This is a genomic window from Enorma timonensis (genome assembly GCF_000321165.1).
Lineage (GTDB): Bacteria > Actinomycetota > Coriobacteriia > Coriobacteriales > Coriobacteriaceae > Enorma.
The window spans coordinates 1-57,474 of record NZ_CAPF01000040.1; the positions used below are offsets into that span (position 1 = coordinate 1).

The window sequence follows — 57,474 nt, forward strand, 5'->3', positions numbered from 1 at the left end:
CCCGTTACCGCCCCCGTGGCCGCAGCCGCCCCCGCGCCTGTGGCGGTGCCCGGCGTGCAGGCCGCGCCCGTAGCGGCGGGCGGCCTGCTCAATCCCTTCGTGCAGCAGGTCGCGGCGCGCCTGGGAGAGCCCGCGCAGTTCATCCCCGAGCTCCAGACGTACCTCTTCGTCACGAAGCGCTTCTCCGCCGCGCTCGCGAACATCCACCAGTACTTCCTCATCTACGAGAACAACGGTGTGGGCTACAACGAGATGCGCGATTACAGCGCCGCGTGCACGGACTGGGCGCTCCATAACTACGCCGGCGTGCCGCGCGGCCTGCAGAAGGGCGTCGCCATCTACCCCGTGATGCTGCAGCACCCCATGAACCCCGGTGCCATCCAGTTCGTCAAGGAGAAGCCGAAGGCCAAGTTCGCGGCGTTCACCCTGCCCGTGGTCGTCGACCCGGTCGACCGCCAGGTGCAGTTCATGGACACCACGCCCGTTTGGGGCTTCGCCATGTGGGGCGGCGTCAAGAAGGCGGCGTCCGAGGTGCTTTCCTAGCGTCGCGCACGCTGCTGCCGAGCGGTACACCTGCGCGACCGGCAGCAGCCCGAAACGCACCCAACAACATCACAGGCAACGAGGCGTCCCGAAGCGGATGCAGGGAGCTACACGCATGAACATCCTCGTCCTTCCACCCTTCACCGAAGCGCAGTGCCGCGTGCTCGAGGCGGGCGCGCCCGGCTCCGTGTTCACCTACACCTCCCCGGCCGAGGCCACCGACGAGCAGGTCTCCTCGGCCGACGTCATCGTGGGAAACCTCCCGCCCGAGCGGCTCGCGATCGCGCGCAGGGTGCGCCTCCTGCAGCTCAACTCCGCCGGCTACGACGCGTACGCCGCGCCGGGCACCGTGCCGGAGGGCTGCGTGCTCGCGAGCGCCGTCGGCGCGTACGGCCAGGCAGTCGCGGAGCACCTATACGCCATGGTGCTCATGCTCATGAAGCATCTCGACGGGTATCGCGACGACCAGCGCGACCACGCATGGGGCGACCGCGGCGCGGTGACCACGATGGCGGGCGCGCGGGTGCTCGTGCTCGGCGCAGGCGACATCGGGCAGCACTTCGCCCGGCTCGCGCAGGCGCACGGGGCGCGCGTGGCGGGCGTGCGGCGCCATACGGGCGCGGTGCCCGAGGGCTTCGAGCGCATCCACACCATGGATGAGCTGCCCGAGCTGCTGCCCCAAGCGGATGTGATCGCCTCGTTCCTACCGAGCACGCCTGCCACGCGCGGCATCGTGGATAGCGCCTTCCTCGCCCGGTGCAAGCGCGGCGCGTACTTCGCGAACGGCGGCCGGGGCGACCTCGTGGTGCAGGCCGACCTCGCCGAAGCGCTCGGGCGCGGCCAACTCGCTGGCGCGGCGCTCGACGTGACCGTGCCCGAGCCGCTCCCCGCCGACGACCCGCTCTGGGATGCGCCGAACCTGCTCATCACGCCGCACGCCGCCGGCGGGTTTCATCTATACACGGTGCTCGACAACATCGCGCGCATCGCCGCCGAGAACCTCCGTCGTCTCAGCGCGGGCGAGCCTATCATCAACGCTGTGTAGGCACCTGGCGAATGCGCACGGCGGTGCCTGAGGCGACGGTCATGATCATGCCCTCGAACGTCTCGTAGCCCAACGACGCGCCGACGATCGCATTCGCCCCGAGCGCCTCGGCGCGCTGGCCCATCTCCGCGATGCACTCGTTGCGCGCCTGCTGCATCTCGTCCTCGTATCCCGCCGAACGTCCACCGAACATGTTGCGCAGGCCGGCACCGATGTCGCGGAACATGTTGATGCCTGCGACGACCTCGCCCGCAACGATGCCCAGGTACTCCTCGATCTCGTATCCCTCGATGGAATTCGTCGTGGTGATGATCATGACATGTCACCTTTCTCGCATGTCTTGCGCGCGCTCCGGCCCGCGCGCCGCCGCACAGCTCCGCCCCGCACCATCGCCGGTTAGTCGAACCTGCTGATGAATCCCTCGACGGCGGCGAGGCAGGCGTCCGGATGCGTGAGGTTCGCCAGGTGCGGCGCGCCCTGGATGAGCGTCCATTCGCACCCGGGAATGCGGTCGACGAGCTCCTTGATGGTGTAGGGCGTGCCCTCGTCATCCGTACCGGACAGCGCCATGCAGGGCACGCGGATCTGCGATACCTCGTCGCGGATGTCCCAGTCCTTGAGCTTGCCCGTGCACACGAACTCGCTCGCACCCTGCATGACCATGTAGCACTCGCCCGTGCCCTCGTTGGAATCGATCATGATCTGCGGCAGGTCCTTGGCGTAGCAGCCGGTCACGTGGCGCTTGTAGTACTCGTCTGCCGCAGCCGCGGCCGCGGGCGCCTCGTAGTCGCCCGTGCGCTCTGCCTCCTCGAGCGCATCCTGCATCTCCTGCGGGAGGAACGTGATGAGGCGCCGCGCCTCCGAGAGCCACGTATCGATGGAGACCGGCGAGCTGTTGATCACGAACGAGTTCACGCCCGTGTCGTCGCGCAGCATGCAGAGCATCCCGAGCATGCCGCCCCACGAATTGCCGAAGAGGTGGATGTCGTCGAGGCCGAGCGCCTCGCGCACGGCGTAGAACTCGTTCACCCACAGATCGCAGGTGTAGAAGTCATCCTCCTGGTGCGGGATCGCGCTCTTGCCGCAGCCGATCTGGTCGTAGAACACCACCGTGCGTCCATAGCGATCCGCGATGTCGGCATACGTGAGCAGGCAGTTGTGACACGCCCCGGGGCCGCCGTGCAGCATGAGCAGCGGTTTCTTGCCCGGTTGCGGATCGTCTGGCGTGAACGTCTTGCAGTAGGTCTTGAATCCAGCGTAATCCACATACGTCTCGGTGACATGTGCCATGGCAGCTCCTTCCCCGTATGAACAAGTATGAGAAGCGTACCCGCAGGGTGCACGGAACAATCGGGCGAACGCGCTCGGGCGGTGAGCGGTACCGTGCGCACGGCGGGGTGCGCGGTGCCGCAGGTCTCCTGCGGGCGTGAAGCGAGCCCTGCCTACTCGTTCACCTTCGTATGCCCCTGCACGATGACGCCGATGATGGCCAGGATGACCGTTGCGAAGAGCATCGGGCGGGCGAACGCCTCGGAGAAGGGGCCGCCGATGTAGGTCGAGAGCGCGTCGAACGTCGCGAGCGCGTCGCCGGGAACGGCGCAGGCCATCAGCTGCGGGAACGCCAGCATGGCAGCGAGCACGTTCGAGGCGAGGAAGGTCGCGCCCGTGTACGCCGTGCCGATGCGCACGAAGAGGTCGCACCACCGCAACGCGGCAAGCCCCACGAGCACGCCCACCGCGAGCATGATGGCCCACAGGAACGCGACGGCCCCGGGCACGAGCATCCCCGCGAGGAACCCGAGCGCCGCGCCGGCCGCGAAGCCCACGAGGAACACGCCCGCCTTGTAGGCGAACTTGGAGAGCAGCGCGGCCACCAAGCCGAGCGCCGCCGCCACACCGATCGCGACCGAATCGCCGCCCGTCGCGGAGAGCGCGACGTTGAACACGCCGAGGAACACGATCACCCCGAGCATGAGGTAGAACAGGCGCTTTCCCATGAAGCAGGCGAGCGCGCCGGCCGCGATGTTCACCAGCAGGTACAGGATGACGAATTCCACGGCAACGCCCTTCCATCTCAAGCAGCCGAGGCCCTCGGCGCGAATCGATCGGCCTATTGTCGCATGCACCCCGCGTCACGCGGCATGTTGTAGACAATCAACACGATGAAGGCCGGCGGCCGGTCGGCATCAGTCGCTGTTCACGACGCGACGCTCCTCCTCCACGGAGAGCGAGACCTCGTCGAGCTCGACGCCGGCATCCTTAAGCTCGCGGTTCAGTCGCTCGACGCTGGGCTCTCTGCCCGTGCCGGCGATCCTCACGTGCAGCGCCCCGTCCTCAAGGTCGAAGCCCGAGATGCGCCAATCCGTCCCGTCGATCCATTCCGTCACGACGCCCTGCACGGTGCGCAGCTGATCGGCCTCGTGCACCACCGAGAAGCTCGTGGCGGCGAGCGACAGGGTCACGATCACGGCGCCGAGTGCGACCGCCCCATACCACAGGTTCCGCGCCTTGCCCTCGATGACGGAGAACGCGCGCGTGCCCACGCCCGCCGCGAGGTACACCGCGGCGCCCGTGACCTGGATGGCGATGTAGTTCGTGATGAACAGCAGGAAGGCGCCCAGGGCGGAGGCCGTCGACCCCTCGTAGAGCGCGGCGCCCACCACGCAGAGGGGCGGGACGATGGACGCCGAGATGGCGATGCCCGGCACCGCGTCGGGGATGTCGCTGCGGATGGAGGCGAGCGCCGCCACGAAACCGGAGGCGAGCACGATGATCAGGTCGACCAGTCGAGGCGACGTGCGGGCGAGCACCTGGGAGTTCGTGCTCATGTCCACATCGACGGGGATGATCGCCGTGACGCCTATGGCCACGATCACCGCCATGGCCATGCCGAGCACCGTGAGCACGAAGGTGCTGAACGCCTGACGCGGGCGCCCCACGGCGACGGCGAGCGCCGTCCCCAGCATGGGCGACATGAGCGGCGCCACGAGCATCGCGCCGATGATCGTCGTCGCCGAGTCCGCCGCGACGCCGGCGGTGGCGATGACCGCGGAGATGATGAGGCGCAGGAAGAAGGACGAGTACTGGCGCAACGGGTTGTCGACGCGCACGAACGAGGAGCGCTCGGCCTGCTCGAGCACCTTGGGGTCAAGGTCGCCGCCCAACAGCACCTGTCGTATCCGGTTCATATGCCACCACCATCACAGCGATACAACCAGTTCATCTGGATGGTATCAGAACGCATCGGCGCGCATCACGCGTCGGCTTCGCCATCCGTCCCATCGAGCTCGGCCTGCTTCTCGCGCGCCTCCTCGAACGCCGCCTTCATGGTGGGGTTCTTGTACGTGAGCTTGCGGATGGTGAGCCCTTGCGCCTTGTCGTTCGCCAGGCGCAGGTTGCGGTCGCTCGAGAGCAGCGCGTCCTTGATCTTCTGCAGCTGGCCGATCGTCTTGTCGATGCCCTCGATCGCCTCGTTGAACTTGCGGTTCGCACGCTCGAAGTTCGTGGAGAAGCCCGACTGGAACTCCTCGAGCTTCTTCTCGAAGTTCGTGACGTCGACGTTCTGCTGGCGCAGCTCGGCAAGCTCCCGCTTGTAGCCGATCGCCTTCTGCGCCGCGTTGCGCAAAAGCGTGATGAACGGGATGAAGAACTGCGGGCGGATGACGTACATCTTGGGATAGCGGTAGCTCACGTCCACGATGCCCTCGTTATAGAGGTCGCTCTCCGGCTCGAGCAGGCTCACGAGCACCGCGTACTCGCAGCCCTTCTTCCGGCGGTCCGCGTCGAGCTTCGCGAAGAAGTCCTCGTTCTTGTGCTTCGAGGCCGTCGCGTCGTTCTCGTTCTTCATCTCGAACATGATGGAGATGAACTCGGTGCCGTCGTCGGCGTAGTCGCGGAAGATGAAGTCGCCCTTCGTGGCGCGCGCGTCGTCCTCCGTGGCGACCGCCTTGTTGTCCTTCTCGAAGTACGCGTTCGGGAACATGCCCATGCGCACCTTGTTGAACTCGGCCTCGCAGTGCTGCTCGAGCGACTCGCCCACCATCTTGGTGGAGAGGCGCACCTTCATGTCGCGCAGGCGCTCGATCTCCTCGTCACGCAGGCGCACGATCTCGTCGCGCGTCTTGTGCTCCTGCTCGAGCTCGAGGGCGTGCGCCGCCTCGAGCTGCCGGCGCTCGCTCTCGCGCAGCGCCCGCTCGCTGGCGAGCGCGGACCGCGCCTCGTCGCGCTCGCGTTCCACCGCGGCCACGGCACGGGTCGTGGCGAGCTCCGCGTCCTTCTTCTGGCCTTCGAGCTGGGCGCGCAGGTCGTCCGCGGTGCGCTGGAGCTTCGCCTGCTGCTCGGCCGCGTCGGCGCGCGCCTGGGAGAGCTCCTCCTGCAAGCGCTGCTCGGCGAGCGCCCCCGCCCGATCGAGCGCCATCTGCTGCTGGTTCGCCGCCGCCTCGAGCTGCGCTTTGAGCTGCGCTATCTCGGCGTCGCGCGCGGAGATGCCCTCCTGCAGCTCCGCGCGGGCACTCGCCTCCTGGAGCTTGGCCGCCGCCTGCCCCTCCTCGAGCTGGTGCCGGAGCGCGTCGCAGGTGCGCTGCAGCTCCGCGACCTGCTGCTGCGCCGCCTCGCGCGCCTCCGCGGCCGCCTTATCGCTCGCGAGCTCCTGCTCGTGCCGCGCGGCGTCGAGCTGGGCGCGCAGGTCCGCGAGCTGCGTCTCGCGCTCGGAGACCTGCTGGTCGAGCTCGCGCTTCGCCTGCTGCTTGGCGAGCTCCACCGCCTGCTCGCGCTCGTGCGCCATGAGCTCCTCGCGCTCGGCGAGCTGCCGCTTGAACTCCTCGTCGCGCACCTGCCGCACGATGTCGGCATAGCCGCGCTCATCAACCTGGAACACCGTCCCGCACTTGGGGCATTTGATCTCGTTCATCGCAACGCCTCCTTTTGCCTCGACAGGTAGCCTACCGCGCCGCCCGGACAAAAGCGAGATGATAAAAACCAGCCTGTCTGCTTTTTATCATCTAGGCGAGGTAGGCGCGGAGCGCGTCGAGCGTCGCGGCGCCGTCGCGGCGGCCGACCTCGTACACCCGATCGAGCTCGGCGGGGTCCTTGATGGTGATGGGCACCTTCACCGACTCGCTCGGGCGGATCACGAACACCGCGCCCGCGCGCTCGAGCTCCGCGAGCTCATCGAGCTGGGCGTTGTAGCGCTCGTGCCGGTTGGCGAGCAGCTCCACGAGCGCCGGGTAGCGCCGCAGCAGCACGCGAAGCACGGGCATGAGCTCGTTCGGCTCCTTGCGGTACCCCGCCGGCTGGGTGCACACCACCACGCAGCGCTCGTACCCCTGGTCGAGCATCCAGCGGAAGGGGATCGAATCCGCCATGCCGCCGTCGAGGAGCTTCCGCCCCTCGAGCTCGACCGGGCGCGACAGCCCGGGGATCGCGGAGGAGGCGCGCATCCATTCGACATCGACCGTATCGCCCGCGTTCAGGCCATGGTAGACGGCCTCGCCGGTCTCGACGTCCGTCGCGACGCCCGTGAAGCGCATGGGGTTCGCCGCGTACGTGGGCGTATCGAACACGTCGAACTCCCAAGGCAGCCGCCCGAAGGCGAAGTCCCGGCTGAAGAAGTTCCCCGTGGTGATGAGGCTCTTGAGCCCCATGTAGCGCGGGTCGCGGCAGAAGCGCTTGTTGTACCTGAGCGCGCGGCCGACCTGGCGGGACTTGTAGTTGCAGCCGAACGTCGCGCCCGCCGAGACGCCGATCACGTGCGTGGCGGAGATGCCCTGCTCGAGCCAGGTGTCGTAGACGCCCTCGGTATACAGGCCGCGGAAGCCGCCGCCCTCGAATACCACACCCGTCGTGTGTGCCGGCGCACAAAACGGTGGGCGCTCCGCCGCAGGGACGACATCCGAAACCATGTACTCTCCGCCGCTCCGTCCGCGGCGCGCATCACGTACCATCTCTCGCCTCGATTCTTAGGTGAACACCGAGTATAGCGCGAGCCGGGCCGGCCATGGCCGCGCTCCTATCCGCTCCGGGAATCCGAGCCCCTCCCACGCGCCGCGTAACAAGTGGGTTTCGAGCGCGCAGCGATGCCCCGCTCCATGCAAGACGGCGGCATAATGATGCATCACGCACCATCGGCCGGCGCGACCGCAGCTCGCACGGAGCCCCGCCGCACCGACCGGAGAAGAGAAGATAGGAACACCGACATGTCCATGAAATTCAAGCGCCTGCTGCCCATCCCCAAGGAGATCCGCCAGGAGATGCCCCTCTCGGCCGAGACCGCCGCGAAGAAACCGGCGTTCGACGAGCAGGTCGCGGCCATCCTGCGCGGCGAGGACGACCGGCGCCTCGTGATCGTGGGCCCGTGTTCCGCCGACCGCGAGGACTCCGTGCTCGAGTACGTCACGCGCCTCGCCGCGCTCGCCGACCGCGTGCGCGACCGCCTCTTCATCATCCCGCGCGTCTACACCAACAAGCCGCGCACGAAGGGCACCGGCTACAAGGGGCTCCTGCACAACCCCGACCCCGAGGGCCCCTCCGACCTCCTGGGCGGCGTGAAGGCCATCCGCCGCATGCACCTGCGCGTGGCCGAGGAGACCGGCATGTTCACCGCCGACGAGATGCTCTACCCCACCAACTACCAGTACCTCATCGACGTGCTGGGCTACATCGCCGTGGGCGCGCGCTCCGTCGAGAACCAGGAGCACCGCCTCGTGGCGAGCGGCGTCCCCATGCCCGTGGGCATGAAGAACCCCACCGGCGGCTCCACGAGCGTCATGCTCAACTCGATCTACGCGGCGCAGCAGCCCCAGACCTTCCTGTTCCGCAACTGGGAGGTCGAGACCACGGGCAACCCGCTCGCGCACGCGGTGCTGCGCGGCTACATCGGCGATGACGGGCTCAACTACCCCAACTACCACTACGAGTACCTCGAGCGCCTGGCCGAGAAGTACACCGAGGCCGATTTCGCCAACCCCGCGGTGATCGTGGACTGCAACCACGACAACTCCGGCAAGCGCCCGCTCGAGCAGATCCGCATCAGCCACGAGGTCGCCGATTCCATGCGCCGCTCCGACCAGATCCGCAGGCTCGTGCGCGGCTTCATGGTGGAGAGCTACCTCGAGGACGGCAACCAGCCCATCGACGGCGGTGTGTACGGCAAGTCCATCACCGACCCGTGCCTGGGCTGGGAGAAGACCGAGCGCCTCATCCTCGACCTCGCCGAGCGCCTGTAGCGCGGTGGCCGCGCGGCGCTTGGTGCACGTCGCCGCGCGGCGCGAGGCGCCCCATCATATCGACCCGAGATAGCGCGAAGCCCCCGGAACCCTAGGGAACCGGGGGCTTCGCGCGCTATAGGCTTTGACGCCGCTTCGGCGCGACCGGCGCGCGGCGATTCGCTAGCGGTCGAGCGCCTCGCGGCGGGCGCGGCCCGCGAACAGCACGGCGACGAGCACGAGCACGGCATACGCGGCGTTCACCCACACGGGGCCGGAACCGCCCATGACCGAGAGCGCAACCTCGCCCGCGTTCACGATCACCAGCACCGTGCCGAGCACGATGAACGACATGAGGTGCGCCGGGTTGTTCGCCCCCCGCGCGCCGAGGAAGCCCGCGACGAGCTCGAACGCGCCGGCGACGGCCATGACCACGCTCGCCACCTGGATGGGAACGACTCCCTCGTTCGCCGCGGAGCCGATCTCGGGGGCACCCAGGAACGAGGCGATACCCAGGGCGACCGCAGCGATGCCGAGCACCATGAGCACCAGGCAGAGAACCTTCACGATCTTGCAGTTGGTTGACATAGAACCCCTTTCGCCAGGCGGACGGCGTCCACCTTGCAACGCATGAAACGTCTTATGATTATCGGCCAACGGGCGCGTCCGTCAACACGATAAACCATCCGATGACGCCATCGCGCGCGAGCTACGGGCACGCATCCGTCCCGCGCACGTGAATAACGGGTATATACCACTCGATTCTAGCTCTGAGACAAGGGACACACCATGAGCGAACCCACCAAGCACCCGCTACCCGACCTCGACCTACCCGGAAACGACCTCGACCCCAACGTGCCCACGACGCAGGAGCAGCGCAAGCTCCCGCTCATCGTCAAGGTGTACGGTCTGCTCTGCACCCTGAGCGGCCTCATCACCGTCGGGCTGACCGCCCTGCTCATCACCCTTATCGCGCTCGTCATCGCGTCCGGCAGCAGCGAGGTCTCGGTCGGCAGCCGAGACATCACGCTCGCCGTCATCACCATGGTGCTCTCGGGCGTCGTCGCCGTCGTGAACGGTGCCTGCCTCGTCTTCTTCGGCATCTCGCTGATCCGGAACCGCCGGCGCAACGCGGGCCGCTGGTCGCATGTGCTCATCGCGCTCACCGTGGCACAGATCATCCTCGACGTCATGCTCCAGGGCATCGGGCCGCACCTCATCCAGCCGGCCATCCAGCTCGTGATCCTCGTCGCGCTCTCCGTCACGGTCGACCCAGCCCTGCGCCAGGAGCGCCAGCTGCAGCGCGACCTCCGCGACCTGGCCGACCGCGAGGCAGCCAAGGAGGGCATGCTCGGGCGCGACCCCGAGGGCAAGGGCTTCATCGAGCTCAACTTCTTCAACCTATTCTGGGTCTTCGTGGTGTGCAGCGTGCTCGGCCTCATCATCGAGACCGTCTACCACATGGTCGTCGTCGACCCGGGCGTCTACCAGGACCGCGCGGGCCTGCTCTTCGGCCCCTTCTCGCCCATCTACGGCTTCGGCGCGCTGCTCATGACCGTCGCGCTCAACCGCTTCTACCGCGCCAACCCCATCATCATCTTCCTGGTGAGCGCCGTCATCGGCGGCCTCTTCGAGGCGGCCACCGCGTGGTTCATGCAGGTGGGCTTCGGCGCCACGGCGTGGAACTACAGCGGCTCCACCATCTTCGGCCTCTTCCCCGACCCCATCGCCGTCATCACGGGCGGGCGCACCTCGACGCTCTTCATGTGCATGTGGGGCACGCTCGGCTTCGTGTGGATCAAGTTCTGCCTGCCGCGGCTCCTCAAGCTCATCAACCTCATCCCCTGGAAGCTGCGCTACTCGCTCACCACGGTTTGCTTCATCCTCATGCTCGTGAACGGCGTCATGACGCTCCAGGCGCTCGACTGCTGGTTCGAGCGGCTCTCGGGCGTCCCGGACACCACCCCCGTCCAGACGTTCTACGCCAAGAACTTCGATAACGCCTACATGCAGCACCGCTTCCAGACCATGGAGATCACGCCCGAGCACTCCGGCCGTGTGAAGACCTCCTCGTAAGCGGCGCGATGCCCGGGCGCGGGGCGGTGCCTTTGAGCCCCGCGCGCCGGGCGCTGCCGCACCGGGTATGCGAACGCCCCGTCGACCGAGGTCGGCGGGGCGTTTTCGTAGGGCGAGGTGCGGCAGAACGCGCCGGGCGCGCTACCCCACGAGCTCGAAGAACGCGGCGCTCGCGCCGGGCATGCGCAGGCGGCCGTCCGCAAGCTGGCACCCCTCGCCCGCGCCGAGCGCGTAGAGTACGCGCGCCGCCTCGTAAGGGCACGGAATCTCGACCGGGCGCGCCGCAGGGTTCAGCGCCACGAGCACGCGCTGACCGCCCGGCACGACCTCGCCGGACGCGTCGCGCTCGCTCCGCACGTACACGAGCGGGTATGCGCCCTGCTCGCAGTACGAGAACTCGATGGCTCCCTTCGCGCCGAGCGCCGGGTTCGCGCGGCGCACCGCGATGAGCCGCTGCACCTCATGCCAGAGCGACTGCTCGTCGGACATCTCCGCCTCGACGGTCGGAGCATCGGGCGCATCATCCTGCCTGATGTAGAGCTCGCTCGCCGGCGCGTTCGAGAACCCGAGGTTCCCGCCGGCGCCCCACTGCATGGGCGAGCGCGCGCCCGTGCGGATGTAGCCGCCCTCCACCGACGTCACGTCCAGGTGGCGCATGCCGATCTCGTCGCCGTAGTACACGAAGGGGCAACCCGGCATGGACATGATGAACGCGAAGGCGAGCTTCATCTCCTCCGGGTCGAGGAAGCGCCGCAAGCGCTCCATGTCGTGGTTGCCCGAGGGGATGCACATGAGGCCGCGACCGTCGGTGAGATCGAGGTTGCGTTGGTAGGTGGCCACGAACGCGCTTGCGTCGCCCGCCCCCTCGCGCGCGAACCACGGGTGCTCGCAGCGGAAGAGGTCGAGGTAGTGCGAGGTGCCGAACTGCAGCAGGAAGTCCATGTGAAAGCCCGCGCGGATGGTCTTGTCCGGCTCGCCCCATTCCGAGATGAGCACGGCGTCCGGGTAGGCGTCGTCGAGGAACGCGCGGATGTCCTGCCAGACCTTGATGGTGCCCTCCTGGCCGGGGTCGTTCTTCACGAGCGAGCCGGCCATGTCGCAGCGGAAGCCGTCGCAACCGCGCTCGAGCCAGAACGCCATGACGTCCTTCATGGCCTGGCGCGTGGCGAGCGCCTCGGGCGCGTCCATGGCGCTTTGCCAGGGCTCAGTGACTTCCGCGAAGCCGTAATTGAGCGCGGGCTGGAAGGCGTAGAAGTTCACCGCGACCGCGCCGTCGCGCTCAGAGACGCCGCGCAGCACGCCGTTCACCCCGGGGACATCCCCCACCGGCGTCCACACGCTGTCCGTCCACACGTAGCGGCCGGAGAGCTCGTTCGGCGCCGCCTTGGCCGATTCCCGAAACCACGGGTGCTCGATGGAGGTGTGCCCGGGCACGAGGTCGAGCAGGACGTGCATGCCGCGCGCGTGCGCCTCGTCGAAGAGCCGCACGAGGTCGTCGTTCGTGCCGTAGCGCGGGGCCACCTGGCAGTAATCCGCCACGTCGTAGCCCGCGTCGCCGAAGGGCGAAACGAAGCAGGGGTTCAGCCAAAGGGCGTTGCAGCCCAGCTCGCGCACGTAGTCGAGGCGCGCGATGATGCCCGGCAGGTCGCCGATGCCATCGCTGTTCGTATCGAGGAAGCTCTGCGGGTAGATCTCGTAGAAGACGGCGTCATCCAACCAACTGCTCATAGCGGGCCCCTTCCCTGCGCGCATGGGTCGAAACACGCGCCCATGGTACTACAGCGGAAGCCTAGAGCTGCGGGATATCTCGGATGAAATCTGACGAGCCGCCGCAGGGCGCGAGCTCAGGGGTTGCACCTGCTGCAGGGCTCGTACCCTTGGTCGATGAGTGCGTCGCGCGCGCCCGTGTACTCCCGCTTGTTGTGCGCGCTCATGTCGTCCACCGAAGAGCAGTCGGGGCGGTGGAACTTCCCCGTGTTCACGTTCAGGACGTAGGTGGTCTCGTCCGCAGACGACGCCTCACCGTCCCCATCCGCGCTGGGCGCGCGCCGGCTCTCGCCCGTCTCGTAATCGATCTCGACGCCGGGCTGCACGTTGTAGCAGAACACGTTGAACGACACGCCCGCGCCGTCGTCCTCGACCGACTCGGCCTCGACGTGCACGCCGCGCGCGACGAGCTCGTCCCCCTCGAAGACGGGCGTCACGCGGTAGAGCACGTGATTGCCCGTTTCTTGGACGTAGTCCGCCACCTCGTTCTCGTAGGGAAGCATGCCCTCGACGTTCATGTAGCGCGTGCCCGTGATGAGGTTCCGCTCGTTGGCGTTCTCGCCGGAGAGCTGGTAGCCGATGAGGTGGCAGCGGTTGTAGAGGTAGCGCCCGTCCACGAGGTCGTCGTAGCGCACGGTGTGCCAGCCGCTCGGCTTGACCATACCGATCGACTCGCGGTCCTCCGTGGGCATGGTCTCCTCCCCCACGATGGCCGTCGCCTGGCCGCAGCGGCCGAGGTCGTCGAGTTCCGCATACGTTTCGGCGGGGGCATCGAGGTCCTCCTCGGTGAAGTCGGGCACGTTGCCGTCGACCTCGATCGATGCCGCGCCGTCGTATGCAGGCAGCTCCGAGGCGTCGAGGGTGCCGTCGGGCGCTGCCTGCACGCTCGATGCAGCCGGCGTGGCGGACAGGGCGCTGCCCGTTGCCGCGGAACCGCTCCCGCAGCCCGCGACGCCCGCCAGCGTAAGTGCAAGCGCGAGCGAGCACGCCAGCGCGCGCAGCCACGCAAGGCTCCGGCGCTTGCGCGACGCCTCGTCGTTCATCCTCGTCCCCTGGATGCCCTTCACCGGTCACCTAACCCTTTCGCTCGCGGCGCGCTGCCGCGGGCGCGCCGGGTGCTCCACCTCTGCGCCCGCGCGACCCGTCGCACAACCTAGAACGTGACGTTGCCGAACTCGGAGAGGCGCAGCCCCGGGTTGTGCTCGACCGCCCAATCGACGTTCCACGGGCTCGTGAACAGCAGGAGCTTTCCGCCGCGCATGTCCTCCACGCGCAGGGTGTCGCGCGTGAGGTTGAGCTCCGCCACGTCGATGGAGCCCGGCTCGTTCGCGATCCAGCGGATGTCCGTGTAGCCGAGGGGCTGGCGCCGCACGCCCACGTGGTACTCGCTCTTCAGGCGCTGCTCGAGCACGTCGAACTGCAGCACGCCCACTACGCCCACGATGACGCTCTCCATGCCGGCGCCGATCTCGCGGAAGATCTGGATAGCGCCCTCCTGCGCGAGCTCCTCCATGCCCTTCACGAACTGCTTACGCTTCATGGTGTCCACCTGGGAGACGCGCGCGAAGTGCTCGGGCGCGAAGGTGGGGATGCCCGCGAACTGCACGCGCGCGGAGGGGACGCAGAGCGTGTCGCCGATGGAGAACATGCCCGGATCGAAGAGCCCCACGATGTCGCCGGCGTACGCCTCATCCACCGTGGCGCGGTCGTCCGCCATCATGGCGGTGCCCGTCGCGAGCTTGATCTTCCGCCCGCCCTGCACGTGCAGCGCGTCCATGCCGCGCTCGAACTTGCCCGAGCAGATGCGCAGGAAGGCGATGCGGTCGCGGTGGTTCTTGTCCATGTTGGCCTGGATCTTGAACACGAAGCCCGAGAACGGGTGCTCCACCGGGTCGACCGGCTCGCCCGTGAGCGCGTCGGTGTGGGCGCTCGGCGCGGGCGCGAGGCGCAGGAAGTCCTTCAGGAACGGCTCCACGCCGAAGTTCGTGAGCGCCGAGCCGAAGAACACCGGCGAGAGCTTGCCCGTGCGCACGGCCTCGAGGTCGAACTCGTGGTCCGCGCCGTCGAGGAGCTCGATGTCATCCATGAGTGCATGGTGGTTCTCCTGGCCGATGAGCTCGTCCAGCTCGGGCGCGCCCAGCTCGGCCTCGATCTCGCCGACCTTCTTCGTGGCGTTCGCGTGGCCGTCGCCCTCGAAGGCGAGCACGTGGCGGCTCGCGCGGTCGAAGACGCCGCGGAAGTTGCGCCCGCAGCCGATCGGCCAGTTCATGGGGTAGGTGCCGATGCCGAGCACCGTCTCGATCTCGTCCATGAGCTCGAAGGGGTCGCGGATCTCGCGGTCGAGCTTGTTCACGAACGTGAAGATGGGGATGCCGCGCAGGGCGCAGACCTTGAAGAGCTTCTCGGTCTGCGCCTCGACGCCCTTGGCGCCGTCGATGACCATGACCGCCGCGTCCGCCGCCATGAGCGTGCGGTACGTGTCCTCGGAGAAGTCCTGGTGGCCCGGGGTGTCGAGGATGTTCACGCAGCAGCCGTCGTAGGTGAACTGCAGCACCGACGAGGTGACGGAGATGCCGCGCTGCTTCTCGATGTCCATCCAGTCCGAGACCGCGTGCTTGGCGCTCGACTTGCCCTTCACCGAGCCGGCGCTCTGGATGGTGCCGGTGTAGAGCAGCAGTTTCTCGGTGAGCGTGGTCTTGCCCGCGTCCGGGTGCGAGATGATGGCGAACGTGCGGCGCGAGGCCACTTCCTCCGCAAGGCTTGGCATGTATTTCCCTTCTGAGTCATTGGGGACGGGTTCATTTGACTCACGCACGAAGCGTGAGGCGCGGGGCGGGCCGGCCGGGCGGCGCCGCGTCGCGTTCGGAGCGCTTAGGCGATGTCCGAGGCGATGTCGATGTTCTCGCCCACGAGCCCGACGTGCGCGCCCGCTGCCGCCTGCTTGCTTTCTGCATGCGCGATGAGCCACTTGTCGGCAGCCCAGAGGAGCGGCGCGTCGCCCGCGACGGCGAGCTCGGGGTCGAGCTCCGGCAGGGGGCCGTTCGTGCCCGCCGGTAGCGCGATGAGCGTGCGGAAACCTTCGTCGCCCGCCTGGCAGGGCGCGAAATGCAGCGTATCTGCGAAAACCTCGATGAGCACGCCGGCCGGCACGCGGAAGGCGCGCACGAGCGAGGTGTCGAGCGTGGCATCCGCGCCCATGCCCTTCACCTGGCTTTGCTTTGCGAGCAGCAGGATGAAGTCGTTGGCGCCGAGGTTGAATTCGCTCGAACGGTGATACTCGAGGCAGTTGAGGTGCGTGTTGTGCCCGCAGCACCAGCCGAGCTGCGCCGGGCGTCCGCCGAAGAGCAAGCCCTTGAGCGCGGGCGCGATCGCGAGCTCCTCAAGCGCAGCGGCGCTCGCCTCGTACTTCGTGCCGTCTTCCGGGCAGGGGGCATGCTCGGCGAGCGTGTGGGCGACGGGCGCGGTAAACGCAGCCGGAACATCCGACCACACGCGGCCGTAGCTGCGGAACGACTCGTCGTAGATGGATTCGATACGCATGGGTTCTCCCCTCGTATGACACGGCGCTCGCGGGGCGCACGGCATCTGATAGTGGCTTTTCCCGCTCGATTATCGCATGATTCGACTTCACGCGATGCCGCCGCTTCGTTTTCGCATGATTGGGTGCAAAATCTAGTAACTTATTTCAGATATGCACGATTGGACGGCACTGTGGGATGCACGCGGGGTCGGCGTGACGCGTGTTTGCAGCCCGGCGGGACGATGGCCGCGGTGTTTCCGCAGGATTCCACTGATCACCGCTGTCCGGATGCCGACCTGCAACCTCCGAAAAACAATTTCGGCGGCCGCCAGTCGCGCATTTCTGAACTAACTTACTTAAAAAATGGTGGTGCAGTTCAGATATGCACGATTGGAGACGCCTCAAGATCACCCTGACGCACCGTTCCTCCCGCAAAAACGTCTCATTGAGCCAAATCGCGCCGCTTTTACGGGAATTTGTCGGCCTTTGCGCGCCGCGACCTCGCTCAGAAGCACCGTCGGCGAGCGGCAATCGCGCATATCTGAATTCCACCACCACATTTTGCGTCCAACTTCCCAAAAACGCGAAGCGACCGCCCCACAACGCCGCGCGCAAAGCGGGTATGAATGAGAAAACGCTTCCAAAGGAGGGCACCATGGCCGATCTTGAGAATGTTCGCGTGTTCACGCAGAGCGCCATTCGCATCCAAAGCGAAAGTGGCATCGCCATATACCTCGATCCGTTTCACCTTACCGGTGATGAGGCGGCGCACGACGCGGACATCGTGCTCATCACCCACGCGCACTACGACCACTGCTCACCGGACGACATCGCGCGTGTCGCCGGCAAGCACACCGTGCTTGTAGCTCCGAAGAGCATGGAGCCTGAGGTCTCGGGCATCGCAAATACGATCGAGGCAGCGGGTTTGCACTTTATGCAGGCTGGCGGGCATCTTGAACTGCGGGGCATCGCGATCGACGCGTTGGGTGCCTACAACGTGGAGCCTGAGCGCCTGGGGATGCATCCGCGGGCAAACGGCTGGTTGGGATATGTGCTCACCGTCAATAGCATGCGCTACTACGCAGCCGGCGACACCGACCAGAACCCGGATAACGAGCGCGTGGCGTGCGATGTGGCGTTCGTGCCCATCGGCGGAACGTACACATGCGACCCGCATCAGGCTGCCGCGTTTGTGAACACGCTTCACCCGCAGGCCGTGGTACCCATCCACTACGGCAGCATCGTCGGCTCGATGTCAGATTTCGATGCGTTCGCTGCCGAAGTTGATCCCGCTATCAGGGTTGTGCGGAAGCTGGAGCGGTAGACAAACGAACAAGTTGCTTCGTCGCGTTATCGCATGTAGTTCGAAAGGATACGGCATGGGAATCTTCGGATCGCGTGAGGAAAAGCTTGAAAACAAGGCGCAGCAGTATCGGAACGATGGCATATTCCAATACAACGACACCGTGCGCGCGAGCCTCGCGCCCAAGGACGGCAAGGTGCACGTTGTGATGCTGAACAGCTTCTCGAAGTTCCTGAACCAGACGTTCGAATGCGAGAACAAGTACACCGGGCAAATCGACGCGATCATTTCCGCCATGCAGGACGACGGCTACGAGATTCTGGACGTGAAGTTCAACTCAATCCAAGGTCAGGGACTCTCCGGCAGCATGGAGGGGTTCCATACGCTGGTGATGTATAGGTAAGGGGCTACGCGAGCCGTCCCGTTTTGTAGAGCCCTCTCAAATCCGAAGCGCATTCCGGATTTGAGAGGGCTTTGGAGTCTACCCCTTAGCCAAGCAGCCCCGCAACTGCGTCAAGCTGTGCGGCGATACCAGCACAATCCTGGTTCAAATCGAGCGTTCGTACGTGGTAGGCATGCCCCAGCTCAGACCAGCTTTCGCTTTCGAGCTCCGCACCCTCCGTTTTCGCATAGAGCAGCATGCCCGAGACCTCTCCGCCAAATGAAGCTGCCGCATGCATGACGTACGAAAAGATCTGGTTCACATTTCCGGGAGAGAGAATCTCCTTATCGAAATGGGTTCCCAGAATCGTTCCATAGCATTTCGCATCGATGATCAGGCGTTTGCCCCCGTTGGTTAGCGTCACGTCCGTAAGCATGCGCGGCAGAAAATCCGGCTCTGTATCGCCGATTCCACGGTCGATCTCGCGCGCCGCAGGATCCAACCAGTTCCAGTGTTTGCGAAAGTACTCGAGGATGAACTTTTCATACAGCCGATGCAGCGCTTCGCCATTCAGAACGTCAGCAAGCCGCGCGTTTCCCTCCTCGTCTCTGAGCAGCAGCTCATGGAGCACCAGATAGCACACGCTCATTAAAAACTGGTATGACCGGTTGTTGCGGTGGTATCTCATCGATCCCCAAGCGATACGCTGCGGGTCGAGCAAGCACACGTCTTGCATGAGCCCCAGCGAACGCTTGAGATCCCGCTTGCGGCTCGTATCCACCTCCGGCGCACGAAGCAGGTACAGCGCGGTGGTCCTCAACACCCGATTCTTATAGGTATCCTCGGTGCGCTCATCGAAAACGCAATGTAGTTCCCGGCGCTGGCGCATACGGAGCCGCATTGTTTCCGTCATGCCAATGCGCCCTCTCACACGCATAAGGTCTTCTTCGCGCAATTGGTACTCACGTTCAAACCCACGGCGGCGCTGGGCATCCAAGCCAGCCGCCAGAATAGCCGCAAGCAGGTCAAGCACGTTGCCGAACGACTCGACTTCAAGTCGCTTGAAATCGGCGATGTCTATCGCTCTGAAGGCATAGGCCATCATGTAGTAGATGTTCTTGACGACCACCGCATCCTCGGCGCGGCTCATGCGTTAAACACACCCTCGAGCTTATCGGTGAGCGTGCGAACTCTTTGCTGGTCATCGAACCAGTACTCGGCGATGAGCGGCTCGATCTCGAAGCGGGCGATGCCATGGACGTCCGCGTCCGTGATACTTTCAGACACGCAGAAGTAGCTATGCCCGATGCAGAATCCTTTTCCGAGCGCCGGGTCCTTTTCTATCTCCTTGTTAATCTCGCGCACCTTGTCGACCAACGCGCTGAGCTTCTTATTGTTAGTCTTTTGAAGCATCGCCTGGAAGCCGGGCGCATCGAGCGCGGGCTTCATGTCGAAGAACGCAAAACGTCGACGAAGGGCGTAGTCGATGAGCGCTAACCCGCGATCCGCCGTGTTCATCATGCCGATGATATACAGATTGTCCGGCACGGCGAGCCGGCGGCGATCGATGGGGAGCTCGATGGAGTCCCCACGATGGTCGGCCTCGATGGGCATGAGCAGCTCGCCAAACACTTTGGAGATGTTCGCGCGGTTGATCTCATCGATGATGAAAAAGTATTTACGTCCGCTGTCACGCGCTGCGCGCGAGCAAAAGTCCGCAAAGATGCCCGGTTGTACATCGAAGCCGCCCTCGCCGTTGGGACGGTACCCGATAACGAAGTCCTCGTAGGTATAGGACTGATGGAATTGCACTAAGCCGATGCGCGAGTCATCCTCCTCGCCCATCATGGCGTATGCGAGGCGTTTGGCGGCGAAGGTCTTGCCGGTGCCCGGTGCACCCTGCAAGATAAGGTTCTTCTTACGCTCAAGCAGGCCTTTCATAGAGGTGAGATCAGCTTCGGACACGAAGACATCATGGAGGAATTCGTCATCATCGTAGGAGCTCTTTGCCGAGGCTTGGACCGGAGACACGTCGTCCTCGTCAAACATCTCTTCTAGCCGTAGGTATTCATCCTCCGTCAACTTGAAGAAGCTGCCATTGGGATTCTTGCAAAACTCGCACTGCGAGAGAACGGGATCTGCCTTGATGTCGGAGAGCGCAATTGGGGCATCGAGATCCCTGATCTTTTTGAAGTACAAGCGCTCGCCGTCTTGAGGCCTTGAGACCTCGCATAAGGCAACGACCTTCTTTACCGGCGCAGCTTCATAGCCAACGACCACATCGCCCGCGCGGGCATCCAGGAAGTTCTTGTAGATGCGTCGGGGGTTGCCCTTTTCGTTGTAAATAGTGTAGCTCTGTTCCTCCCCTGCGGTGATCTCAGAGAACGACCAAATCTTTCTGTTGGCAGTGAGCCACCAGTATTGTTTTGGTGCGCTTGGGATGGAGGAATCCTCGTCAGTGTTTTGCTCCGCGTGAGACGACGCATTGCTCAAATCGCCGGATTTCAGTGCTTCCTCGGTCGCGGGTTTCCAATGGTAGGCATCGGCGGAAATCTCATAAAACGGTTTGCTCGTCGCAGCTCTTACGGCATCCGTGAGGGAGAGGTACTCCTCACCGGTGTGCAATCCGCCCGGCACCTTTATGCCATACTTAGTGGCGAGATAATCCCTACTGTTGTTGTCTAGCGACAGGAACTGATCTGGAAACATCCAAAATAAACCGATGGTGATATTCCATGTGACGCATTTTTGCGCGCGCACAACATCGAACGCTGCGACAAACGCAGAGCGGTGACTCTGGTTGGACTCAATGGCAAACTCCGCCGCGGATTTGAATAGAAGCCAGAGATTGTTAATATCGCTAGCCCCTCGTTCTCCCTTTCCGGCAAAGAACCACGACTTCTTGTTGTAGACCGTGGGAACACCTTCGAAATCCGAGGGGAGCGAAGCACCTATGCCCAGTTCCTCCATTACAAGGCGAATTGCTTTAATGCGATTGACTTTCGACAATCCACGATTGAAGGCGGCAAAGAACGTAAATGGGTCGATGCCGGACTCCTTGCCTGGCTCCCCATCTTTATACGAGAACTTTAACCCGTTCGCTTCCTCATTGAACACACGCAAGAAAATATCGATGAGCTCGGCTTCGCCCCGATTCAAGTTATTAATTGCTTTTGCGATTTCGGAATATGCCTGAATCCAGGTGAACTTTGCTTGGGACACGATGCTCCCCCTAAGAGCGAGATGACCGATGGCGACATTCTACCTTGAGAAAAGAACTGACTGGAATGGCGGCGATTCCTTTCGCGACTGAAGCATACCTCATCGGCGCGGGAATAGATTTTGAATTGTCCCTCGTTTCTTGGATTGGAAAACCCTGTGATGGAGGGCATTTCACATATGGGCGCAGGCTATCAGCGCGTCACAAAGTGTATGCATGGGACAATGGCTGCGCCAGACAAGGGAAAGAAGACGAGGTATGTGCGCGAGAATCGGCTCGCTCACGACGGAGAAAGCCCGGTGCACTTCGTGCGTGGCACGGATCGCCACGCCATCCACTACATAAAGACACCCAACCCGCTGTACAACGCGCGCCCTGACTCACAGACCTTGCCCTTCATCCCGAGCGGTGCAGGCGACATTCGAACGGCCATGCTCGAATGGGGCTTACCGCTCGACGAAAACCCCACCGTCTTCAAGCACGCGTATCTAGCCCGTGCTTGAGCAGCTCCGCCTGAGCAAGCGCGATATGCGAGCGAAGGAAATCGCCCTAGGTCGCCGCCTCGTTCCCGCGCGCGCCTTCTGTGAACCCCCTACGACCGAAAGAGCCACAGCACAAGAGCGGGGAGACCGCCCGCCCAACCAATCGGAGCGCAATTAATCTCGAACCAAGTGCGGAAAGATAGGAGGCGCTCCCCCCGTCTTCGAATCATCCTCGCTCTTTCCGATAAAACACCGATAGCTGCCCTTGACGGCGAGGGTCCACTTGTCGCCGCCGACGTTTTCGACAGTCGGGACTCCGCTCGCTACAATGCGAATTCTCGCGTTGACTTCGGTTCCGAACATAGACCCCGACCAATCCATGTCCGCTACAAGACTGATTGCCTCCTTACCATTTACCGAGCGAATAAAGTTGGGATTTAGCTCGCTGAGACTAAAGGTTGTCGTTCCATCAAGTTCGGATCCCTGCGTGCGTATCCTCTCGGCAGTGCGCATTACGAAAAGGAAGAACTCTTCGTCATTCAGGTTGTCGTCAATCGCGGGATCGATGTCGAAGAATCGGCAGACCCTCTCCACCGCCTCAATGTATTCAAGCTGATGCGCCCAAATACCATCCTCGTCAATGCCTCCAAGAGTGGCAAAGATGGCGTCGGTAACTTCTTCGTCGGGGTTGGAGATGCCAAGCCTTTTGGTTTGGGAAAGCTGTGCGAGAAATCTAGCCCCTTTGAGGGCGACGCTCACCTTATTCCCAATGAGCTGAGGCGTGATGTTGATGATCCGCGTCCCAGTAGCACCGTCTTCTCGCGTTGCGAGGGGTATATTTATTTCAAATCGGACGGGAGCGTTCTTCTGAATCGCATTCGACCTGACAACATGCGCGCTTCCCTCGCTTGTCGTTCTGAGCTCCACGAACAGAGCCTGACTATTGCCCAGCTCCTCAGATGCGTAGAACCGAAGCATAGAGGGCCGGGGATTAATCTGCGGAATAATCTCAAGCCGCTGGAGCTCGCCCTCGTCCGCCCCGACTCCAGGAAGGTCGGAAATGTCAAGTTCTACATCTTCGGCGGACAATTCGGCAGGCATTCCGCGACGCACAAGGCTGTTATAAGCTTCGACACCCTTCTTCGATTTAAGGCGCATTGTGAACTTGAGCGGCGAATCAGCAAAGTCCGGATGGAGGGAATAGGCGATTATCGTGGTTTTCCCATCAGTGGTAACGGTGGCAACGAGGCGCTCGTCTACGACAGCCTCGTTGTAAATCCTCACCCCTTCGGAAGCCCGCTTGAGAGGATCCATGCCCTCTAGGGAGAGAACGCCTTTAAGAGTCTCCATTCCATCGTCGTAGAATGTCCTCCGCACGGCTGGACGCCTGATTAGTTTGTGCCTCATTTCACTTTCGCCGAAGAAATCTATTTCAACTCCCGAATGCTCGGCAAAGAGGCCGTCCAACGCGAGTTGCGCGTCAGGCGTTGGATCAGCAGAGCTCACCAGAATCCACCTATCTATACCAGGTCGTTTTTCGAGTACCGTTTCTAGGGAGCTCTTAATTTGCCTGACTTGCTTCTTTCCGAGCCCGTTAGGGAAGAATTTGAACTGGAACACAATGCTGGGGTTTACGAAGTCGCCCACATAGGCGTCGATGCCATCGTCACCCCCACTGCCATTGACGCGACGAAGTCCCCCGTACTCCTCTTTGAATAGCAGATAACAGAGGTCTTCCCAGCGAGCATCATCAAGGGACCGGAATTCCTTGTCGTCCTTAAGCGCAGTCAATGGGCAAGCGCCTCCCTTACCCCAGTATCTCCGACCCGAACTCTGCCAGCGTGAATGCGTTGGGCTCATCCAGCGCCTCACGATCGAACACCATGAAGTACTTGAACCTGTTGCCCGCCATGTCTGCCCAGCGCGTGCCCAAACGAAGCTTCCGGAGGGCATCTTCGCTCTTTAGGTGCTCGCCCTTGGTCTCAACAGCCATAAGCACTCCATCATCGCGCAGGGCAAGGAAGTCCGGATAGTGGTTGATAAACCCGTTGATGCTGAACTCACCTTTGCGGCGCTCAATCACTCGATGCCACCACACGATACGCTGGCTATTGGCAAGCAACTCCACCATTCTCCGCTCGAAGCCGTCAATCTTACCGTCCTCTGCCTCATACAGCGGCTTGTCGTAACTCGTAAGGGGGTTTGACTGTACAAACCCCTCCGGAAAGTGGTAGCCCGGGCGCAGTTCGATAGCCCCAGAAGAGAGCATCTTATCGAAGCGATCCTCGCAGAACTCGTCTGCAATCCCCCTGATTGCATCCATGATGGCACGCGCGGTGTTGGCAATGCTGTCGAAGCACGCCTCAACGGTCGGCTGATCCATGTCCTCAATGACACGAGCAGTGAAGGCGGAAATCTGAGCCTCTCCAAAGGTGTTCTTGAACTGGGGCGACATCATCTTGATCGCCATCGCCCGCAAGCTCTCGCGCTGCCCTTCGTCGCTCATCGTGGAGAAGAGCACGCGCATGCTCTTCCTGTCTCTTTCACTAAGCCAGCGAATCCGGTATTCATCCGAATCATCTGCGAGGTCAATAGAGCGAGCGTCAGAGAACGCCGTCGCATTGATGCTCACCCCATCGATGCCATATTTCGAAAGCTTGAAGTCCGCAAGCAGGTCCTCGCGGTCAAGCGGCTTCCAAACGTCATCGTCGGTGAAGAGTCCTCCGTCAACATGGATAAAGAACTGCGGAATCGAAATCGATTCGGCTGATTCCGCGACGCTTGCACGCATGTGGTACACGTTGGCACCTCCTCCTAAACCGCCGCCAAGCATCTCACCGGACTGCGAGCCGACCTCATGCTCAAAGCGCTCCTCGAGAGAGCCGGACTCATCCAAGATTTTGTCAATCGAAGGCATGTCTTCAACGGCTTCATGCCAGGAACCGCCCGCAGCGCTGCGCAGGTCTAACCCGTCGAGGTTGAGATCATCACGTACGCCTTCGTCCTCACTGCCGCTCTCAACATCCGATGCCGAAAAGTCAATCCGCCCCTGCCCTGTGGCGGAATCAACATCTGCTACCTCTACGTCCTCCTGTGAGAAGCCGACGCCGTTGAGACCGCGCACAACCTGTTCAAGCGTTGCGTCAAAATCCGCAGACGCCGTAAGCACATAGGCAATGTTGAGGCTGCGAGCTCCAGCGCGCGTAGCGTACGGCTGCCTCAACACACGACCCACGATCTGTTCAACGCTCACCTGCGAGCTCTTGTTGGCAACGGTAGCAAGCACGTAGGCGAAGGGGCAGTCCCAGCCCTCCGCAAGCGCCTCCACGGTAATGATGAAGCGGACGGGGCACTCCCTGCTCATGAGGTCGACTCCGCCGATCTCGTCGACGTCACCCGTACGCACGGCTATCTGCTCCTCGGGGATGCCGCCCTCAACGAGCTTTTGCTTGAGCTTCGCGTAGGTCTCGGCGCCCTCAACACCGCGTCGCTCTGCTTGGAAAAGTACGATGGGACGTATGTAGCGCCCGGTTCTCTTCTCGTCCTGCTCAGCGATGGCCTCAAGCCTTCGCTGAAGCATTACCGCATCGGTAATGGTCGTCCGCTTGTCAGGGCGTCGGTAGACCACCACGGGCAGCTTCACCATTTCCTCACGCTTGAGCTGGCGCGCTGTCGCCTGAGCGATAACGTTCGCGCCCTTGCCGGGCGTCGCTGTAAGCTCCAGTACGAAGCGCGGGTTGAGATTGCGCAGCATGTCGAGCGAGAGCTTTGATTTGGCATGGTGGCTCTCGTCCACAATCACGATTGGGTTCGTTCCGGCGAGCGCGGATATGAGCGCGGTGTCATCTGCGCCCTCCACATCCACAGACGTACCGGCGGCATGCTGCCACTCCGTGAGGCCGGCGAGCGAGGAGTTCTCCGCGTAGGCCCGCCTTCCATCTTTGTTCTTGAACGAGTCATATGAGAGCACGAAGAGCGTAAGCTGGTCGCCCACGGTCGCAGCGGAAAAGCCGCGCCCGCGCAGGCCGTCCTCCTTGTCGAGCACCTCCACACGTCCAGCGAAATCACGGTCGAGCCGCATGCGCAGAAAGTGCCCGGGATCCCGGAAGTTTCGCAACGTCTGCGCTAGAATCTCTCGGCGCGGTACGAGCCACACCACCACATCGTCGTGCGAGGGCAGTGCCTCGGAAAGCACATCAATGGCGCACGCGCCGATAAAGGTCTTTCCACCGCCCGTCGGCACCTTTACGCATACCTTCGGAGCGCCGCCGAGATCGTCGCTGTAGCGGGCGACGCCGTCCTTCCCCGGAGTGAGGCCAATGGCGTTCATGAAGTCGTCGTATGCGGTAGCGGCATCCCCCATCAGCGCGTAAGTATGGGTGAAGCGCCCAACCTCTTTGAGCACGTCCTTCTGGTACTGCTTGAGCTCCATGACTAGATCCTCGCTATCTGATCGGGCACGCGCTTGAAAACGATGCCCATCTCGTCCAGGCGCTCGGGCGCGATGGCGCACCGGTCGGCGTAGATCACGGTCGGCGAGCCCTTTCGAGGGAGTTCGCGCAGCAGATCGTAGGTGAGCGTCGTCTCCTCACCAGGATCGTAGGCAAGGTAGTAGACAGTCTGAGCATGCTCGCCAAGAAGATAGGGGTGCTCAGAGGTTAGATCCTCGTAGGGCTTGCGCGTCTCGGTCGCCCACACGTAACGCGCCAGGTCTGAGCGTGTTACTTTAGGATTCAACATCCCATCCCCCTGGAATAACGCAGAACCGAGCTTATGGTAAGAGAAACCGGAGTCAACTGGCTCGGTGGCGTTGGCGCCCTCACCATATCCCGTGATAACGCGGCGCACCCGTTCGGCGGTGACCTCGTCGGCGTAATCGCCCATTTCAATCAGAATGAAACTACGACTACCAGCATCCGAGCGGTTCTGCCTCAGCACTGCCTCTCCCGTCGTACCGGAGCCGGCAAAAGCGTCAAGTACTATCGAATTTCTATGTGTCGACATTCCGACAATTCTTGAAATCAATTCGGCTGGCTTGGGATTGTCGAAAGCTTTCCCATCAAGCTCGGGAAATATTGACGCAAGCTCATCGGTCGCATTTTGATTGCTGCCTGCGACATCATTTGGCCACCAATTTGTCGCACACTGCCCCTCGTCCACTCGCTCGCTCTTATAGTACTTCTTGCGAGGAGACCCCGCTTTGCCACCGCGCGACCTGGGAAAATAAATTCGCTTATCTTCAAGAAGGTTCTCAAAGGTGTCTCTACCGCCGAGCCAAACCTCGTTGAACGTGGTGCCATCTGGCGCCACAATTTCATAGGCTGTGCCACCCTGCCCCGTAGCGGCCTTCCAAGGCTTTGACGCCCAATCTCCACGCGGATCGTTATCTGGATTTGAAAACTTGCCAGTGACTTCCACTTTACCGTAGCTCTCGGATCCCATAAGTTGTTTGAGAGCCCTTTTAGACTTTGAGTAGCACAGGATGTACTCTGCAACCAACCCAATTAACTTAGTCTTATCGTTGGGCTGATTATGCCGCCGACGCCAGTGAATGCATCCCTGAAAGTTATCAGCGCCGAAGATCTCATCACATGCACTCTTCAAATTTGCCTGTTCATTATCGTCAATGCTGATGAATATAAGACCGGTGGATGACAGCATTCTCCTCAGCAGCTGAAGCCTTGGGTACATCATGCACAGCCACTTGTCGTGACGGGAGAAGTCCTCGCCCTCCTTACCGACAACTTGTCCAAGCCACTTCCTTATGCGCGGGTCGTTCACGTTGTCGTTGTAGACCCAGCCCTCGTTGCCGGTGTTGTACGGTGGATCGATGTAGATGCAGTCGACCCTGCCCTCGTATTCGGGCAGCAGCGCCTTCAGCGCCTCGAGATTATCTCCGTGGATGATCATGTTCCCGCAGTCCGAGCCACGACTGTCGAGCACGCCCTTCTCAGGCACGCGTTCAAGCACGCGATATGGGACGTCACGGTGGTGATTTACCACCTTCTCCTTGCCCATCCAGTTGAGAGTCGGCATATGCGCACATCCAATCAAATTAGCAGCTTAAGCGAATCACACCATGAACATTTTGTATTATCGCACGGCACATAGACTCGGACTATGACGCCGCCAACCACCACTGCCTTGTAGTCAAAGCCTGAACGCTATCGTCCATTCTTAAAAACAGCGCTGCGCATTCTCAACAAGACGCCTCGCTTCCGAAAAAACCCTTCCGTCAATTTGCCTAGCCGCGTTAATTCGTCCTAATGTTGGGGCGATTTCACTCCTATCGCCCGAGAGCGTCTCCTTTAGTCCGGTGATTACGGCCTCACCCAAATGATTCGGAATGTTTAACTCGCCCTGCTGATCTATCGCAACTCCCGTGACAAGCTTAAACTGATTTTTTCCGAAGTATCCGGTCTTTTCCCATTTGACCCTATGTCCATACGCCCTTAGGGATTTGGCAACTTGTTTCATGAGGTTTCTTGGATTCGAAATTGGCGATTCACTTGAAATGGTTAGGTCATCAACATAGAGGCTGAATTTACAGCCGTAGCGATCTGCGATAGAGGCAATCTCGTGAAACATAGACCGATAGGAGAAGTATGCGATTAATTGGCTGCATGGGCTGCCAGTTGGATTAACGGTCTTACCCTCTGCGTTTCTCACAGTTGTCAAATCAGCCAACAAAGATGCCACATCAGGAGAGCAGAGAAGGTCATCGCGAAAAAAGCGGTAAACGGCGTCTCTTGTGCAGTTCTCATAAAATGAGGAAATATCCGACAATACAAAATAACGACTACCCGCATGATGCTTGGCGTTGTCAATGTGGCAGCGGCCTTTAACCCCGGAATAAACCCAAGAAGGAACTTCGATTCGATGAAGTCGAGACTTGATTACCTTTTGAACCGACTTCAGCTCGTCGGCTGGAGCGTAAATAACCCTCAATCCGCCAGAGGCCTTTTGCTCGGCATGAACTCGATATTGTATCCATTCGCTACGCCGTTGGAGTTGATGAAGATCAAGCAGCAGGCATCTTGCAAGAGCTTTTTTGCTCCTGCACTTATAGAACATGCACTGATTGAGGGGAATTGAAGGTCTCATTCTTCCACCTAAAATGAATCGATAAGCTTTGCCATGAGCTTAGAAATAAACTCTTGGCCCCCTTCGTGGAACTCCGCACGATCATACTCTTCGGAAAAACGCAATAGAGATGAGGGGCGCATTCCAAAAATCTCAGCATAGTGATTAACGATCTCAAGCGACGGCTCCTTCTTACCTTTCTCTATTTCAGATAGATAACTGCTTGAAATGCCAAGTAAAGAGCTCATCTCCCGTGCAGAATAACCGTAAATCCCCCTTAACCGCCTAAGCGTCTCGCCAATCATGCACGCCCTCCATATCAGATAGTCCCATTTGGGACGATACTTCAAGTTCGGGTGGATTTCCCGCACCGCTAGTTTTCAAACAAGTCCCTGGCCTCAATTAAGACCTTAAGAACCATGCCTAGAAACTCGACGAACTTGAAAAGCGCTCGAAAAACAACGAGCTTCATCTTCTTGTTCGTCACTCGCACCCGCTGGTGCGAGGCGGAACGTTTGCCTCCAGACGGCGGTAACAAAAACGTCATTGCGACACCTCCTTTCCCGTTGCACATGCAACGTCCCAAAGAAAGGAGAGGTGCATCTGAGAGGCATCCACCCGTCTTGTGCGCCCGCGCTTCCCAGCGCGGGCGCCCCCGTGTACCGAGGTAAAATAGGACTCAGCAAGCTGCGTCCCACGGCAGCAATTGCTTGCCACCCAAGTCTGGGATAGGACCTCCGAGCGTTGCTCGGTGTTACCGTGATCAGAGTATAGCACAAAAGTTTGCTAATAGAGAAGAAAATTCGCTATTAGCAAACTTCACAGTTCCCACAGCACATCACTCCGAGTCCAAAACGCGTACTAATATTCACTGCGTGAGCACGCATCAGTTGCCCGATGCGTCTCGCCATGGCTGAAATCAGCTTTGCCTTATTGAATCAAAATCAACTAGTTCTAGTTGGCTAACGAACATCTCAAGATATGATGCGACTTGCTCGCCGTTCACAAAATGCATCCTATCTTGCGTAAAGCTCCCTGATTTGTTTTTTGGATATCGTAGGCTTATCCCGTTGTTGTCTACGGACGCCATTGCGGCAACGAAGTTGCCCATGTTTTTAATTACTCTCCTATCCTCACGATTCCTCTGCCTAGGAAATCTCGACACGAGAGAATTCCAGAGCTCCTTAAGTCCGTGAATCTTTTTCGGCTCGAAGCCACATTTTCGAATTGCCCTCTTAATTGATAGCTCCATGCAATGTCTTGCCAGGTAAAGAACTGGTAATGCATAGGAATGCATATAGAATACGTACACCCCGGGTTTGTCAGCCGCCTTTCTGCCAGCTCTGGCAAGTTCCATGGCAGCATTAAGAAAAGAATTGATGAACTCTTCCTCGAACCGTTCCCCCTTAAACTCGGCCTTCGCGAATGCAGATATGTCAAGAAGTGTAAAGTCGCGCATCGTAGGATCATCAAGCCCGTTCATCTGAGGCTTCATAACGTCCGCATCGTTGTACTTCGGAAACGTATGCTCTTTAAACACGCCATTCATCTGTAGAGGCCTTCTGCAAACGTGTTTTTCGCTCTAACATAACTTAATCAATATGTCTTCAACCCACTCGGGGCAACAAATCCATTGCTACAACCCTGCAACTTGCTATGCCTTTCCATACGCATTACAACAATCACGAGCCTCATCCAACCTACCGCAGGCAACGCTAGCCCAAGCCGTAAAGTAATGACAGACAATGATCGGCACACGCGCTCATCGCCCTCAAGGAGCTCTCATGGCACTTATTTGCTGCGTCCGCGGCAACGATATCGAAACCATCCATTACTTTGTATCTGACGACCTCATGAATGAATGCATGGAGAGCGAGGTGCTCTTCAGCCTACCCTATCTCCCCGACGAAAAAGCGAAGACCTGTCTTTGCAACGAATGCGGACGCATCATCTTCTTTGACGACGGCGGCCTGCACGTAACGCGATATATGTGTCCCGCCGAATATCCTGAACGATGGAGCTCCCACGACGCAGCTCAAGCTCAACAAATCATCCAGCAAACACAGGGACGAAGAAGCGACCGCCGACCAATTTGCACGATATTGGCTATTCGACGGAGGCAAACGCGAATATCGGGGCGTGACCCGTGCGCGCGATATCGAAATGAAGGCATGTCGGAGAGGGCGCGAACCCTGCGTTGTCGCGCAGGAGCTACATCGAAAACGAATGCTCAAACGCAATTACTGCAATGAGATCATTTTCGATGTGCACATTCCGTTCCAAAGAACAACTTGATAATTTGGTGCCTGACACCAGATTATCAGTCCCCCACCAACAGCACGTCATCCCTAGTGCTTGCAAGCTCATGCAGGCCATCGGTGAACCCGCTCACGCTGAAAAGCACAAATATGTCCGTTCGGCCGTCCCGCTCCCACGGCACACGTGCCACCTTGTTCTCAAGATCGCGCAGGACGTTGGCACCCGCCGGATCCTTCCAGAACTTGCACTCACCCCATACGGCACACTTCTCGGCGGCACTCAAGCCGACAACATCGATCTCGTCGCCGCCCGACCACCAGCGGCCGACGCGCTCGGGCACGAATCCCAACACCCCGGAATCGGCCATGTCCCATAGTCGCTCCCGACAAACACCCTCGTACACGAACGCAACGTGACTATCGATGAAATGCTCACGGATGCGTCGCTCGACCGCAGCTGTTCGCCCAGTTTCCAGGTAACTCAGATTGGGCAGCACGAACTTGAACCAGAACTGGAGGAAGTTGTCCTTGATGTTGTACAGGCTCTTCTTGCTCTTACCAGGGTTACTCTCCGTTACCGGCACTTCACGCTCCAAAACATCCAGGTCGATGAGCGTCTTGAGATACTTGTTCAGGCTCGTCTGCTTCATGCCGAATGCGCGCGATATCTCACTCGGCCGGCGCGCGCCGCCCGCGATCGCGCGGATGAGCGCAAAGTACGTGCCCACATCGGGGACTTCACGGCTCAACAGGAAGTTCGGCTCGTCATAGAGAAACCCGTTGCGGTCGAGCACGTTCTCAGAAATCGCCGCGAAGACATCATCTTGGTCTTCGAACAGCTCGATGTACTTGGGCACCCCACCGGTCACGGCATAGCGTTCCACAAGCTCGCGCATCGTGTGCCCCGGAAGGAACTCTCGGTAATGCGAAAATGTGATCTGCCCCATCCGGATCTGCGCCGTCCGACGCCCGTACAACGGGCTTTCCTCGGACAACACCTGATCTTTCATGAGCGAGATGAGCGACCCGCAGAGGATGAGCATGACGTTTGCATCTTTGAGCATCGTGTCCCAAATGCGCTGGAATATCGAGGGGTAGGCCGGGTTTGCCTTGCCGAGATACTGAAACTCGTCGATAACGATCACCGCGCGCTCGCGCGTCGCATCGTGCGTGCGGACAAGCTCTCGGAAGATGTCTTCCCAACGCTTGATGTGAGCAGAACGCAACAAGTCGCTCCCTAAGAAATCCGCCGCAAGTGCTTGGAAGCTCTCGAGGTTTTGGAGCTCGGGCTCCTCCGTCGCGAGGTAGTACAGTGCAAGCTTGTCCTGAATGAAACGCGAGATGAGCTCAGTCTTTCCCACACGGCGCCTGCCATAAACCACCACGAAGGAAGCTTCCCTCCGGGCGTATTCGCGCTCAAGGGTCTGTAGTTCACGTTCTCGATCTACAAAGGCGCGCATTGTTGCCTCCCGTCACAATGAATCAATTTCACATAGATTATTCTATCTAGAATTATTCTATTCAGAATAATCTTTGGTATCAAGAGGATTCCCGCGAGTCTCTCATGTCGCCACATCACTATGGCGTGCCTTCACCGCGCCCCCTAGCTCAGCAACCCCTCTCTATCCAGCACGCCGTATGTTATGATCCACCCACGCGCAATCGACCATTCCTCTTTTGCGTTCATAAGCTTCATGAGGTTCTCGAGCGCGCGAGTATCGCGCGTAAGCCGCGGGTCAGTGGGTTCGACGGCGGTGACGTACCACTCGAGCATGTCGTAATAACTCCGCGAGCTCTTCGGCCATAGGGTATGTGTATACTGATTACAGTTCTTTGCCGGTTAGGAGCCGGTGGCCGTTATGGTCAACCGCGCTAGCGGAGCGTCAGTCAGGCGGTCTGATGGGGCGCGGGGTGCGAGCACGTGCTGTTCGCACCCTTTTCATTGAGGACCGCGGCGAGCCATTCTACCTCCCTGCGGTCAACGTTCCTCATATACCAAGGCGCCATATAGCTCAGCTTGCCCGCACGACTGGCCTCTAATATCTTTTTAATCACGGGTGGTGAATATATCTTCTCAGCCCGGAAGTTCTTAAGCTGAGAGGCGGGCATTATCACGCATATGAGCCCGTGTCGACCACGTCTTCTTCCGAGAACATACAATCGTTCAAATCCGTCACCCCAACCGGGCGGAAAGCAATATACATGCTGATTGGCACGGAAATACTTTACTCCGTGGCGTATAACCTTACTCTCCCCATAGGGGTTTTCATCAACCACGTTCGCCACCACGCCCCAAAAACAGTAGGGCAAATCATACTTTTTCTCGTGCGACATAAAGCTTCATCTTCCTCGTTGCTCGGTCTTCTATCACCCCGTGCAACTCTTTGCCATATTGTTGTATAAGTGTGCACACGCGCCGAAGCTCATCCTCTGTGCTTGGCTCAAAAGGAAGATGGCCCTCCTTGGTATTTGTGAAATCAACACGGGGGCAGCCATCCACATCTGTGAAAGCGCGCAACTTAACAAGACATCGATCGTTCTTATCCTCGAACTTGGCGGCACAATTAGCAAGTGCGCCGGCAAAAGCATGATAGCCTTGAAGGTAATACCAGATCTTCGCCGGCTTGAGCTCAATCTCGTCGACGAACTGGACGAATCGCTCGTCTTTCAGCAAGAACGGAATGCCTTTTTGGAGAAATGCCTTCTCGCTTGAATAATCCGGAATAAGCAACGCGCGCTTCTGCCGCTCCCTATACTCCTCTTCAAACCAGCTCATATACAGCTGCGACAGCAACGCGGTAGAAAGTGGGAACTTCGCCGTGCCGTAAACCACAGCGTCCGTTCCGCAATATGGACACAGAGCCGTGTCATCACCGTCCTCCTCATGCATCCACTCGGAGATCTCATCCGCTCGAAACCGACTCCCACAGTGGAAACAACCACACTGGCGAGCGTGACGCTTACCAAGAACTGTCCTGTTATACGCCGTAAGACGATTGAACGCATCCTTGTCTTCATAGTGCAGGTATGGGACGAGAACCGACGGCTTGTCGGGAACGATATGAGGCTCTTTCATCCCTAGCACCACCTTATGGGGTTACCGGTCTCGAGCGAAGCGAGAAGCAGTCGCCGGATCCGCTCCGCCGTCCCGTACTTTCCCTCCCGCAGGAAGGGGGCTTTCTCCGACGTAACGTAGAACTCGCGCTCCGCTCGCTTCCCCTCCTCAACGCCGATACCGTCGAATGTCAGCGTCTCTTTTCCCGTATCGAGGCACGTGATATACACCTGCTGGTAGCCATTGGGAGCGGGTTTGCCCACAGGGCGCTGCTTGAAATGCGTCGTTTCAACACGTGGAACGCCAGCGTGCTCGAAATACACCCTTCCGCCCGCCATGCCGACCTCATCATAGGGACCGCGCATCCAAGCGAATGTGCTTCCTGGCGTCGACGTCCAAATCTTTTCTTCGGTCTCCGCATCAACGAGCACCTACTCATCAACGTTGGTGATTATCTCTAGAAAACGATCGAGTTCCTTGAGTATTGCCTCCGCGAGCTCTACCGGATAGACGCCACCATTTCCGTGGGGGAGCATGTGACTCAGCAGAGGAAACTCCGCCTCACCACCGACTTCCTCGACCCGTGACTCAAACTCCGCAACACCCGCCCAGTTGCTCACCCATTCAGCTACATAGTCACCGTTTTCGTGTTCGCAACAATGATCGGACCAGTCGTAGAACGCCTTCTCAAGTTCGCCATAGCGGGCGGCGAAGCGACGGCGTCCAAGCTCTGCGCGCCTCGCATCAAGCCTCCGAGACGCGATATAGCCCTCTCCGTCGATATAGAGGTCATCATAGGGCACCGGCCCTGGCTTGAGCTTTCCCTCTTCAAAACACCGGCAACGTACAGTCGCATCAAGCCCCATATTCCGCACCTCCGTTTCCAATGGAAATCGTCACTGAGGAAACCATATCCCTCCGTGCGGACATAATTAGATTGCTCTTTTGAATAATCTTGAGCAGCTTGCATGCCTGCACACCAGCACCTGGCATGCACGGCATCGTCGATAACTAGGAATGATAAAAGGCATCTGGCACCATTCCTTCTCAAATGCGAGAACGGTGACAGCTCTTTTGTCATGCTATACTTATTTCAGGATTCGTATAGCAGGAGGCTGACATGTCTGCCGTGCAGATGAACATCCGGATGGATTACGCTCTCAAGGCATCCGGCAACGCCGTTATCGCCGAGCTTGGATACACGCCGTCGCAGGTCGTGCGCGCGCTGTGGGAATACGCCACCGTGCAGGGCACGCTCCCGCCCGCCTTGACGCATCTGCTGCGCGCTGATCAAGATGCCGGTGCGACGGACAGCGGCACACTCGACCGCGCATCCAAGGGCGCCTTGATCGTTTCGTCCTTCTATCAGAAGGTCGGCATCGAGGAACCAGTGGGCGGTGACATCGATTACGACGAGCTTCGCGAGCTTGCCGCAGCCGAGCAGCTTGAGAAATGGGGGATCGCATGACAAGATCCCCGCGCAAGGACGTGCGCTCCCCTATCAAGATCCTCGTCGACACCAACATCTGGCTTGACTACTTCCTCGCGCGCGGCGCGCATCACCATGCGGTGAGTACATTTATAGCGATGGCGTACGGGCGCGAGGACATCGCGCTCTATGTCCCATCGCTCTCACTCAAGGATCTGGCGTATCAGCTGGCAAGTCTCATGAAGCTCGATGCACGGCGCGCCGGGAAGGACATCACGCCCGACATCGCCGCTGCGGCGCGCGAGGTATCTTGGGGATGTGTACGCAGTGTGCTCGAAAAAGCCCTCGTCGCACCCATCGGCCACACGGAGGTGCTTGGCGCGTTCACCTACAAGCGCGTCCACGACGATTTCGAGGATGATCTCGTCCTCGCGGCGCTCGACGCCGTTGGCGCGAGCTTCCTCATGACCCACGACGACATGCTCAAAAAGCACGCGGGGGATTTCTGCATAACCGCTGAGGAAGGGCTCGAACTACTCGCTGAACTTGACGGGTAACAACCCAAGCAGAGCTCGACGCCCTTCTCACATTTTACAGTCACCCCGAGCGCCCATCACATCCGTCGGGCTCGTGCCCACCATGCGTTTCTGTACCGTGGGCGCCACGTGCGCGGGCTACGATAGGCGTGCTTGCCATAGCTTGCTCCTTGAAAAAACCGCCCCTGGCAGAACCAAGAGTGGCTCGACGATACGACAATGAAGCCTGATCGTTGTTGTCAGAATGGGTTGAAACGAACCCGTCCCCAACCAACCCTCGGTGGATGTTGACTGGTGGCTCGAGTAGGAAGGGCACGGTTTCAGATAGCGCCTCGGAGAAGGCACCGCTGCACAAGAAATCACATCAAAGTCGGCCGCGTTACCTCAGGCCCGAGCGATGCGCGCCATTTCCGCCGTGCAGCCCCTACCGCTCCGGCTCCACCTGCAGGTCGATCCCGTCGCGATTCGCGAGGCGCTCGAAGTCCGGGCCGAGCCATACGCTCGACTCGCCCGGGCCGAGCACGAGCGGCATGCGGTTGTGCACCGGGGCCACGCTGGCGTTCGGCTCGACGGTGACGATCGAGAGGCATCCGTCCTCATAGATCCCCGCGAGCAAAAACGCCCGCGCGCCGGGCAAACGGAACCGGTACTGCCTGCGCACCATCTTACCCGTGCGCTCGCTTTTCACGCGCTCGCTGCCATGCGTCTCGTAGAACGCGCGCACCGGTACCACGCACCGGCCATGCAGGATGGCGGAGCTCCACATGTCCCGCCCCTCGCGCGCCTGCTGCAGCGCGGTCTCCAGGCGCGTGTTGAACACCGCATGCGGCTTATCCTTCAAGGGAAATCCCCAGGTGAGCGACACGGTCACCAGCGCGCCATCCTCCGCGCGCTCATAGGCCGCAACCGTCGAGCCAGGATACGCGTCGGCCACATCAGCGAAATCATCAACCTCATCAAGCGCATGGGAACCCGGCGTCAGGCGCGCGTCGAGCACCTCCTGCGCTTCGTCCGCCGTCAGCGCGCACATCCTCATGCACATGGCTCCACCTCGCAAACGGTAGCCCTACAACTCACCCCAGGCTACCACTCGCCGCCGCACGCACCCCGCGAGCGCTTGAGCTCGGAGCGATGGCGCTTGTCGGCGAGCCGGCGCTCGCGGGCGGCCTTGGGCACCTTCGTCTTCTTGCGCACACGCGGGGGCTGGGCGCGGCCCTTGATGATCCGCACGAGCTTCTGCAGGCAGAGCTGGCGGTTCTGAAACTGGCTGCGCGTCTCGCGCGCGGTCACGGTGATGCCCGTGGGGACATGCGTCATGCGCACCGCGGAGTCCGTGGTGTTCACGCCCTGCCCGCCCGGGCCCTTCGCGCGAAACACCTGGACCTCGCAATCGTGCGCGAGTTCCTCGGCGCTCATCTGCGCATACCGTGCATACTCACGCCACGTCATGGCTACTCCTCCCCCGTCGCCTCATCGCTCCACGCGCGAAGCCAGCGCCGCGTGCCTACTTGCCCTCCACCATGGTGAGCGAGATCTTCCCGCGTTCGCGATCGACCTTCTCGACCCACACCTTCACGGTATCGCCCACGGCGACCACGTCGCTCGGGTGCTTCACGAAGCGGCGCGCGAGCTTGGAGATGTGCACGAGGCCATCCTGGTGCACGCCCACATCCACGAACGCGCCGAAATCGACCACGTTGCGCACGGTGCCCGTGAGCTCCATGCCGGGTTGCAGATCGTCAATGGAAAGTGCCGCGCGGCTGAACACCACCTCCGGCGCGTCGTCGCGCGGGTCGCGTCCGGGCTTCTTGAGCTCGTCGATGATGTCGAAGAGCGTCATGAGGCCGCATCCGAGCTCGCCCGCGAGCGCCGAGACGCTGCCCACGCGGCGGTCGATGTCCGGGATGCCGCCCGCCGCGAGATCCTTCGCCGTCACCCCGGCACGGTCGAGCACGCCCATGGCCACCTCGTAGCTCTCCGGATGCACCGCCGTCGCGTCGAGCGGGTTCTTGCCGCCCGCGATGCGGAGGAACCCCGCGCACTGCTCATATGCCTTCGGCCCCAGCTTGGGCACCTCCTTGAGCTGCTTGCGGTCGGTGAACGCGCCGTGCTCCTCGCGATACGCCACGATGTTGCGCGCCACGGTGGGCGTGATGCCGGAAACGTAGCCCAGCAGGCTCGCGCTCGCCGTGTTCGCATCCACGCCCACGCGGTTCACGACGTCCTCCACCACGTGCCCGAGCGTGCGCGCGAGCTCTGCCTGATCCAGGTCATGCTGGTACTGGCCCACGCCGATGGACTGGGGCGGGATCTTCACGAGCTCCGCGAGCGGATCTTGCAGTCGGCGCCCCAGGCTCATGGCGCCGCGCGTGGTCACATCGAGGTCCGGGTACTCCCGGCTTGCGAGCTCGCTTGCCGAGTACACGGACGCACCCGCCTCGTTCACGATGGTGTAGCGCAGCTCCGGCGCCTGCTCCGCGATGAACTCGGACACGACCTCCTCCGTCTCGCGGCTCGCCGTGCCGTTGCCGATGACGATGGTGTTGATGTCGTAGCGCTTGACGAGACGCGCGAGCTCGCGCTTCGTGCCCGCGACATCGCGGCGCGGCGGCGTGGGGTACACGACGCCATGGTCGAGCAGCTTGCCCGTCTCGTCGAGCACCGCCACCTTGCAGCCCGTGCGGTAGCCCGGGTCGAGCGCGATGACGCGGGCGCCGCGCACCGGACGGGCCGAGAGCAGGCTCTCCAGGTTCTTGCCAAACACCTTGATCGCCTCCGTCTGCGCGCGCACGGTGAGCTTAGCGCGCAGCTCGCGCTCGAGCGAAGGCGCCATGAGGCGCTTGTAGCCGTCGGCGATGGCGGCGTCGAGCACCGGCGCGAAGGGGCCCTGCCGGCGCGGCCAGCGGCTCCCCAGGCGGGCGACGGCCGCCTCCGTATCCACCCCGACGCGCACGCGGAGCTTCCCCTCGCGCTCGCCGCGGTCGATGGCGAGGACGCGGTGGTTGGGGATCTTGCGCGCCGGCTCGGAGAAGTCATAGTAGGGCTCATACGGGGTCTTCTCCGTCGCATCCACGGCAACCGACACGATCTCGCCCGTGCCCTCGGTGAAGGAGCGCAGGTCGGCGACGTTCTCGGCGTCCTCCGCCACCGTCTCGGCCACGATGTCCTGCGCGCCGGCGAGTGCCTTCTCGGGCGTGTTGTAACCGGCATCGGCGGCCTCGGGCGTGACGTAGGCCGCGGCGATGTCGAGCGGGGTCTGGGCGTCCTTGGGCGCGATCTGCATGATGATCATGTTCGCGAGCGGCTCGAGCCCCGCCTCCCGCGCCTTCTGCGCACGCGTCTGGCGCTTCTTGCGATACGGCTTGTAGAGGTCCTCCACGCGCTGGAGCTGCGTGGCGGCGCGGATCTCGGCCTCGAGCTCCGGCGTGAGCTTGCCCTGCGCGCCGATGAGCAGGATGACGTCCTCCTTGCGCTGCTCGAGGTTGCGCAGGTAGGTCAGGCGGTCATCGAGGGCGCGCAGCGCGACGTCGTCCATGCCGCCCGTGGCCTCCTTGCGGTAGCGGGCGATGAACGGGATGGTGTTGCCCTCGTCGATGAGCTCGACGGCGGCTTGGACGGCAGTCGGCTTGAGGCCGAGCTCAGCGGCGAGCGTGGCGATGATGTCCATGAGGCGGTGCCTTTCTGGTTTGAGATCCGGGCGCGAGCCCGGGCAGCGCGGGCGCGCACGGCGCCCGGCGATCATCCGTGCAAGGTGCACTAGCTTAGCGCAACGCGCGCCCGATTGCACCGGGTCGCACCCGGGTGAGGCGTAGCGCCGCACCCCGCTAGGGTTCGCGCACGGGGTGCCGAATCACCGTTTTGAGCTGCTCGGGCTTGGTGCGCCGCGGGTCACCGAGATAGATCTCGTGATGAAGGCGCACCGCGGGAACCGCCCCGTCCACATCGAGCGCATCGAGCATCGTCTTGGCATCGAACGCCTCCGTCGCGGCGTGGCCTGCGGGTGATTCCCCGCCCGATGCGATGTCGGGTACGAACCCTTCCCCTTCGACGAACGCGGAGAGCTTCTCGATCGTCGCCGACTCGCTGTCGTACGATCCCTTATGCAAAACCTGGGCGCAGCGCCCCTCGGCAAACCGGACCAGGCGCAGCCGCCCCGCTTCGAGCGCGCCCGCCAGCTCCGGCTTCTTCTGGGCGACCAGCTCGCACACGCGTCCGAACACCTCGGGCGTGACGAAATCCGGCTGCCGGATGAGCGACACCCACGAGAGCGCCTGCTTGTTGCCGATGCGCGCACCGTCGAACGCGCCGACACCCGTCCACCACAATCCCTCGAGCGGGGGCACCACGAAGTCGAAATATCCCTCGGGCTGCCACGCGCCCTTCTTGGTCATCTTCACGGTATACGAAAACGCATAGAGCAGGGCGAGCGCCGCTTGGTAGGCACCATCCTGCTCGTTGGGATCGCCCGTCCCCGCGACGGCGACGAAGCTCATCGCCGGGACATCGATGATCGCCGGTTGCTCTTTGGGCTGGTACAGGTCGCGAAACGCGCGCTTGAAATCGTATGCCATGAGCGAGCCCTCCCCTTGCGTCTGCTGGCATCAGCATACTAGAACATATGTTCGAAATCAAGGGGAAGGCACATGTAAAATTACCCCTGGGGTGTTTTTACATCGCGCCGCGGGTTATCCGCGCACGCGCGGTTCTGGACGATTCGCATGAGCGGCGGGAACGCGACCGCGCCGACCACCATGAGCACGGCAAGCAGCACGTACGCCGCTTGGTAGCCGCCGAAGGCCTGCGCCACTTGCGCGACGAGCGCGGGACCTATCGCCCCCACCAGCTGGATCGTGGGGAACATCACGCCGAACACCTGGGAGAACATCCTGCGGTCGAAGAGCTCGGCGCAGATGTTGACCGGCCAGTTGTCCGCGCTGCCCACCACGCAGCCGATGCAGACCACGCCGAGGATGGCGACGGCCTCGTTGGGCACGAGGTTGAGCACGACGCCGACCGCGCCCAGGATGAACGTGAGCACCACGCCCGCCTTCGCGCCGAAGCGGTCGCCGATGATGCCCGCCCCGAAGCTGCCCGCGCAGGCGAGGAACGACGTGAACGTCATGATGAGCGTGCTCTGGTCGAGCGTGAAGCCCACCTCGATGAGCCGCGGCACGAGCTGCACCATGATGCCGCCGGAGAACACGAGCTGCAGGCCGAGCACGATGGTGAGCAGCACGAACACGGGGTTCGCGAAGAAGCGCCTGATCTCGCTCGCCGCGGGGGCGTGCCGTGCGGCGTCCGCCTCCTCGAGCTCCGCCGTCGCGGCAGGCGCGCCCGCCTCCGCAGCTTCCGTCGCGCCCGCCTCCGCCGCCAGCTCCGCATCCTCCGCAAGCTCCGCGCTCGCGGGATCCGCCACCGGCGCGCAGCGCTCCATCGTGTCGGGCGCGAACCCGCGCTGCTCCGGCCAGTCGGAGATGAGCGCCATGAGCAGCACGAGCGCCACGAGCGCGAAGACCACGAACGGCACCGTGGAGAGCGCGGGCCCCAGGGTGCGATACGCCCAGGTATACACCATCGAGGACACGGACCCCAGCAAGATGCCCATGGACGCGAAGCCCTGCACCGTCCCCTTGCGGGTGGGGAACCATCGCGTGATGGGCACGGGCATGGTGTTGTAGCCCCACGCGGACGCGGCGGCGTTCGCGAGGCACATTGCCACCACGAACACGCCCACCTGCGTCGATATACCCATGGCGAGCACGCCGGCGATGAACATCACGCCCCAGGCGATGCAGACCGGCTTGGCCGAGCGGCGCGACGCCATGCGCCCGGCGATGTAGCCGGTAACGACGTTGATGAACGACGCGACGGACATCCCGCCCGTGAGCAGCGCGGCATCCCAGCCGCGGTCCGCCTCGAAGAGCACGGAGGCCACGTTCACGATGCTCGACACCACGCCGGTGAGGACGTAGCACATGAGTGAGCAGAGGATGAGCGGCCAGGCGCGCCAGTAGCGATAGGTGACAGCCGGCTTGTTCTGTGCATCCATCAAGATAATCAACACCAATCAAAAAAGTCGGCGGGGCATGCATGTACCCCCGCCGACTCTTATTTCACATTAGCGTACCATTTGCGCAGCTCACAGCCTATCCGGCCTGAACCTCGGTCTCGGTGGAAGCAGCCTTGGGGCTCTTCACCTTAGCAAAGTACACGGCAGAGACAACACCGACGATCGCGGCGAGCCCAGCGCACACCATGAAGGAATCGGCCGCGGTGCCACCGAAGGCGCCCGCCACGCCGCCGATCATCATGGGCGAGAAGAAATTGCCGAGCGAGCCGGAGGAGTTCAGGATGGCGAGGTTGAACGCCATGCCCACGGTGTCGGACGCCTCGGAGACGTACTGCGAGCTGATCGCGTTGTACACGGCATAGGCGAACGACATCGCGAACGCGCCGGCGAAGACGGGCATGATGCTGCCCGCGGTGAAGATGAGCACCGCGCCGATGGCGCCGAGGATGGCGTTCACCGTGAGCGTCTGGCGCTTGAAGAGACGGTGCACGGGGATCACGAGCAGGCCGCCGATGGCGCCCACGAGCGTGTTGACCGACGAGACGTTACCGGACATGACCGTGTCGCCCAAGCCGGTCTGAGCCAGGAACATCGAGATGTTGTTGCTGAAAACCTGGTTGCAGGAGAAGTAGAAGAACACCATGAGGGAGACGACGATGACCTCGCGCGGGATGCGGGCGCGCTGGGTCTTACCGGTCTCGGCGACCTCCTTCTTGCCCTTGGGCAGGACGATGAACATGACCACGAGCACGACCGCGATGATGAGATAGGTGTAGTAAGCCATCCACCAGTTCTCGGCGCCCAGGCGCCCGGCCACCATGGTGTAGAGCGTGCCGCCGAGGCCGACGAACACCGAGCACAGGCCGAAGAGCAGGCCGCGCGAGTCGCCCTCGAAGTAGTCGGTGATCATGGCGCCGACGGTGTTCTGCACGCCGCCCATGGCGAAGCCGACGGCGATGGCGGCGAAGAGCGCCGGGTAGATGCTGTCATGGAACGCGACGGGCAGCAGGCCCACGAGGTAGATCGCCGTGGAGATGAGCATGCCCGTGCGGCGGTACATGTAGCGCGCGAGGCGGGCGAACACGAAGCTGCCCGCAATGGCGGCGAACGACGAGCAGGAGACGAGCATCTGGATGAGCATGGCGGGCGTGTCGGGGAACGCCTGGGCCACGGCGCCGAGGATCGGCACCGGGACGAGGATGCTCATGATGGTGAACGTGCCGGAGTAGAAGCCCACGAGCGCGCGGACCTGCTCCTTCGAGATCTTGAGAGCCATGGTAGTCCCTTTCGAAAACGCGCGCTTACGCGTCCTGCTCGGCGATCATGTCGGCGAGGTCCTGGAACGTCTTGTACGTGCCGAACTCGGCGAGCGGGATCACCACGTCGAAGTGATTCTCGATCATGGCGCACATGCCCATGCGGTTGAGCGAGTTGGTGCCGAGGGTCGCGGAGATGTCGGTGTCGGCGGCGAGCGTGGAGGCGTCGGCCTTGTAGACGATGGCGGCGTCCTCGATGAGCTTGGCGATGATCTCGTCCTTGGTCATGATGTACTCCTATCTGGAAGAAGGTTTGCGATGTGGTCGGTGCGGCAACGCTGCCGCGAGATGGGCGCGGGGGTGCGAGAGGAGACGGGACGCGCCCCCGCGCAACGGGGTGATCGGTGGGGCCGAAGGCTTACAGCGCGTCCTTGTCGACCTCGAAGAGGAGCGTCGTGTAGCCGTCCATGGGCACGAACTTCGCATGCACGGGCACGGGGAGCTTCGCGCGGATGGCGTCCGCGTTCTCGGCATTCACGCCGAAGATCGTGGAGTTGAACTCGCAGCCCTCCTCGAGCTGGACGATGCCGAAGCAGTAGTCGCCGATGGCGGCGAGCTTGTTGTCGGCGTTGAGCGACACGGGAAGGATCACGCTCTTGAGCACGCCCTTGCCGGAAAGCTCGACCCACTCCGTCTCGTGATAGCCGCACTCGTTGCACGCGTAATGCGGCGGGAACTCCACGGCACCGCACTCGGTGCACTTGCGGCCATAGATGATGCCCTGCTCAAGCCCCTGGTAGAACTTGAGGACGTTGCGTTCAAGCGTAAGCGCCATTTGTACAACACTCCTTTACTCGTCGACGGTGCGGAGGACAGCGATGCGGACGTTCTGGCCGCCGCCGAAGCCGCGCAGCATGGCGGTCTTCGGAAGCTTCTTGACCTGGTGCGCGCCAGCCTCGCCGCGCATCTGGATGACGGCCTCGTAGACGTCGGCGGCACCCGAGGCGCCGAAGGCGTGGCCATAGGAGGTGCGGCCGCCGTTCGTGTTGATGGGACGGTCGCCGTCGAAGGCGGTGCGGCCCTCCATGACGTACTTCCAGCCCTCGCCGCGCGGCAGGTAGCCCACTTCCTCGGCCGCGAGCAGCTGCGAGGAGAGGATGAAGTCGTTCACGAGGAGCAGGTCGATGTCCTCGGGCTTGATGCCCGTGAGCTCGTAGATCTGCTTGGCCGCCTCGGCGGTGGCGTCGCGCTCGAGGTGCGGGCGGGCGCTCTCGAGGCAGGAGGCGGAGACGCCGAGCACCTCGATGGGGGTCTTGTTGAACTGCTTGGCCATCTCGGTCGGGCAGACGATGAAGCACGCCGCGCCGTCCGCGCTGGGGGCGTTGCCGGTCACGCGCAGGTACTGCGTGGTGTGCGGGTTGAACGGCGAGCGCAGGTAATCCATGGGGTCATCGAAGCCGAAGCGCTTGGCGATGTCCTCGAAGGGCTCGCGCTCGAGGGCGAGCGGGTTGAGCGCCGCGGCGCGGCGTCCCTGGTAGGACATCATGTTGAGCACGTCGTCCACCTGCTCGGCGGTGAGGCCGTACTCCTTGCGGTACACGTCGATCCAGTCGTCCTGGCCGATGGCGCCGCCGCCGAGGTAGCGCGTGTAGGCGCGGTCGATGATGGCGTCGAGGTCGGGCCAGATGTCCTCGGTGGTCATGGGGCGACGGAAGCACGCGGGCTTCTTGCCGTCGGGCAGGCCCGTGGCCATCTCCACGCCGCCGGAGAGCACGATGTCGTGTGCGCCGGAAGCGACCGCCATGACGGCCTGCTCGAGGGCGACGTAGCCGGTCGCGCACGCCTCGGAGTGGTGCACCGAACCGCGGCCGCGCATGCCGAACCACTCGGCCACCTGCATGGCGGGGGTCACCGCGTCGTTGAACATCTTGGGGTTCGCGGAGCCGTGATAGAAGTACTCGACGTCGCGCGGCTCGAGGCCGGCGTCCTCCATGGCCTTGAGGGCGGCGTAGCCGAAGCAATCGCCCTCCGTGAGGCCCAGCAGATCCGGATCCTCGTTGATGTTCATGAACGGCGTCGCGCCGACACCGATGATGGAGACGCTCCGGCTGAGCTTGCCAAGCTTCCCGTGTACCATATTCCACCTTCCTTACCTGTTCGCCTCGGGACCCTTCCCGTTGCTTGATTGATACGTTACGCGCTGGCTACCAGCGCTTTAAGAGCGAAACCCTGCTGCCTGTGCCATGGCCTGGAACACATCGGGCGCATGTGTCGCACCGCGCGGGACGCCCTGTCCCAGGGGTGGGCGCGGAGCCTCACCCCTCGAAGCCCTGGAACACCGGCACCCCGGTGTAGACCTTGGGCTCCTCCTCGCCTGCGAGCACGCGCACGGCGCCGGATGCCATGGCCTCGAGCTCGAACTCGCCCGGATACGCGCTCACGGGGGCGATCCAGCCGCACGTGCGCTCGATGTGCGCCACGAGGCCGGCGTCGTGCACCATCCCGCCGCCCAGCAGGATGCCGTCGACCTTCCCCTCGAGCACGCCCGCCATCGCGGCGATGCTCCGGGTGATCTGGTAGAGCATGGTGCTCCACGCGCGCTCGGCCGCCGCGTCGCCCGCCTGGGCGCGCGCGGTCACCTCGCGGGCGTCCGAGGTGCCGAGCAGGCTCACGAACCCGCCCGACTTCATGCACAGGCGCCGCACCTCGTCCACGCTGTGGCCGGCCTCGAGGTAGTCAAGCACCTCCACCACGGGCACGCCGCCGCAGCGCGTGGGCGCCATCATGCCCTCGCCGCCCACGATGTCGTAGCCGTCGATCATCTTGCCGGCACGGTGCGCGGAAATGGAGATGCCGCCGCCGATATGGCACACGATGAAGTTGCAGTCCTCGTAGCGCTTCCCCTGGGAGGCCGCATGGCGGATGGCCGTCTCCTTGAGGTTGAGCGCATGCAGGTGCACGTGGCGGTAGACGCCCTTGATGCCCGTCATGCGCGCCTCGTCGCACAGCTCGTCCGTGTCCGGCGGGTTGACCACGAACGCCCGCTTGCCGTAGGCGCTCGCGAGCTCGTGCGCAAGCTGGCTGCCGAGCTGCGCGGGGTGCTGCACGCCGTTCGCGCCGGCGCGCGCGTGCTCGAGCATCGTCTCGTTCACCTCGTAGGTGCCGCCCTCGACGGGCATGAGGCCGCCGCCGCGCCCCACGAAGGCGTCGATGGTCGCAAGGTCGATGTCGTTCTCCTCGAGCGCAGCGAGGATCGTCTCGCGGCGGTACGGGAGCTGGGAGGAGACGTCCGGGAACTCCGCCAGCTTGGCGGCGTCGTGGTCGACGGTCTTGGTGAAGACCGAGCGGTCGCCCTCGAACACGCCCACCTTCGTGGAGGTGGAACCGGGGTTGATGACCAGGATGCGATATGCCCGCTCCATGCTACTCACCCGCTTCCTGCGCCGCCGCGCGCACGACGAGCATGGCGACGTTGCCGAGCATCTCGTCCACGGGGGCGCTGCGCGAGAAGTCGCACACGGGCTTGGCGAAGCCCTGGAGCACCGGGCCGTAGGCGTTCGCATGGCCGAAGATCTGCACGAGCTTGACGCCGATGTTGCCGGCATGGAGGTTGGGGAAGATGAGGATGTTCGCCCGCCCGGCGACCTCGCTCGGGCGCTTCACCTTGTGCTCCGCCACCGCGGGCATGATGGCGGCATCGAGCTGGAGCTCGCCGTCGCACTTGAGGTCCGGGCGGAGCTCATGCACGCGCTCGACCGCAGCGCGCACCGTCTCGAGCGACTCGTGCTGCGCGCTGCCCATCGTGGAGAACGAGAGGAGCGCGACGCGGGGCTCCCAGCCCAGGAGGGTCGCGGCGGTGTCGGCCGAGGCGATCGCGATGCCCGCGAGCTCCTCGACGCCCGGCTGCACGGTGATGGCGCAGTCGGCGAGGCCGAGGAACTCCCCCTGCGGCCCCTCGAACCCGGGGATCTCGGCGATGCCCAAGCTCGAGGGCGAGGCGACGCCCTCCGCGAGGCCCACGATGCCCATGGCGGCTGCGACGACATCGCCCGTGGGGCACTCCTTGCCCGACGCGACGCCGTCCACGTCGCCGAGCTTGAGCAGGAGCATGGCGCAGAGCAGGTTGTCCTTCGCCCGGCGCGTGCACGCCTTCTGGGAGAAATCGTCGTACGCCGCCGTGTAGCGCTCGACGATGGCGCTCACGACCGCCTCGTCGGCGTTATCGACGTACTCGAAGCCCTCGGTGGAGACGCCCGCCTCCGCGGCGACCGCACGCGATGCGGCGGCGTCGCCCACGAGCACCGGGACGCCGATCTCGGTCTCCACGATGCGCTGCGCCAGGCGCAGCACGTCCGGGCTCTCCACCTCGGAAAGCCCGATGCGGCGCGGCGTCTCCGCCGCCCGCGCGATAATGTCTGACATGAAATCTGCCACGGCTGTCCTCCCCTTGGGTCACGTGCCAAACACGGCGTTTGAACGTGATTCCAAGGTATTTCCGGGAGGGTGGCGGATACAGAGCAGCCCCCGCCGATGTGTTGCGAGGGCTGCGACACTTAGGCGCGGTCTGTGTCACCGTCGCGCGGGGCGGCCAGCGTTGGCCGCCGTGACGCGGCGCACCCGGCACGCTCAGGAGAGCATCTTGCGGATGTTCGCGTAGAACTCCTCCATGACCCCGCACATCTCCTGCGGCGTGAGGTCGGGGCGGCGGTTGAGCCAGTGACTCACGATGCTGAACATGCCCGCCTTGAGGAACTCAAAGAGGAAGTCGCTGTTGGGAAGCGCGGAGAAGCGGGGGCTCAGCGTCACTTGAATGTTGTCGAAGACGAGGTTCGCTGCCTTCGTGGCGAAGGAGGGATCACCGTGGATACCGGTCACCGCGACGATGAACTCGCGAGCCTCGTACAGGATCTCGGCGCGCAAGAGGTCGCCCGCGCTCACCTGCAAGGGTGCTGGGTCGCCCGCCGCGAAGGGCGCGGCATCGAAGCGCGATGTCCGGCGCAGGGACTCGATGAGCTCGTTCTCGGTCTGCTTCACCACCGCGTCGACCGAATCGTAGTACCGATAGAACGTCGAGCGCGACACCTTTGCACGGGCGCACAGGCTCGTGATGCTGATATCGGGAATGTCCGTCGTCTGCATCTCGGCAATCACCGCGTGGCGTATCGCCATGCGCGTCTCGGCCTTGTCCATCGGGTCTCCCCCATCGACTGCGGGCTGCTATTCAGCGCGCACGGAACGCGGAATCGTGTCGGGCGCGCCACCGCCCTAGATTCTGCCAAAACGCGGCGGATTTAGCAAAATGCTCGATTCTATGGGGAGTAGCCTCGCCCTACTTCACCTCGGCGACCTCCTCGCGGTAGCCAGGCCGCCCGGATACGAGCTCGGGCACCTTCGCCGCAGCCACCGCGAGCGTGTCCGCGCGCTTGAGGTACTGCTCGAGCACGTAGCGCAGGTCCTCCTCGGCAATGCCCGCCACGAGCTCCTTCGCCGCATCGAGCGGCCCGTCCACCACGAAGGGGTCGCAGCTCTCCTGCGCGGCCTGCATGAACTGCTCGAGCTTCGGGCACGTGTCCGCGCCGAACGCGTGCAGGCGGATGAGGAAGCTCAGCTGCTCCATCTCGCATACGAGCCCCCATTGGCAGAAGAGCACGCGTACGATGTCCTTGCGCTGCTCGCGCTCCGCGGGCGTGTCCTCGGGCAGCGCCCGCGCGTAGGCCATCGCCTGCGTATGGATCATCTGGATATGGAGCAGCTCCTCGCTCGACGTCACCGTGTCCACCCGCTCATGCAGGGCGAAGCGCAGCAGCCCCCAGTAGCGCGCGATGAGGGCGAAACCCTCGTGCACGTTCGCGAGGAAGAGCGTGCGGTCGCTCGTGGGCATGACGAGGCGGTTGATCACGAACACGAGCAGCACGCCCGCCGCGAGGCAGATGAGGCGCATCCGTATGGCGTAGTGGTCGCCGATGGACATCGAGGCCATCGAAATCGCGTAGGCAGTCCCGAAGAAGGACGTGGGCGCGCTCCCCGGCGTGCCCATGTACCGGCCCGCGACGAACAGCATGTCCACGACGATGACCGCCGCGAGCGGCAGCTTGAGCATCGAGATGCCGTGCACGACCAGGCAGCCGAGCACCGTGCCCACGGTACGGTTGCGCATGCGGCGGACGGTCTCGTCCGGGCTGGGCCGCAGGAGCATGAACGAGGTGAGCGGGAACCAGTACAGGTGGTTGACGGGCGAAAGCAGGCTCGTCGTGCACGTGATGGCGAGCACGGCTGCGCAGCGCACCGCGAAGCGCAGCTCGAAGGAGTCGAGGGTGAGGTGCTTGCGGAAGGACATGAGGCGCAGCCTTGTAAGCGGTGAGACGCGCCAGGCGTGGCTCCGGGGATGGCGCGCGTCGCGCAGCACGAGCAGGATCATATGGAGGTAGCTCCGGAAGAACAGGCGGTAGCGCTCGTTGTCGATGGTATCCGCTTTGGCCAAGAGCGCTTGGGCGCGTGCGGCTGCCTCGTCGCCGCCCTTCTTATCCAAGACGCCGCCCGCTTGACGCGTCAGGCCCGCGAGCTCATGCAGGTAGGGCGGGTGCGGGCAGGTCTGCTGCTCGCGGCACTCGAGCCGCCCCACGAGGTACGCCGTGCGCTGGGCGAGCATGGCGAACATGTCATAGAGGTTCGCGACGGCGGGCTGGACGCTCGCGTTCTCGCGCACCGTATACGCGAGCTTGGAGTAATCGGAGCGCAGGCTGAGCAGCTCCTTCCGCGTATCGGCGGTGATGCCGATATCCGCCATATGGTCGAGCGCATCGGCCAGGCGCTCGACCATCCCATGCAGCTTGGCCAGGTTCGCCTCGCCAGCTTTGGTCGCGATGTTCATGACCGCGATCGCGACGGAGAGCGTCGTGCAGCATGCCACCACGAGCGCAGCCTCGAGCGCCATGTCGTCGAGGAGCTCCGGGCGCAGCTGGAAGAAGACGAAGAGCATCGTATAGGGGATGTAGCGGCGGGGATTGAGCTGCGAGGACCGCATGAACACGAACGCGAAGGACATCACGATGTTCACCACGATGCTCGTCATCCAATTGAACGTGGCCACGCGCGCCGCCCCGAGCGCGATGAAGCTCATGGTAAAGAACCGCAGGTACTGGCTGGGCGGGTTGTACTTGCGATAGCGCATCCTGAAGAGGACTGTGTAGCACGAGACGGGCATCACGTGGCGGATGCCGAAGATCGGCACGATCATCCAGAACAGCACGATGAAGAAGATGGAGATGGGGATTACGGAGAAGAGCTTGGCGGAGAGCTTGGACAGTGTGTCAGTGCGCCACGTCGTCCACGCGCTCTCGAGGTGCTGCACCCTCGCCGCGAGCTTGCCGCCCTTGCCCTTGCACCCGTCCGCCACGCTCGCTCACACCCCACATGAAAGGCCGCCTCTATACCATCGTACCCAATACGGGAGAGGTGCCCGCGCGCATGTAAAATTACCCCAGGGGTTATTTTACATGGGGCGGCACACCCCCCCCGCTTCCGGTGACCCGAACGCAAAAGCCCCCTCGGGTAGCACGTACCCGAGGGGGCTCTCAAAGCCTTCGAGACTCTAGGCGAAGCTTAGAGCTTGATCTCGATGTCGACGCCGGCGGGGAGGTCGAGGCGCATGAGCGAATCGACGGTGCCGCTCGTGGGGTCGAGGATGTCGATGAGGCGCTTGTGCGTGCGCATCTCGAACTGCTCACGCGAGTCCTTATCGACGTGCGGTCCCTTGATGACCGTGTACAGGTTGCGCTCGGTGGGCAGCGGCACGGGGCCGGAGACGCGGGCGCCGGTCTTCTGGGCGGTCTCGACGATGAGCTTCGCCGACTGATCCACGACCTCGTGATCGTAACCCTTGAGGCGGATCCTGATCTTCTGGCTAGACAACGTTACCTCCTTGATGTGCGAGGTCATCCTCGCGATTGATACCTACTCAGCGATCGCGAGTGATTACGCGTTGGCACCAGACTTGCTGATGACCTCGTCGGCGACGGACTTCGGCGCCGGCTCGTAGGAGTCGAACTGCATGGTGTAGGACGCGCGGCCCTGGGTCTGCGAACGCAGGTCGGTCGCGTAGCCGAACATCTCGCCCAGCGGCACCTTGGCGCGGATGACCTTGTTGCCGGAGCGATCGTCCATGCCCTCGATCTTGCCGCGACGGCCGGAGAGGTTGCCCATGACGTCGCCCATGTACTGCTCGGGGGTCTCGACCTCGACGGCCATGACGGGCTCGAGCAGGATGGGGTCGGACTGGCGCAGGGCCTCCTTGATGGCCATGGAGCCGGCGATCTTGAAGGCGGCCTCGGAGGAGTCGACCTCGTGGTAGGAACCGTCGAAGAGCGTCACCTTGACGTCGACCACCGGGTAGCCGGCGATGACGCCCGTCTGCAGCGCCTCCTGGATGCCCTTGTCGATGGAGGGGATGTACTCCTTCGGCACGACGCCGCCCACGATGCCGTTGACGAACTCGTAGCCGAAGCCCTCTTCCATCTTCTCGAGCTTGATGACGGCGTCGCCGTACTGGCCGCGGCCGCCGGACTGGCGGACGAACTTGCCCTGGGCGCGCTCGACGTCGTGGCCGGGAGCCTCACGGTAAGCGACCTGCGGCTTACCGACGTTCGCCTCGACCTTGAACTCGCGGAGCAGACGGTCGACGATGATCTCGAGGTGCAGCTCGCCCATGCCGGCGATGATGGTCTGGCCGGTCTCGTGGTTGGTGCGCACCTGGAAGGTCGGGTCCTCCTCGGCGAGCTTGGTGAGCGCGATGCTCATCTTGTCCTGCTCGGCCTTGGTCTTGGGCTCCACGGCGACGTCGATGACGGGGTCGGGGAACTCCATGGACTCGAGGATGATCTCGTGGCCCTCGGCGCACAGGGTGTCGCCGGTGGTGGTGTTCTTGAGACCCACGGCGGCGAGGATGTCGCCGGTGGAGGCGCCGTCAACGTCAACGCGGTCGTTGGCGTTCATCTCGAGGATGCGGCCGAAGCGCTCGCGCTGGCCGTTCGTGGCATTCACCACGTAGGAGCCGGCGTCCACGTGACCGGAGTACACGCGGAAGAACGTGAGCTTGCCCACGTAGGGGTCGGTCGCGATCTTGAAGGCGAGGGCGCTGAAGGGCTCGTCGTCGCTGGCCTTGCGGGTGTCGGTCTCGCCGGTCTCGGGGTTGATGCCCTCCACGGGGGGCACGTCGAGCGGGCTCGGAAGGTAGTCGACGACGGCGTCGAGCAGCTCCTGGACGCCCTTGTTCTTGTAGGCGGAGCCCACGAGCACGGGGTTGAGCTCGTTGGCGAGCACGCCGGCGCGGATGGCGGCCTTGAGCTTCTCGACCGGGATCTCGGCCTCCTCGAGGATCATCTCCATGAGCTCGTCGTCGAAGTTGGCGGCGGCGTCGAGGAGCTCCTCGCGCTTCTCGGCGGCGATGTCCTCGAACTCGGCCGGGATCGCGTCCATGGCCTCGGGGTAGGTCATGCCCTTGTCGTCGGCCTTGAAGTCCCACGCGGTCATGGTCACGAGGTCGATGATGCCCCAGAAGTTATCCTCGGCACCCATGGGAACCTGGATGGCCACGGCGTTGGCGTGCAGGCGCTCCTTCATGGTATCGATCGCATGGAAGAAGTCGGCGCCCACGCGGTCGTACTTGTTGATGAAGGCGATGCGGGGGACGTTGAAGTTGCGGGCCTGGCGCCACACGGTCTCGGACTGCGGCTGCACGCCGGCGACGGCGTCGAACACGGCCACAGCGCCGTCGAGGACGCGGAGCGAGCGCTCGACCTCGGCCGTGAAGTCCACGTGGCCGGGGGTGTCGATGATCTGGATGCGGTAGGCGGGACCGTTGTTCACGTCGCCGCCCTTGTGCCAGAAGCACGTGGTGGCGGCGGAGGTGATGGTCACGCCGCGCTCCTGCTCCTGGATCATCCAGTCCATGGTAGCGGCGCCCTCGTGCACCTCGCCGATCTTGTGGGTCTTGCCGGTGTAGTACAGGATGCGCTCGGTCGTGGTGGTCTTGCCAGCATCGATGTGCGCCATGATGCCGATGTTGCGGGTATCGGCAAGATTGTACTTCTTCTTAGCCAATTCAATTCCTCCCCGGAATTACCAGCGGTAGTGGGCGAAGGCGCGGTTGGCCTCGGCCATCTTGAAGAGGTCCTCGCGGCGCTTGATGGAGGCGCCGACGCCGTTGGAGGCGTCGAGGATCTCGTTGGCAAGACGCTCGGCCATGGTCTTCTCCTTGCGGGCACGGCTGAAGTTCACGATCCAGCGGATCGCGAGCTGCGTGGAGCGACGGGAGTTGACCTCGACCGGCACCTGGTAGGTGGCGCCGCCCACACGACGGGGCTTGAGCTCGAGCGTGGGCTTGACGTTCTCCATGGCCTTCTTGAACACGGCGAGGGCGTCCTGGCCGGACTTCTCGGCCACCATTTCGAAGGCGCTGTAGACGATGCGCTCGGCGGTGGACTTCTTGCCGTCAAGAAGGACCTTGTTGATGAGCTGCGTCACGAGACGGTTGTTATACACGGCATCCGGCATAACCTCGCGACGATGAGTCTTAGATGCACGACGCGGCATGATAAATCTCCTCTAGCGTGGATTTCGATCGCGCTTCCCGCGCGTGGCGGGCGGCGCGCAAGCGATTCGGGTCAGTTACTTCTTCTTCGGGCGCTTGGCACCGTAGCGCGAGCGGGACTGCATACGGTTGTTCACCGCTGCGCAGTCGTAGGCGCCACGGATGATCTTGTAACGCACGCCAGGGAGGTCGCGCACGCGGCCGCCGCGCACGAGCACGATGGAGTGCTCCTGCAGGTTGTGACCCTCACCGGGGATGTAGGCCGTGACCTCGATACCGTTGACCAGGCGAACACGGGCCACCTTACGAAGAGCCGAGTTCGGCTTCTTGGGGGAGGTGGTGAACACGCGGGTGCACACGCCGCGCTTCTGCGGGTTGTGCTGAAGAGCCGCGTTCTTGGACTTCGCGGGCTTGGACTTGCGGCCGTGAAGGACCAGCTGGTTAATTGTAGGCAAAGCGTACTCCTTCTTCTGATGATTCCAGCTCTATACTTGGTGCAACGGCTTGAATCGAGGCGTCAGCATCCACCTTCGAAACACGCAGGATTGAACTTTACGCGCGCGTACCGGGGATGTCAACACACCACGCGCCCGGGCGTTTCCCTATTTTTTGCGATTATCGCAGAATCTCCACATGAGTCATTGGGGACGGGTTCGTTTGACTCAGAGAGTCATTGGGGACGGGTTCAAATGACTCACTGAGTCAAACGAGCACGTCCCCAATGACTCACGTCCCCAGTGACTCACCGAGTCAATTGAACCCGTCCCTAACGGCTGGTCAGCTGTGCATCCTGCCTAGTACTTTCCGCTGAACTTGTTCAACGGGTCGCGGCGGCAATCTTCGAGATATTCAACGCTCACCTTCCGTGCCGCGTCGTCGTAGGTGTAGTAAATGCCGTAATGACCCGCGAAGGTCACGAGCACCTCATGGGGCGGACGCGCGGATTCATAGAGAGGGTCATATCGTTTACCCATATGCGGATCAACCTCGAGCGCGCGCAAGCGCCGTGCAACCCGTCGAGCGTCATCTCGAGACGTGATCGCAAGCAACGCGGCCTGAACTGACTCGGCAAGCTCGACATCATAGGAATCCATCAGCTGTCCCAGCGGTCGCGCAGCTCGTCCAGCGCTTCGTCGAGCGGAACGACCTTCCCCTGCAGCACCTCGTCATGCCCTCTCATGATGCCCGCATAGCGCTCCTGCTCGCGGTTGACGATCGCCTCGCGATAGCTCATGCGGCGATCGAACTCCTCCGCATCGATGAGCACGAGCGATGACTTTCCATGCTTGGTAAGGTAGATGGGCTCCTTGGTCTCGATCGCGCGCTCGGCGAGCTTGGCGCCGTTGCGCTGCATCTCTGTAATGGGTACCACCGCAGGCATCATGGACTCCCTTCGCCTCGCTTCTATAATACATATGATTATACATATTTTGAGTTATAGGTTTTTGGAAGTAGCGTGCATGAGCCATTGGGAACGGGTACGTTTGACTCAGCGAGTCATTTGAACCCGTCCCCAATGACTCAATGGCTCAGCTGCGGGGGTAGTGCACGCCGCGGTCGCGCAGGGAGAGGACGGCCACGATGACGAGCACCACGCCCAGACCGACTTCGAACCAATACGGCATCCAGGGAGCGACGGCGTAGAGCAATTCCTGCCCCATCGTCCCCATGAAGTTGTACACCGCGTGCAGCAGCATCACGGGCACGATCGAGCCGCTCGCGTGCGCCGCGTAGCCCATGAAGAGGCCGAGCACACAGGTGTAGATACCCTGGGTGAGGTTCATATGGAAGATGCCGAACGCGACTGCCTGCAGCACATTGGCCACCGCGAACGGCACGCCCGCCCGCTTGAGGTACGTGAGCCCCAGACCGCGGAAGCCCATCTCCTCCACGATCGGCGGCAGCACGACGGTCGCGAGGAACCACGCGATGCCGTACTCCGAGACGCCGGACGCATCAATCATCGACCGGTACTCCTCCATGGCAGCGGGGAACAGCAGGAGCACGAGCGTCATGAGAAGCGTCGTCACGAACTGCATCCCCAAAGCCAGAAGCACCGCGTCGAACCATACGGCTCGAGGCACACCGCGCACGCGGAACGACACCTGCGCGGGCGGCTCGGGTGCGGGCGACGCGAAGCCGAGCTGGGCGGCTGGCGCCGACGCCGCGTTCGCAGCCTGCTCCCCCACTGCCCTCGCATCCGCAGCATCCTCCGCAATCCGGCTCCCTCGGCGGCGCATGACGAGCACCCAGGCGAACACGACGATACCGAACAGCAGGTACACCACCGCCGAGAAGACGTTCGGGTTGCTCGAAAGATAGGTGAACGCCGCAGCGTATGCCTCGTACCCGCCCCATTGGATCGAGACGGTCTCAACAAAGTCGAGCACCACAGCGCTCAGCAGGGTGGGCAGCTCGATCATCATGATGAACACCACGAGCGCGAGCACGAAGCTCCTGATGCGGTACCCCCATGTCGATCCGACGGACATACGGCCTCCCTCGCTCGCGTGCCTCCTTCGATGGTACCACGGTACCCAGCGCGCGGCGCCATATGCACGGCAACGCAGGTGGGGCCGAACCCTTCGATTCGACCCCACCTGAAGCTATATAGCACCCCTTTGGAAACGTCGGCGCAACGCTTACTTGCGCTTGCGGCTCACTACCGCGCCCGCGCCCAGAGCGGTCATGCCCGCCGCAGCGAAAGCGCCCATCGCGAGCACGCTCAGATCTCCCGTCTGCTCGAGCGTGCCGCCGGAAGGCTGATCGGCCGTGGAATTTCCATCTGACGGCTGGCCGGAAATCCGCTCCCACTTGGCATAGAGCGTAAGATCCGCCGTGACCGGGGTGGTGAAATCGTAGGCCTCCTCGGCATACGCACCGTTCTCGAGCTCGTACCAACCCAGAAAACGATACCCTGCGCACACGGGATCCTGGGGCTTGGCCACCGTCTGGCCGTTGGGAACCTCGGCGGAAGCGTTCTCGGTGTTCTCGAGGCAGTCATCGAACGTAACCGTGTGGGTGACCTGCTCAACCGGTTTGCTGGCACCTTGACTGTCGGCGAAATCCTGGGCAGCCTTCTCGTTCTGGAAGAGCCAGGTATGCCCATCGTCGTCAACGACCTTGTAGCTGCCGCCGTTTGCAAGCGCGTCGGCTTCCGTCGGATACACGTCGCAGGTGCCATCCTCATGCACCACAACCGCCGCATTCCCCGTAAGGTATCCCTTGATGCTCGCATCGGAGAACGATCCGCCCGAGACCGCGATGGTCACGGGAGTTTTATCGGGGCGCGCCGGATCCACCAGCTCCTCAAGCGCACTCCCCTTGTCGCTCGTGAAGGAACCACCTTGGATGTCGACCTTGATCGGACGGTCGTCGTAACCCCCATCTACGTAAATCGCCGCACCGGTCTCGGCGATACCGCCGGACGCGGGGATGTCCGTGGGATCCTTTTCTCCCTTGGCATGGATGGCGCTATTTCCGCTCACGACGAGCGTACCGCCCTTGATACCGATACCCGTACCAGCGGTGATCTGCGTGTCGTGCACGGTAAGGGTGCTGTCGGCGGCCGGGAAATAGATACCCATCACGTCGTCGGGCACGGTAAGCGTGCACCCGTCGAGCGTAACGGCGTTCTTCGTATTGAGGCCGTAGACCTG

General features: G+C 62.6%; 53 protein-coding genes (1 of these 53 only partly in view). 9 read left to right on the plus strand and 44 right to left on the minus strand.

Annotated elements, in window-relative coordinates; translation table 11 throughout:
- Positions 1-543: hypothetical protein (locus BN423_RS10730; protein WP_019239033.1), on the plus strand; the 543-nt coding region annotated here is incomplete at its 5' end.
- Positions 544-658: 115 nt separating this feature from the next.
- Positions 659-1,588 (plus strand): D-2-hydroxyacid dehydrogenase, encoded by a 930-nt coding sequence (locus BN423_RS04300; RefSeq protein WP_019239034.1) that lies wholly within the window; start codon positions 659-661, stop codon positions 1,586-1,588.
- Here the strand turns inward: BN423_RS04300 and BN423_RS04305 are convergent.
- From BN423_RS04305 to BN423_RS04330, 6 genes are all read right to left on the minus strand, one after another.
- Entirely contained in the window at positions 1,575-1,904 is a 330-nt protein-coding gene (locus tag BN423_RS04305) for a YbjQ family protein (RefSeq protein ID WP_019239035.1), read from the minus strand. The genes BN423_RS04300 and BN423_RS04305 overlap by 14 nt on opposite strands.
- Positions 1,905-1,984: 80 nt before the next feature.
- On the minus strand, positions 1,985-2,878 hold the full coding sequence (locus BN423_RS04310; protein ID WP_019239036.1) for a proline iminopeptidase-family hydrolase: 894 nt from the start codon (positions 2,876-2,878) through the stop codon (positions 1,985-1,987).
- 152 nt (positions 2,879-3,030) lie between these two features.
- Positions 3,031-3,645 carry a hypothetical protein gene (locus tag BN423_RS04315; RefSeq protein WP_019239037.1) on the minus strand — a complete coding sequence of 205 codons (615 nt, stop codon included), beginning with the start codon at positions 3,643-3,645 and terminating at the stop codon, positions 3,031-3,033.
- 129 nt (positions 3,646-3,774) lie between these two features.
- A complete protein-coding gene (locus BN423_RS04320; protein ID WP_019239038.1) occupies positions 3,775-4,776 on the minus strand; it encodes a DUF389 domain-containing protein in 1,002 nt (333 codons plus the stop codon).
- 65 nt (positions 4,777-4,841) lie between these two features.
- Entirely contained in the window at positions 4,842-6,497 is a 1,656-nt protein-coding gene (locus BN423_RS04325) for a DUF2130 domain-containing protein (protein ID WP_019239039.1), read from the minus strand.
- Positions 6,498-6,588: 91 nt separating this feature from the next.
- Positions 6,589-7,488, minus strand: coding sequence for a patatin-like phospholipase family protein (locus tag BN423_RS04330; RefSeq protein ID WP_232385498.1), 900 nt, complete (start codon positions 7,486-7,488; stop codon positions 6,589-6,591).
- Positions 7,489-7,695: 207 nt separating this feature from the next.
- Between BN423_RS04330 and BN423_RS04335 the strand changes: the two genes are divergently transcribed.
- A complete protein-coding gene (locus BN423_RS04335) occupies positions 7,696-8,811 on the plus strand; it encodes a 3-deoxy-7-phosphoheptulonate synthase (protein ID WP_262359001.1) in 1,116 nt (371 codons plus the stop codon).
- Between the two features lie 162 nt (positions 8,812-8,973).
- Here the strand turns inward: BN423_RS04335 and BN423_RS04340 are convergent, their stop codons facing one another.
- Positions 8,974-9,378, minus strand: coding sequence for a hypothetical protein (locus BN423_RS04340; protein ID WP_019239042.1), 405 nt, complete (start codon positions 9,376-9,378; stop codon positions 8,974-8,976).
- A 201-nt stretch (positions 9,379-9,579) separates the two neighbouring features.
- On the opposite strand from BN423_RS04340, the gene BN423_RS04345 reads away from it, so the two are divergent.
- Complete coding sequence (locus tag BN423_RS04345) at positions 9,580-10,866, plus strand: putative ABC transporter permease (RefSeq protein WP_019239043.1); 1,287 nt, start codon at positions 9,580-9,582, stop codon at positions 10,864-10,866.
- Positions 10,867-11,007: 141 nt separating this feature from the next.
- Here the strand turns inward: BN423_RS04345 and BN423_RS04350 are convergent, their stop codons facing one another.
- From BN423_RS04350 to BN423_RS04365, 4 genes are all read right to left on the minus strand, one after another.
- A complete protein-coding gene (locus BN423_RS04350) occupies positions 11,008-12,594 on the minus strand; it encodes an alpha-amylase family glycosyl hydrolase (RefSeq protein WP_019239044.1) in 1,587 nt (528 codons plus the stop codon).
- Between the two features lie 116 nt (positions 12,595-12,710).
- A complete protein-coding gene (locus BN423_RS04355) occupies positions 12,711-13,700 on the minus strand; it encodes a DNA/RNA non-specific endonuclease (protein WP_019247035.1) in 990 nt (329 codons plus the stop codon).
- A gap of 86 nt (positions 13,701-13,786) precedes the next feature.
- The gene (locus BN423_RS04360; RefSeq protein WP_019239046.1) at positions 13,787-15,400 is read right to left on the minus strand and encodes a peptide chain release factor 3; all 1,614 of its coding nucleotides are present in this window, start codon (positions 15,398-15,400) and stop codon (positions 13,787-13,789) included.
- 104 nt (positions 15,401-15,504) lie between these two features.
- Positions 15,505-16,173 carry a DUF4867 family protein gene (locus BN423_RS04365; protein ID WP_019239047.1) on the minus strand — a complete coding sequence of 223 codons (669 nt, stop codon included), beginning with the start codon at positions 16,171-16,173 and terminating at the stop codon, positions 15,505-15,507.
- A gap of 635 nt (positions 16,174-16,808) precedes the next feature.
- Between BN423_RS04365 and BN423_RS04370 the strand changes: the two genes are divergently transcribed.
- Positions 16,809-17,477, plus strand: coding sequence for an MBL fold metallo-hydrolase (locus BN423_RS04370; RefSeq protein ID WP_019239048.1), 669 nt, complete (start codon positions 16,809-16,811; stop codon positions 17,475-17,477).
- Between the two features lie 55 nt (positions 17,478-17,532).
- Entirely contained in the window at positions 17,533-17,859 is a 327-nt protein-coding gene (locus BN423_RS04375) for a hypothetical protein (RefSeq protein ID WP_019239049.1), read from the plus strand.
- An 85-nt stretch (positions 17,860-17,944) separates the two neighbouring features.
- Here the strand turns inward: BN423_RS04375 and BN423_RS04380 are convergent, their stop codons facing one another.
- The 8 genes from BN423_RS04380 to BN423_RS04425 form a co-directional block, all read right to left on the minus strand.
- Positions 17,945-18,988 carry a 5-methylcytosine restriction system specificity protein McrC gene (locus BN423_RS04380; RefSeq protein ID WP_019239050.1) on the minus strand — a complete coding sequence of 348 codons (1,044 nt, stop codon included), beginning with the start codon at positions 18,986-18,988 and terminating at the stop codon, positions 17,945-17,947.
- A complete protein-coding gene (locus BN423_RS04385; protein WP_019239051.1) occupies positions 18,985-21,060 on the minus strand; it encodes an AAA family ATPase in 2,076 nt (691 codons plus the stop codon). Before BN423_RS04385 ends, BN423_RS04380 begins: the two co-directional genes overlap by 4 nt.
- Positions 21,061-21,714: 654 nt before the next feature.
- Complete coding sequence (locus BN423_RS04395) at positions 21,715-23,331, minus strand: restriction endonuclease (RefSeq protein ID WP_019239053.1); 1,617 nt, start codon at positions 23,329-23,331, stop codon at positions 21,715-21,717.
- Between the two features lie 16 nt (positions 23,332-23,347).
- Positions 23,348-25,972, minus strand: coding sequence for a DEAD/DEAH box helicase (locus BN423_RS04400; RefSeq protein ID WP_019239054.1), 2,625 nt, complete (start codon positions 25,970-25,972; stop codon positions 23,348-23,350).
- A 2-nt stretch (positions 25,973-25,974) separates the two neighbouring features.
- Positions 25,975-27,576 carry a site-specific DNA-methyltransferase gene (locus BN423_RS04405; protein ID WP_019239055.1) on the minus strand — a complete coding sequence of 534 codons (1,602 nt, stop codon included), beginning with the start codon at positions 27,574-27,576 and terminating at the stop codon, positions 25,975-25,977.
- Between the two features lie 141 nt (positions 27,577-27,717).
- On the minus strand, positions 27,718-28,644 hold the full coding sequence (locus BN423_RS11185) for a reverse transcriptase family protein (protein ID WP_081588349.1): 927 nt from the start codon (positions 28,642-28,644) through the stop codon (positions 27,718-27,720).
- Positions 28,645-28,652: 8 nt separating this feature from the next.
- The gene (locus tag BN423_RS04415) at positions 28,653-28,928 is read right to left on the minus strand and encodes a helix-turn-helix domain-containing protein (protein ID WP_019239057.1); all 276 of its coding nucleotides are present in this window, start codon (positions 28,926-28,928) and stop codon (positions 28,653-28,655) included.
- Positions 28,929-29,542: 614 nt separating this feature from the next.
- Positions 29,543-30,172: a HEPN domain-containing protein gene (locus BN423_RS04425; protein WP_019239059.1), complete on the minus strand. Its 630-nt coding sequence runs from the start codon at positions 30,170-30,172 to the stop codon at positions 29,543-29,545.
- Between the two features lie 235 nt (positions 30,173-30,407).
- Here BN423_RS04425 and BN423_RS11560 point away from each other — a divergent pair, with 235 nt between their 5' ends.
- Positions 30,408-30,875: a hypothetical protein gene (locus tag BN423_RS11560; protein ID WP_154820270.1), complete on the plus strand. Its 468-nt coding sequence runs from the start codon at positions 30,408-30,410 to the stop codon at positions 30,873-30,875.
- 68 nt (positions 30,876-30,943) lie between these two features.
- Here the strand turns inward: BN423_RS11560 and BN423_RS04430 are convergent, their stop codons facing one another.
- From BN423_RS04430 to BN423_RS04455, 4 genes are all read right to left on the minus strand, one after another.
- Positions 30,944-32,341 carry an ATP-binding protein gene (locus BN423_RS04430; protein ID WP_019239060.1) on the minus strand — a complete coding sequence of 466 codons (1,398 nt, stop codon included), beginning with the start codon at positions 32,339-32,341 and terminating at the stop codon, positions 30,944-30,946.
- Between the two features lie 851 nt (positions 32,342-33,192).
- A complete protein-coding gene (locus BN423_RS04445; RefSeq protein WP_019239063.1) occupies positions 33,193-33,957 on the minus strand; it encodes a hypothetical protein in 765 nt (254 codons plus the stop codon).
- 2 nt (positions 33,958-33,959) lie between these two features.
- The gene (locus BN423_RS04450; protein ID WP_232385499.1) at positions 33,960-34,367 is read right to left on the minus strand and encodes a hypothetical protein; all 408 of its coding nucleotides are present in this window, start codon (positions 34,365-34,367) and stop codon (positions 33,960-33,962) included.
- Complete coding sequence (locus BN423_RS04455) at positions 34,368-34,802, minus strand: hypothetical protein (RefSeq protein ID WP_019239065.1); 435 nt, start codon at positions 34,800-34,802, stop codon at positions 34,368-34,370.
- Between the two features lie 254 nt (positions 34,803-35,056).
- Between BN423_RS04455 and BN423_RS04460 the strand changes: the two genes are divergently transcribed.
- Both BN423_RS04460 and BN423_RS04465 read left to right on the plus strand, forming a co-directional pair.
- Positions 35,057-35,404 (plus strand): type II toxin-antitoxin system RelB/DinJ family antitoxin, encoded by a 348-nt coding sequence (locus tag BN423_RS04460; RefSeq protein WP_019239066.1) that lies wholly within the window; start codon positions 35,057-35,059, stop codon positions 35,402-35,404.
- Positions 35,401-35,922 (plus strand): type II toxin-antitoxin system VapC family toxin, encoded by a 522-nt coding sequence (locus tag BN423_RS04465; RefSeq protein ID WP_019239067.1) that lies wholly within the window; start codon positions 35,401-35,403, stop codon positions 35,920-35,922. Before BN423_RS04460 ends, BN423_RS04465 begins: the two co-directional genes overlap by 4 nt.
- A gap of 403 nt (positions 35,923-36,325) precedes the next feature.
- Here the strand turns inward: BN423_RS04465 and BN423_RS04470 are convergent, their stop codons facing one another.
- The 21 genes from BN423_RS04470 to BN423_RS04570 form a co-directional block, all read right to left on the minus strand.
- A complete protein-coding gene (locus BN423_RS04470) occupies positions 36,326-36,943 on the minus strand; it encodes an SOS response-associated peptidase family protein (RefSeq protein ID WP_019239068.1) in 618 nt (205 codons plus the stop codon).
- Positions 36,944-36,984: 41 nt separating this feature from the next.
- Complete coding sequence (locus tag BN423_RS04475; RefSeq protein WP_019239069.1) at positions 36,985-37,350, minus strand: peptide chain release factor-like protein; 366 nt, start codon at positions 37,348-37,350, stop codon at positions 36,985-36,987.
- A gap of 55 nt (positions 37,351-37,405) precedes the next feature.
- The gene (locus BN423_RS04480) at positions 37,406-39,568 is read right to left on the minus strand and encodes a Tex family protein (RefSeq protein WP_019239070.1); all 2,163 of its coding nucleotides are present in this window, start codon (positions 39,566-39,568) and stop codon (positions 37,406-37,408) included.
- Positions 39,569-39,725: 157 nt separating this feature from the next.
- Positions 39,726-40,472, minus strand: coding sequence for a GyrI-like domain-containing protein (locus BN423_RS04485; protein WP_019239071.1), 747 nt, complete (start codon positions 40,470-40,472; stop codon positions 39,726-39,728).
- A gap of 80 nt (positions 40,473-40,552) precedes the next feature.
- The gene (locus BN423_RS04490) at positions 40,553-41,950 is read right to left on the minus strand and encodes an MFS transporter (RefSeq protein WP_019239072.1); all 1,398 of its coding nucleotides are present in this window, start codon (positions 41,948-41,950) and stop codon (positions 40,553-40,555) included.
- Between the two features lie 97 nt (positions 41,951-42,047).
- On the minus strand, positions 42,048-43,247 hold the full coding sequence (locus tag BN423_RS04495; RefSeq protein WP_019239073.1) for an MFS transporter: 1,200 nt from the start codon (positions 43,245-43,247) through the stop codon (positions 42,048-42,050).
- A 25-nt stretch (positions 43,248-43,272) separates the two neighbouring features.
- Positions 43,273-43,515, minus strand: coding sequence for an acyl carrier protein (locus BN423_RS04500; protein WP_019239074.1), 243 nt, complete (start codon positions 43,513-43,515; stop codon positions 43,273-43,275).
- A 130-nt stretch (positions 43,516-43,645) separates the two neighbouring features.
- Complete coding sequence (locus BN423_RS04505) at positions 43,646-44,062, minus strand: Zn-ribbon domain-containing OB-fold protein (RefSeq protein ID WP_019239075.1); 417 nt, start codon at positions 44,060-44,062, stop codon at positions 43,646-43,648.
- A gap of 15 nt (positions 44,063-44,077) precedes the next feature.
- The gene (locus BN423_RS04510; RefSeq protein WP_019239076.1) at positions 44,078-45,364 is read right to left on the minus strand and encodes a thiolase C-terminal domain-containing protein; all 1,287 of its coding nucleotides are present in this window, start codon (positions 45,362-45,364) and stop codon (positions 44,078-44,080) included.
- A 178-nt stretch (positions 45,365-45,542) separates the two neighbouring features.
- Positions 45,543-46,649: a butyrate kinase gene (buk, locus tag BN423_RS04515; protein ID WP_019239077.1), complete on the minus strand. Its 1,107-nt coding sequence runs from the start codon at positions 46,647-46,649 to the stop codon at positions 45,543-45,545.
- 1 nt (position 46,650) lies between these two features.
- Entirely contained in the window at positions 46,651-47,649 is a 999-nt protein-coding gene (locus BN423_RS04520; RefSeq protein WP_232385500.1) for a phosphate acyltransferase, read from the minus strand.
- A gap of 204 nt (positions 47,650-47,853) precedes the next feature.
- Positions 47,854-48,417: a TetR/AcrR family transcriptional regulator gene (locus BN423_RS04525; protein WP_019239079.1), complete on the minus strand. Its 564-nt coding sequence runs from the start codon at positions 48,415-48,417 to the stop codon at positions 47,854-47,856.
- Between the two features lie 139 nt (positions 48,418-48,556).
- Entirely contained in the window at positions 48,557-50,623 is a 2,067-nt protein-coding gene (locus BN423_RS04530; RefSeq protein ID WP_019239080.1) for an FUSC family protein, read from the minus strand.
- Between the two features lie 206 nt (positions 50,624-50,829).
- Complete coding sequence (gene rpsJ / locus BN423_RS04535; RefSeq protein WP_019239081.1) at positions 50,830-51,138, minus strand: 30S ribosomal protein S10; 309 nt, start codon at positions 51,136-51,138, stop codon at positions 50,830-50,832.
- A 63-nt stretch (positions 51,139-51,201) separates the two neighbouring features.
- Positions 51,202-53,325: an elongation factor G gene (fusA, locus tag BN423_RS04540; protein WP_019239082.1), complete on the minus strand. Its 2,124-nt coding sequence runs from the start codon at positions 53,323-53,325 to the stop codon at positions 51,202-51,204.
- A gap of 18 nt (positions 53,326-53,343) precedes the next feature.
- Positions 53,344-53,817 (minus strand): 30S ribosomal protein S7, encoded by a 474-nt coding sequence (gene rpsG / locus BN423_RS04545; protein ID WP_026089004.1) that lies wholly within the window; start codon positions 53,815-53,817, stop codon positions 53,344-53,346.
- A gap of 75 nt (positions 53,818-53,892) precedes the next feature.
- Positions 53,893-54,270, minus strand: a complete 378-nt coding sequence (gene rpsL / locus BN423_RS04550; protein WP_019239084.1) for a 30S ribosomal protein S12 — start codon at positions 54,268-54,270, stop codon at positions 53,893-53,895.
- A gap of 339 nt (positions 54,271-54,609) precedes the next feature.
- Positions 54,610-54,909: a hypothetical protein gene (locus BN423_RS04555; RefSeq protein ID WP_019239085.1), complete on the minus strand. Its 300-nt coding sequence runs from the start codon at positions 54,907-54,909 to the stop codon at positions 54,610-54,612.
- On the minus strand, positions 54,909-55,196 hold the full coding sequence (locus BN423_RS04560; RefSeq protein WP_071784285.1) for a type II toxin-antitoxin system Phd/YefM family antitoxin: 288 nt from the start codon (positions 55,194-55,196) through the stop codon (positions 54,909-54,911). The genes BN423_RS04555 and BN423_RS04560 overlap by 1 nt, the downstream gene beginning before the upstream one ends.
- A 148-nt stretch (positions 55,197-55,344) precedes the next feature.
- Positions 55,345-56,307: a CPBP family intramembrane glutamic endopeptidase gene (locus tag BN423_RS04565; protein WP_019239087.1), complete on the minus strand. Its 963-nt coding sequence runs from the start codon at positions 56,305-56,307 to the stop codon at positions 55,345-55,347.
- A gap of 150 nt (positions 56,308-56,457) precedes the next feature.
- Positions 56,458-57,474 carry the 3' portion of an InlB B-repeat-containing protein gene (locus tag BN423_RS04570; RefSeq protein WP_019239088.1) on the minus strand. It continues 1,254 nt past the right edge of the window, so the window shows 1,017 of its 2,271 coding nt (coding positions 1,255-2,271); its start codon lies beyond the right edge, outside the window; the stop codon is at positions 56,458-56,460.

What these genes read in the sequence shown, in the direction of transcription:
- BN423_RS04300 (WP_019239034.1), top strand. Translation starts at nt 659, where the DNA reads ATGAACATCCTCGTCCTTCCACCCTTCACCGAAGCGCAGTGCCGCGTG.
- BN423_RS04305 (WP_019239035.1), bottom strand. Translation starts at nt 1,904, where the DNA reads ATGATCATCACCACGACGAATTCCATCGAGGGATACGAGATCGAGGAG.
- BN423_RS04310 (WP_019239036.1), bottom strand. Translation starts at nt 2,878, where the DNA reads ATGGCACATGTCACCGAGACGTATGTGGATTACGCTGGATTCAAGACC.
- BN423_RS04320 (WP_019239038.1), bottom strand. Translation starts at nt 4,776, where the DNA reads ATGAACCGGATACGACAGGTGCTGTTGGGCGGCGACCTTGACCCCAAG.
- BN423_RS04325 (WP_019239039.1), bottom strand. Translation starts at nt 6,497, where the DNA reads ATGAACGAGATCAAATGCCCCAAGTGCGGGACGGTGTTCCAGGTTGAT.
- BN423_RS04330 (WP_232385498.1), bottom strand. Translation starts at nt 7,488, where the DNA reads ATGGTTTCGGATGTCGTCCCTGCGGCGGAGCGCCCACCGTTTTGTGCG.
- BN423_RS04335 (WP_262359001.1), top strand. Translation starts at nt 7,696, where the DNA reads ATGCATCACGCACCATCGGCCGGCGCGACCGCAGCTCGCACGGAGCCC.
- BN423_RS04340 (WP_019239042.1), bottom strand. Translation starts at nt 9,378, where the DNA reads ATGTCAACCAACTGCAAGATCGTGAAGGTTCTCTGCCTGGTGCTCATG.
- BN423_RS04345 (WP_019239043.1), top strand. Translation starts at nt 9,580, where the DNA reads ATGAGCGAACCCACCAAGCACCCGCTACCCGACCTCGACCTACCCGGA.
- BN423_RS04350 (WP_019239044.1), bottom strand. Translation starts at nt 12,594, where the DNA reads ATGAGCAGTTGGTTGGATGACGCCGTCTTCTACGAGATCTACCCGCAG.
- BN423_RS04360 (WP_019239046.1), bottom strand. Translation starts at nt 15,400, where the DNA reads ATGCCAAGCCTTGCGGAGGAAGTGGCCTCGCGCCGCACGTTCGCCATC.
- BN423_RS04365 (WP_019239047.1), bottom strand. Translation starts at nt 16,173, where the DNA reads ATGCGTATCGAATCCATCTACGACGAGTCGTTCCGCAGCTACGGCCGC.
- BN423_RS04370 (WP_019239048.1), top strand. Translation starts at nt 16,809, where the DNA reads ATGGCCGATCTTGAGAATGTTCGCGTGTTCACGCAGAGCGCCATTCGC.
- BN423_RS04375 (WP_019239049.1), top strand. Translation starts at nt 17,533, where the DNA reads ATGGGAATCTTCGGATCGCGTGAGGAAAAGCTTGAAAACAAGGCGCAG.
- BN423_RS04380 (WP_019239050.1), bottom strand. Translation starts at nt 18,988, where the DNA reads ATGAGCCGCGCCGAGGATGCGGTGGTCGTCAAGAACATCTACTACATG.
- BN423_RS04400 (WP_019239054.1), bottom strand. Translation starts at nt 25,972, where the DNA reads ATGGAGCTCAAGCAGTACCAGAAGGACGTGCTCAAAGAGGTTGGGCGC.
- BN423_RS04405 (WP_019239055.1), bottom strand. Translation starts at nt 27,576, where the DNA reads ATGCCGACTCTCAACTGGATGGGCAAGGAGAAGGTGGTAAATCACCAC.
- BN423_RS11185 (WP_081588349.1), bottom strand. Translation starts at nt 28,644, where the DNA reads ATGAGACCTTCAATTCCCCTCAATCAGTGCATGTTCTATAAGTGCAGG.
- BN423_RS04415 (WP_019239057.1), bottom strand. Translation starts at nt 28,928, where the DNA reads ATGATTGGCGAGACGCTTAGGCGGTTAAGGGGGATTTACGGTTATTCT.
- BN423_RS04425 (WP_019239059.1), bottom strand. Translation starts at nt 30,172, where the DNA reads ATGAATGGCGTGTTTAAAGAGCATACGTTTCCGAAGTACAACGATGCG.
- BN423_RS11560 (WP_154820270.1), top strand. Translation starts at nt 30,408, where the DNA reads ATGGCACTTATTTGCTGCGTCCGCGGCAACGATATCGAAACCATCCAT.
- BN423_RS04430 (WP_019239060.1), bottom strand. Translation starts at nt 32,341, where the DNA reads ATGCGCGCCTTTGTAGATCGAGAACGTGAACTACAGACCCTTGAGCGC.
- BN423_RS04445 (WP_019239063.1), bottom strand. Translation starts at nt 33,957, where the DNA reads ATGAAAGAGCCTCATATCGTTCCCGACAAGCCGTCGGTTCTCGTCCCA.
- BN423_RS04455 (WP_019239065.1), bottom strand. Translation starts at nt 34,802, where the DNA reads ATGGGGCTTGATGCGACTGTACGTTGCCGGTGTTTTGAAGAGGGAAAG.
- BN423_RS04460 (WP_019239066.1), top strand. Translation starts at nt 35,057, where the DNA reads ATGTCTGCCGTGCAGATGAACATCCGGATGGATTACGCTCTCAAGGCA.
- BN423_RS04465 (WP_019239067.1), top strand. Translation starts at nt 35,401, where the DNA reads ATGACAAGATCCCCGCGCAAGGACGTGCGCTCCCCTATCAAGATCCTC.
- BN423_RS04470 (WP_019239068.1), bottom strand. Translation starts at nt 36,943, where the DNA reads ATGTGCATGAGGATGTGCGCGCTGACGGCGGACGAAGCGCAGGAGGTG.
- BN423_RS04475 (WP_019239069.1), bottom strand. Translation starts at nt 37,350, where the DNA reads ATGACGTGGCGTGAGTATGCACGGTATGCGCAGATGAGCGCCGAGGAA.
- BN423_RS04480 (WP_019239070.1), bottom strand. Translation starts at nt 39,568, where the DNA reads ATGGACATCATCGCCACGCTCGCCGCTGAGCTCGGCCTCAAGCCGACT.
- BN423_RS04485 (WP_019239071.1), bottom strand. Translation starts at nt 40,472, where the DNA reads ATGGCATACGATTTCAAGCGCGCGTTTCGCGACCTGTACCAGCCCAAA.
- BN423_RS04490 (WP_019239072.1), bottom strand. Translation starts at nt 41,950, where the DNA reads ATGGATGCACAGAACAAGCCGGCTGTCACCTATCGCTACTGGCGCGCC.
- BN423_RS04495 (WP_019239073.1), bottom strand. Translation starts at nt 43,247, where the DNA reads ATGGCTCTCAAGATCTCGAAGGAGCAGGTCCGCGCGCTCGTGGGCTTC.
- BN423_RS04500 (WP_019239074.1), bottom strand. Translation starts at nt 43,515, where the DNA reads ATGACCAAGGACGAGATCATCGCCAAGCTCATCGAGGACGCCGCCATC.
- BN423_RS04505 (WP_019239075.1), bottom strand. Translation starts at nt 44,062, where the DNA reads ATGGCGCTTACGCTTGAACGCAACGTCCTCAAGTTCTACCAGGGGCTT.
- BN423_RS04510 (WP_019239076.1), bottom strand. Translation starts at nt 45,364, where the DNA reads ATGGTACACGGGAAGCTTGGCAAGCTCAGCCGGAGCGTCTCCATCATC.
- buk (WP_019239077.1), bottom strand. Translation starts at nt 46,649, where the DNA reads ATGGAGCGGGCATATCGCATCCTGGTCATCAACCCCGGTTCCACCTCC.
- BN423_RS04520 (WP_232385500.1), bottom strand. Translation starts at nt 47,649, where the DNA reads ATGTCAGACATTATCGCGCGGGCGGCGGAGACGCCGCGCCGCATCGGG.
- BN423_RS04525 (WP_019239079.1), bottom strand. Translation starts at nt 48,417, where the DNA reads ATGGACAAGGCCGAGACGCGCATGGCGATACGCCACGCGGTGATTGCC.
- rpsG (WP_026089004.1), bottom strand. Translation starts at nt 53,817, where the DNA reads ATGCCGCGTCGTGCATCTAAGACTCATCGTCGCGAGGTTATGCCGGAT.
- BN423_RS04555 (WP_019239085.1), bottom strand. Translation starts at nt 54,909, where the DNA reads ATGGATTCCTATGATGTCGAGCTTGCCGAGTCAGTTCAGGCCGCGTTG.
- BN423_RS04560 (WP_071784285.1), bottom strand. Translation starts at nt 55,196, where the DNA reads ATGCCTGCGGTGGTACCCATTACAGAGATGCAGCGCAACGGCGCCAAG.
- BN423_RS04565 (WP_019239087.1), bottom strand. Translation starts at nt 56,307, where the DNA reads ATGTCCGTCGGATCGACATGGGGGTACCGCATCAGGAGCTTCGTGCTC.